The organism is Nocardiopsis sp. ATB16-24 (genome assembly GCF_030271535.1).
In the GTDB taxonomy this organism is placed as follows: Bacteria; Actinomycetota; Actinomycetes; order Streptosporangiales; family Streptosporangiaceae; genus Nocardiopsis.
In genome coordinates this window covers 1-57671 of the sequence record NZ_JASCXJ010000010.1, presented here as the reverse complement: position 1 = coordinate 57671, position 57671 = coordinate 1, and the positions used below count along the sequence as shown (strand labels likewise).

Here is a 57671-nt window from a genome sequence, read left to right as displayed (position 1 = left end):
TCCGGAGGACTCCAGTCGGGCACGGCCCGCCACCAACGAGACCGCCTTCCCGAGCTGTTCCACGGTGAAGTTGTCGAGCAGGATCTCCTCGGCGCCCGCGGCCAGCGCCTCCTCGATTTGGTCGACCCGGTCCACCTCGACCTCCAGGGGGAGGCCGGGGAAGCGCGTGCGGACCGCGCGGACGGCCTCCGCCACCCCTCCCGCCGCGACCACGTGGTTGTCCTTGATGAGTCCGGCGTCGCTGAGACCGTAGCGGTGGTTGACCCCGCCCCCGCAGCGCACCGCGTACTTCTCCAGGGCGCGCAGTCCGGGGTGGGTCTTGCGACTGTCACGGATCCGGGCTCCGGTCCCGGCCACCGCGTCCACCCACGCACGGGTCGCGGTGGCGATCCCGGACAGGTGGGTGAGGAAGTTCAGGGCGGTGCGCTCGGCGGTGAGCAGGTCGCGGGTACGGGCGGTGACGCTCATCAGCACGTCACCGCGTTTGACCGCCGTGCCGTCCTCCACGCTCCTGTGCACCTCCAGGGCGCCCTCGCAGACCAGCCAGAACACGAGTTCGGCGATCGCGATCCCGCTGACGGTGCCGTCGGCGCGGGCCACCACCTGGGCGGTGCGCACCTGGTCGGCCGGGATCGTGGCCACGGTGGTGACGTCCAGACCCGCTCCGGCGGTGAGGTCCTCGGCCAGGGCGCGTCGGACCAGTTCCACGTGGGACTGAGAGGGCGCGGTGTGGGGAAGCCTGAACTCGGCGCGTGGGTCCGGATCGGACCGCGGGGTCGCTTCCGGCCCTTCGTCCTTCGAGGGCGCCGTGGGAAAGGCGATGGCGTCCAGTTCCACGACGAGCGAGGGCGGTAGTGAGGGCGTCCAGTCCTCATGTGCGGTCACGGTGGTGCTCCCTTCCAGTCGGACGATGACGGGCCGGCTCCGAAGTTCGGGCCGTGGCCGGGGATGATCGGCCCTTTGGTGAGAGCCCCTGCTCTCGGTCCTGTGCAGTGCCGCGGCGGCCACGAGCCGCGCCACGGTGAGCAGATTGGCGGTCTCCCAGCACCTCACGTCGGGGGTGGCCGGGGAGCCCGGGCGGGCGAGGGCGTCGAGTTCGGCGACCAGCTCGACCAGCCCCTCACCGGTGCGCAGTACCCCCGCGTGGCGCGACATCAGCGTACGCACGCGGGACGCGGTGGAGGCCGGGACGAGCGGCGTGACGGTTCCGGCGGTGACACCACGCGGGGCCCCGGACGCGGGCTCCGACGCCAGGCGGGCCGCGATCCGGTCGGCGTAGACCAGTCCCTCCAGCAGGGAGTTGGAGGCGAGCCGGTTGGCGCCGTGGACTCCGGTGCGGGCGACCTCGCCGACGGCCCACAGTCCCGGGACCGAGGTGCGACCGTCGATGTCGACCTCGACGCCGCCGGAGGCGTAGTGAGCGGCGGGGGCGACGGGGACGGGGCGGGTCAGCGGATCGATCCCGTGCTCGCGGCAGGAGGCGAGGATGGTCGGGAAACGGCTCTCCCAGGTGGCCCGGCCGAAGTGGCGGGTCTCCAGGTACACGTGGTCCACGCCTTGTTCGGCCATGGTGCGGGCGATGGTGCGCGCCACCACGTCCCGGGGGGCGAGATCGGCCAGTTCGTGGACTCCTTCCATGAGGCTCTCGCCCCGGGCGTCCACGAGATAGGCGCCCTCTCCCCTCAGTGCCTCCGAGACCAGGGGTTGACGTCCGCGCGCCTGCGGACCGAGCCAGAGGACGGTGGGATGGAACTGGATGAACTCCAGGTCGCGCAGACGTGCCCCGGCACGGGCCGCCAGGGCGAGGCCGTCGCCGGTGGACACGGGCGGGTTCGTGGTGGAGGCGAAGATCTGCCCCATGCCGCCGGTGGACAGGACCACGGCGGGGGCCAGGGCCGCTCCGACCCCGTCACGGGCGCCCTCGCCCATGACGTGCAGGGTCACTCCGCACACGTTTCCGGTGTCGGGGTCTCGTAGGGCGTCCAGGGCGATGGCGTGCTCGATGACCTCGATCCGCTCCTCGGCGAGCACCGCGGCGACGAGCGCTCGCTGGATCTCGGCCCCGGTGGCGTCGCCGCCCGCGTGAACGACCCTGTCAACGCGGTGGCCGCCCTCCCTGGTCAGGGACAGCCGTCCGTCGTCGGTGCGGTCGAAACGCGTTCCCAGGTCGATGAGCCAGCGCAGGGCCGCGGGCCCCTCGGTGGCGAGGACGTTGACGGCGTGGGGATCGCACAGACCCGCTCCGGCGAGGTGGGTGTCGACCATGTGGGCGACGGGACCGTCTTCGGGGGCCATGGCGGCGGCGATCCCACCCTGGGCGTAGGCGGTGGAACCGGTGGACAGGCGGTCCTTGGTGACCAGGAGCACCCGGCCGCCCCCGCCTCGCTGGACGTAGCGCAGCGCCGTGCTCAGGCCCGCGATGCCCGAACCGATGATCGCTACGTCCGCCTGGACGGTCCATCCCGGTTCGGGGGCGTCGAGCCGGGTCTGGGTGGGTGTGCTCATCCGGATTCTCTCTTTTCGGGACGCCTGGACGGGGTCGGGGTGTCCAGGGCGCCGCTCGGTGGGGTTCGGCCCGGACCGGGGTTCGTTCGGACGGCACCGGAGCGGCCTTCGGCGGCGCACGGCCGGGTGTGGCCGCGCCCGGCCGCGTTCGACGGCGGTGGGTACGGCGGAGCCCTCGGAAGGGGCCGCCTACAGATCCACCGACACGTTGTCGATGAGCCGTGTCCGGCCCACCCGGGCGGCGACGGCGAGGACGGCCTCCCCCCGGTGCCCGGAGGTGACGTCGGCGAAGGTGTCGGGGTCGACCAGGGCGAGGTAGTCGACCTCGACCGGCGGCGTGGCCTCGGCGGCCTCCTCCAGGACTGCTCCGGCCGCCGCGCGGACGGCGTCGGGACCGTCCGCGGCGACGCGACGGCCCGCCTCCAGGGCACGCGACAGGAACAGGGCGCTGACCCGCTCCTCGGCGGACAGATAGACGTTGCGGCTGGCGGTGGCCAGGCCGTCGGGGTCGCGCAGGGTGGGCGCGCCGATGATCTCCACCGGCATGTTGAGGTCGGCGACCATGCGGCGCACCACCGCCAACTGCTGGGCGTCCTTGCGGCCGAAGACCGCGACGTCGGGACCGACCAGGTGCAGCAGTTTGCCGACCACCGTGAGCACACCGTCGAAGAAGCCGGGACGGAAGGCCCCTTCGAAGCGTTCGCCCATGGAGCCGGCCCGAACGGTGACCATCTGTTCGGTGGGGTACATGGTGTTGACCGTGGGGGCGAAGACGACGTCGACGCCCTCCTCGGCGCACGCGACGATGTCGGTCTCCAGGGTGCGCGGATAGCGGTCGAAGTCCTCGTTCGGGCCGAACTGGAGCGGGTTGACGAAGACGCTCACCACCACGGTGTCGGCCTGCTCGCGGGCCAGCCGCATGAGACTGCGGTGCCCCTCGTGCAGGGCCCCCATGGTGGGGACGAGGGCGGTCCTTCCCGCCCGGGCCAGGGCTGCGCGCAGTTCGTCGGGCGTGTGTACGAGGCGGGGCCCGCCGGAGGGCGCGGGCTGCGGCGCGGGTTCGCTCATCGGTGGTTTCCCTTGGTGGTGCGGTCCGGGACGGGGGAGGCGGGGACGGCCGGCCTCAGCGGCGCAGGACGTCGAGCAGATGCGCCGCGTCCTCGGGCTTGAGCATCCCGGCGTTGATGGCGCGGTCGGCGGTGAGGCGGGCGAGTTCGACGTAGCTGGCCACGCCCTCGGGGGCGGTCGAGCGCAGTTGCTCGATGTGCCCGGCGACGGTTCCGGCGTCACCACGCAGGACGGGACCGCTCAGACCGTGGATGCCCAGTCGCAGGGCGTTGTCCAGGGCGGCGCTGAGCAGGGGGGCGAGCATGCGTCCGGGTTCGGGGACCCCGGCGGAGGCCAGCAGGGAGGCGCTCTCGGCGACCAGGGTGACCATGTGGTTGGCGCCTCCGGCGAGGGCCGCGTGGTAGAGCGTGCGCTTGTCCTCGGGGATCCACACGGGTTCGGCGCCCATCTCCACGACGAGGGCCTCGGCGATGGGGCGCAGCTGCTCGGGCGCGGTGACGCCGAAGGCGCAGTCGGCCAGACGTGCGATGTCCTCGTCGCGTCCGGTGAAGGTCATGACGGGGTGCAGGGCGAGCGGGAGTGCGCCGACGCGGGTCGCGGGGGCGAGGGCTCCATGGCCGTGGGCTCCGCTGGCGTGGGCGAGGATCTTGCCGCGCAGGTCGACCCCGGTCGAGGCCAGGCCCTCGGCGAGGTCGGTGAGAGCGTCGTCGGGGACCGTGAGCAGGATCAGGTCACTGGCTTCGACGACCTGGGCCGGTTCGAGGATCCGGGCGGTGGGCAGTCGGTCGGCCACCCGTTTCTTGGACGCCTCGGAGACGGCGGACGCGGCGACGACCGTGTGTCCGGCACGTCCGAGGGCCTGTCCGAGGACGGAGCCGACCCTGCCGGGCCCGATGACGCCGACCCGCAGACGGGCGGGTCGTCCCTGCGTCGTCTCCATGTGTGTGCCCTCTCCTGCTCCTCGGCGTCGGCGTTCCGCCCCGCCGTGACTTCTGAGCACACGATAGTCCTCCCCGGTCGGTGACCTGCCGCCCCGCCCCCGGACATGACACAGGCGCCGCCTCGTCGTCACGGGGTGGCGCCTGCGTTCGAGAGTCCGTGCTCCCCGGCCGGTCCGGTTCGTCCGGACGCTCCGCCCGGCCGGGCGTGCCCACGTCCTAGTTCTTGACGGTGGAACCGGAGTCGTGGCAGTTGGCGCCGGCCACACCGAGGATGGCGATGGCGTTGCCGCAGACGTTGATGGGCACGTCGAGGTCGGCCACGAGCTGGTTGCCGCCGAGGATCGAGCCGTTGCCGGAGGTGAAGACGTTGCTGTTGGCCATGGCCGGAGCGCCGGTGAACAGGACGCCCGAGGCGGCGGCGACGATGGCACTGGCGGCGAGAGCCTTCTTCAGCATGTGGTTTCTCCCGTCAGACCCGTTGGCGGGGGGCGCCAACCGGTCGATAACGTTGACGATGTGTATGACAGTGAACACATCTCGTGTTCGGTCACCATTTAGCCATACTCAGTCGCCGCGCGTGACCAAAACAGCGACGCGTTTCGCGACACCGACCTGGAAGTATCACCACCAGTGAGCATCCATGTCGGACATGTAGACCATAAATGGAAGCCCACCAGCCTCTTAATGTGACGTACGCCATATCAAGGTTCGGGGGTGTCTCCCGCCCCTTGCGTCCCCTTCTCATCAGAGGTGTCGCACGCGCCCGTTTTCTCGGCCTTCGGCTCCCCTGGTCCCGCGGTCCCACGGTCGGGTTCCTCGACCCGCCCCCGCCGCCGGGTCAGGGTCGATCGGGTCTCCCAACGCTCGGTTCCGGCCGCGGGCACCCGGGCCCGTCTCCCGTACTCCACCAACGCGTCCACGAAGCGGCGGGCCTCCCCCGCGTCACGGCCGGGCGCCTTGGCGCGGACGGGTCCCGGCGGCGTGTCCACGTCCACCGCGACCCGCCCGGTGAAGCGGGACAGGGGACCGGCCACCAACCGGACCGCCTGCACGCGTTCGACCGGAACGATCTCGGTGACCAGGCAGAACAGACCTCTGATGCTGATGAACAGGTGCTCGTCCACTCCCATCAGGCTCGGCACCGGACTGCGGTTGGGCACCAGCGGCACGTGCGCCGCCTCGCTCTCGGGGAAGAGTTCGTTGACCAGGGCGAAGGCCCTGCGCCGCGGCGCCACCGGCAGCAGGGTGGCGGAGTCGCCCTGACGCGCGCCCGCGTACCCGGCGACGTTGGCCTCGACACGCGCCACGCCCAGGGCTCGCCAGAGCAGGGGTTCGACCACGCGGACGGCCTGCACCCGACCGGGCGGAACGGTCTGCATGCGCCGCTGGAACATGCCGTAGCGCAACCGCAGGCCGTCGGAGGACAGGGAGGCGTAGTAGTCGGTGTAACGGGCCAGGGGTCCCCAGAAGTAGCGCAGCAGACCCAGGGTGAGCGGCAGGAGCGCGCCGATGACACCGTACTCGCCGAAGACGACCCCGGCCGTCGCGAGCATGAGCAACAGGATGAAGGACAGCAGGACCGGGACGCGGAAGGTCAGCGCACCGAGCAGGAGCAGGAAGGGCAACCGGTAGAACGACCACTCCGGTGCCTCGGGCGCACGTCCAGGAAGACCCGCGGCGTGCGCGAGGACGGCGGCCCTCATGCGTTCGGCCAGACCCTGGGGGAGGCAGCGCAGGCGGATGGCGCTCGCGTCGCCCCCCGCCATCTCCACACGCAGGTCGGCCATGCCGAAGACCTGGAGGAGCAGGGGTCGGACCACGTCCACCGCCTGGAGGCGGCTGAGCGGGACCTCCCGCGAGCTGCGCATGACCAGGCCGCTGTGGACCACCAGGTGGTCCTCCCTCAACCCGAAGGTGCCGTACCACCAGGCGGGCAGGACATAGGCGAGGGTGCCGAAGGCGACGGCCACCGTCAGCATCATCACCCAGCCGAAACCGAAGGTGTTGAGGATCGGTCCCATCAGTGCCACGAAGACCAGGGCCACCGCCAGGACCTGGAGCGGAACGATCATCCAGTGGGAGCGGTACACGCCCGTGGTGACGTCGTCCTCGGGTCCGGGGCGCGGGACCGGCGGCGGACGTCGTCCGAGGGACGGAGGCAGGAGCACGGGCGCGTGCGGAGAAGGCGCCGGAGGTCGGCCCACGGGCGTCCTCGGGTCGGCCCCGCCGGGCCCGGGAACGTTCGGCGGTCCGGGAGGCCGCCCCTGCGAGCCCGACGACCCGTGGGGTTCCTGTGGCGGGTGAGCTGGTCCGTGCACTTACAACCCCGTCGAGAAGCTCTCGCTGCGCGCCGCGAGCCGATCGCGCATCCGGACGGCCTCGGCCAAGGGGAGGCCCACCACCCTGGTGTCGGCGGTGCTCGCGGCGGTGCGCACTCTCACTGTGGCGATCCCCAACGCCTGTTCGAGGAGGTCGGCGGTGACGTCCACGACCTGCATGCGTCCGTAGGGGATGACGACCAACTGTCGGACGAACACCCCGTAGGTGAGGCAGAGCTCCTCGGAGGCCTCCACGTACCCCCATGACCGGTGGAAGAGTCCCGCCAGGATCCAGCCCGCCACCAGGACCGCCAGAACGAGTGCCGCCCAGGCCGCGACCCAGGGCCATGACCTCCAGAAGAACAGCAGCAGCGCCCCACCGCCCCCCACGGCCAGGCACAGAACGCCGATCACGATCCTGCGGTACCAGGCCAGGGCGGGCGCCACACGGTTCCAGGACATGCCCGCCGGCGGCGCGAAGGCGGCGGCGAGCGGCAGGGACCGCTCGTCCGTCGGGCTCCGTTCCTCGGAAGGGTGCGGCGTCGGTGTCGGATCACTGGTCTCCACGAAGCCAGTCAACCATCCGCCGGCAAGCTCGTGCCGGAGCGGCTCGGCGCGGGAGGGGTCGACCGAGGGATCGCCCTCCCACCGTTCTCGGCGCGGCCCGGCGGGGGCGGCCCGGCGCACGGGCGGCGCGCGAGCGACGACCCGCGCCCCGACGTCCGGGGCGGCCGGGAGGGCACGGGCGCACTACGCGCCGTGGGAGGGGTCGTCGCCGTTCTCGTGGTCCTCGGGAACCCGGCAGGCGTACTCCAGGTAGAGGGCGGAGGCCAGCAGCAGACCGGCGGCCAGGGCCGTGCCCAGCGCGGTGAGGAACACCTCCCAGTGGGTCGGCAGTATCAGGGTGTCCGACACCGACAGCGCCATCCCCCCGAAGAAACCCAGCGCCAGTGCGGCGAAGAGGGCGCTGGCCTTGGCCAGAGCGACCAGTCGGGCGGCGCTGAGCGGCTGCATCGGTTCGGTGCCCGGCTCCCGGCGGATGCGCCGCCGGGTCCGGCCGGCCGTGAACGCCTCCGCCAGGGCGAGCAGGAGCAGCGTGGGGATCGCCGACCACGGCAACAGCGGCAGGTTCTGCAACGCGTTGGTCATCAGCAGCCCCAGGAGGGCCCCGACCAGCACCAGCAGCGTCGGGACCCTCCAGCCCGTGGGGCGCAGGCGCCTCTCCTCGTCCTCCGACATCAGCGCGGGTTCCTTCCGCCCGGCAGGAGCAACCGCAGGTCGGTACGTCGGCGCAGCCGTTGCCCGTCCTGCCCGCTCTCCGCCGTCACCTTCGCGAGCAGGTCCGCCACGGGACCGTGGCCCGGTAGCCGGGCGAGGGGGTCGAGGTCGAGCCACGGCCGGAGCACGAAGGCACGCAGGTGCGCGCGCGGATGTGGCAGGGTCAGTTCCGGGTCGTCGGAACGCACCTCCCCGAAGGCGATGACGTCCACGTCCAGTGTGCGCGGTCCCCACCTGACCTCGCGGACCCGGTCGAAGGCCTCCTCCGCGGCACGGGCCCGCTCCAGGAGCGATCGGGGCGTGCCGTCGTGGTCCACGACGATCACCGCGTTGAGGAACGCCCCCTGCTCGGGTCCTCCCACGGGAGCGGTCTCGTAGACGGGCGACACCGCCACCGGGGCGGGCGCGTCCGTCCCGTCCAGCAGGGCGTCCACCGCGCCCTGGAGCGCCTTCATCCGATCACCGAGGTTGGAGCCCAGGGAGAGTACGGCACGGGTCATCTTCGTCCCTTCGCTTCTTCCCGGTCCCGGGTGATCGTGACCGCCACGTCCGCGAACTCGTGCTCGATGGGCGCCGACGGCTTGTGCACGGTCACCTCCACCCGTTCCACCGGCTCCTCGGCCAGGCACTCCCCGGCGAGCCGCTCGGCGAGGGTCTCGATCAGGTTGACCGGCTCCCCCTCCACGATCGCGACCAGGCGGTCGGCGAGCAGACCGTAGTGCACGGTGTCGTTCACGTCGTCGGAGGCCGCGGCCGGGGCGGTGTCCAGGTGGAGCACCACGTCGACCAGGAAGTCCTGACCCTCACGGCGTTCGAAGTCGAACACGCCGTGGTGGCCGCGCGCCCGTAGTCCGCGCAGCGCGACGCGGTCGCGCATCAGGCCTCGACCTCTCCCTCGTCCTCGTCCTCCTCCATCAGCACCGGTGACGCGTGGTGCGACCACAGCCGCCATCCCTGGTCGGTGTCCACGAACAGGTTGGTGGTGACCACCTGCCCTCCGGCGACGAAGCCGGGGCTGCCGTCCTCCGCGGTCAGCACGTTCTCCTCGCACGTCACGATGGCGATGTCCCCACCGACCCCGATGTGGGTCTCGGTGAGCACGTACTGGATGTAGGTGACGTTGGCCATGATGAGCGACCAGGCGCGCATGATCTCCGTCCGCCCGCGCAGCAGCGGCCAGCCCGGGTTCACGCACACCAGGTCGGGGGCCTCGTGCTCCTCCGCCCACACCCTGCCCATCAGGTCGATGTCGCCGTTCTCGATGGCGCTGTAGAAATCCGCGTTGGCCTCGGCCACGCGCTCCATGACCTCTTGGCGTGATCTCACAGGCCGCCCCGGCCCACCGGCTCGGCGCGTCCCCGGTCGAGGCGGGCGCCTCCGTCGGCCCAGGCCGCGGCGACACGCACGGCGTCCGCGCTGGAGCGGACGTCGTGGACGCGTACGGCCCACGCGCCCCGGTCGGCGGCCAAAGTGGTGACGGCCGCGGTGGCGGCGTCGCACTCGACGAACGGGCGGTCCCCGCCCTCGGAGTCGCCGAGCAGGCGGCTCAGGAAGCGTTTGCGCGATCCGGCCACCAGGACCGGTCGTCCGAGTTCCCGAAAGCGTTCGAGGTGATGGAGCAGCGCCCAGTTGTGCGCCTGTTCGGGGCGTTTGGAGAATCCCAACCCAGGATCCAGAATGATCTGGCCGGGGTCTACACCTGCGCTGATCATGGCCTCCATACGGTCGCGGAGCTCATCGAGGACCTCCTGGACGACATCCGTGTACACAGCACGGCTCTGCATGTCATGACTATGCCCACGCCAGTGCATCAACACATAGGAAACGCCGGAAGAAGCCACGAGCCTGGCCATGGCCGGATCGGCCAGCCCTCCGCTGACGTCGTTGACCAGGACGGCGCCGTCCTCCACCGCCTTCTCGGCCACTTCCGCGCGCATGGTGTCCACGCTGACCGCGACACCGCGCGCGGCGAGTTCGCGCACGACCGGGCGGACCCTGCGCATTTCCTCCTCGGCGGAGACCCGCTGGGCGCCGGGACGGGTGGACTCACCGCCCACGTCGACGATGTCGGCGCCCTCCTCGACCAGGCGCATGCCGTGTTCGACCGCACGGTCGGGATCGAACCAGGCACCGCCGTCGGAGAAGGAGTCGGGGGTGACGTTGACGACCCCCATGACCAGACAGCGCCCGAGGACGGGCAGGCCCGGCAGTGTGTGTTTCTGCCCCATGGGAATCACCCTACGCGCCCACGGGAGCGTCGGAAGCGCCGTCCCTCGGCTCCTTCCGCCGTCACCATGGCGCTCCCGCCGGGCCTTCCGGCGACGACGGGAGCGCCGAACACGGAGGTACCGGTGCGGGCAGGGTGGCGGCTCGACGGCGCGGCCATCGTCCGCCTCCTGACCGGGCATGGCCACCAGGTGTCCGAGCGGACAGACCGGCGCATCCGAAGGAGGTGCGCGAAGCCCTCGGGGATCTGGCCACGGCCTGGCCTCTGGCACCTGCTGATACACGAGGGCGAAAGCGTCGAGATCTGCGGCGTCGGGTGGGGCCTGGACGCGCAGGGCCGGCGTCCCAGCCGGGCCTGGATGATCGGTGGACTCGGCGCGGGATGAATACACGGAGGCCCCCACTCGGATCGGGTGGGGGCCTGCGCATGTTCGGCTACGCCTCCCGGCGGGCCGTGTCGATCAGCGCCTGCCACTCAGAGGACGGGAACGCCAGCGCCCCCAGATCGCGGTTCTGCGTGTCGCGGACGGCCGACACGCCGAGTGCGTCCGCCACCTCCACACAGGCGCTCTCGTTAGCGCTGTAGCTGCTCTTACGGAATTCCAGGGATGAATACACGGCGCCCTCTTCTAGTTGGTGATCATGCGCTTCCTCAGCTCGACACTCGCCGCCTTGGACAGGGCGTCCGTGGTGACGTCGTCGAGAGCCCTGCGATTGGTCACGGCTCTGGCTCCGGTCAAGTGTGGCCGAGTCTGGCCGGGCGTCCACGTGGGTCGGTAGACCCTTCCCCGTGGTCCTCCAGCGGGGGTAGGGTGCTCCCGGGAACGCTGTTCAGGTACAGCGAAACGAAGGCCCCCGGCATCACGTTGGGGGCCTTCGTTGTGTTCGGATCAGTGCCGCGCGGCGTCCAGGAACGCGGACCACTCGTCCGCGGGGAAGGGGAGGTGGCCGGCGTCGGGGTGCTTGGAGTCACGCACAGCCGCACCCGCGGGAAGGTCGGCGACTTCGACGCAGTCCTGTCCCTTGCCGGTGCTGTAGCTGCTCTTACGGAAGACGAGGGCGGTGTGGGAACGCTCGGGCATGGGTCCTACTTCTGGTCGGAGCTCAGCTTGCTCTCCAAGAATGCCACTGTCTCCGCTGGTGGCAGAGCGATATTCCGCACGGCGGAGAACACCTGGCCGTAGTGCGCGATCTCCGGCTCCTCCTCCAGGAACATGCCGCTGATGGACTGCTCCAGGTACACCAGAGACGGATCGTGCGGGAACACCATCACCACGAACGACCCTGACAACGCCGGGTGGAGGCCTGCCCGGTCGGGCACCACATGCACTTGCACAGTCGGACGAGGCACGAGCAGATGGCGGATCTGCTCCTCCAGAACGCTGCCGGTCACCTTGTGCAAGGCCGCTTCGTCGATGACTGCGGTGAGCTGTGGAGCGTCCGGCCTGTCGAGCAGGGAACGCCTCATCATCCGGGCCTCGACGCGCCGGTCGACCTCGCCAGGGTCGGTGACTCCGCTGCCCTCGATGACGGCACGCGCGTATCCCGGTGTCTGGAGCAGGCCGGGGATGACGCCGAGCTGGTAGCTGAGTAACTCCGTCGCCTCGGTCTCCAGGTCGATGTACGCGGCGGCGCCGAACTCGTCCTTGTATCCGACCCACCAGCCGGTGCGACTGGCTTCGGCTGCCAGGGTCACCAGGGAGGCGCGGTCCCCGGGGTCGGTGACGCCGTAGATGTCGAGGAGGGTGAGCAGGTCGGCCTCGCGGATCTTCTGGACCTTGCGGTTCTCGATGCGGGTGACCTTCGCAGCTGACCACTTCTGAGCGGGGGCTCGTTTCTTGGCCTCTTTGGCGACCGCGTCCACGGTCAGCCCCTTCACTGCACGCAGGCGCAGTAGCTCTCGGGCCAGGCGTCGTCTGCGGAGTGTGGGGCTGGCGGCCAACGCGTCGCTCCTCGTGGTCGTCGGTGGCCGTGATTCTACGCGCGAGGGCGGTTTCTGCGACATTCTTCTCACCATTCACATTAGACTGAACCGATCTGTAGTGAGTGTGTCATTACTTTGAAAGTGAATATTGCATTCTTGATTGCACTGGGGCAGCATGGCACTACCTGAACAGCAGCCGGGCTTCCCACCCGGCGCCCTTGTAGGAGGTGTGCGCCCATGGCGCCCCGAACCCCGTGGTCTCGTCCCCGCCGCGCGTCCCGTGTCCGTAGCTACGCGACCCCCCGCCCCGCCGGCCCCAGCTTGGATGTACTGCACGCCGTACTGGCCGGCCTCCACCGTCTGGAGGCGGCGTGATGATCCCCGACCCGCGCCCGGTGATCCCGCCCCCGTGCGGACAGACCGCCCTCGACACATGCGCCCGACGCCGGGTGTGTGTGGAGGAGGCCGGGCACGACGGTGTGCACGTGGACGTGACCGGCTACCGGTGGGAAGAGCCCCAGGCGGTGCTGGCCCGGCTCCACCAGGCCTGGGGGAGCACTCACCGCATCGCCTGGACCGGTACCTACTGGGTGGCCACCGCGCGCGACCGGCGTGCTCGTTGGCGCTCCCACGTGGAGCCCACCCCCGCCCAGCTGGAGGCCGATCTTCGCCGCCACACCGGACACCCATCGGTCCCGCTCCCCAGGAAGGGGACCCCGTGGTGACCCCACGACGCAGGCCACGGCCGGGTGCCACGTCGGCCGACCGACCGCTCACCCCCGCCGAACAAGAAGCGGTGGAACGCCAGGGCACCTACCTGGCCTGGGTCCGCACCACCCACCCCGACACCGGACCGGGACTGTTCACCGACGGTGTGTGCGGCGGCTCCCCACTCACCGGCAAGGACGAACAAACGACGCCCCGCCCCCAGGAGACCCAGAACAAGACCACCTGAACCCTCTGACACGGCCGGTGCGGGCGAAGGCCCCCGCCCGCACCGGTCTACGGGGAAAGGAGACGGCGAACACGCCTCCGATCGCCCCGGCCGCCGACGACCCCGTCTCCTCCTCGCCCCGACACCACCTGGGGCATGACCAGCGCCACCGACGGACCCACCGCCCGGTTCGCTCCGGCCACCACCGCACACACCGACAGCCAAGGCCCGGACGGCACCACACCACCCGCAGACCACCGACGTGTGGACCCGGTGGCGCGGGGCGGTCGGGCGCGCGGTGACCGAAGAGTTCCCCTGTTTCCCGGTGATCTTGTCCTTGTAGTCACCGTCGAATGACAGGAAGCGACCACGGGTGCAAGGTCAACAGGTCAGGCGGCAGGCCGAGGAGGCTTATCGGCCTGCCGCCTGACATAGAAGCGTCACCGCAGTTCAGACGCCTTACTTCACACCGTCAACGGTTCCGGCCGCCCTAACGGCGGTCCAGGATGAGGCTCATGGCCTCGGAGCGGGTCCGGTCGCTGCTGCGGAAGACCCCCCGTACCGCCGAGGTCACCGTCTTCGCCCCGGGCTTGCGCACGCCCCGCATGGTCATGCACAGGTGCTCGGCCTCGATGACGACGATCACGCCGCGCGGCTGCAAGTAGTCCATGATCGCGTCGGCCACCTGACCCGTGAGCCGCTCCTGGACCTGTGGGCGTCGCGCGTACACGTCCACCAGACGGGCGAGCTTGCTCAGGCCGGTGATACGACCGTCCGCACCGGGGATGTATCCCACGTGCGCCACTCCGTAGAACGGCACCAGGTGGTGCTCGCAGGTGGAGTAGAGCTCGATGTCCTTGACCATGACCATTTCCTCATGGTCGGCCTCGAACGACGTGGTGAGCACGTCACCCGGTTTCTGCCCCAGCCCGGCGAACTGTTCCTCGAAGGCCCTGGCCACACGCGCGGGGGTCTGGAGCAGACCGTCGCGGTCGGGGTCCTCGCCGATGGCGATGAGGATCTCGCGTACGGCGCGTTCGATCCGTTCCCGGTCCACGGCCCTGCGCGGCGGTTCCTCTGGGTCGACGGCTCCGTGCGGTCGTTCGTCGATGTCGCTCACGCGTCCTCTCCCTCGGTTCTGGCGGAGGAGCCGGGCAGCCGCCCACCGGTCACGGAGGACTGGTACTCGGAACCGTTGAGTGTGGCCAGCTCCTTCTTGGAGAGCACCGGAGGCCGTTCGGAGGGCTGACGCTTGCCGTAACCGGTGTAGGAACCGCGGGCCGGGCGCTTGCGCACCGGCGCGAAGATCTCCAGCACCTGCTGCTTGGTCAGGGTCTCCCTCTCCAGGAGGGCCACGACGAGGTCGTCGAGCACGTCCCGGTACTCCACGAGGACGTCGTAGGCCTCGTCGTGCGCGCTCTCGATGAGACGACGCACCTCCTCGTCGATGATGGAGGCGATCTCCTCGGAGTACTCGCGTGTGTGCGCCATCTCCCGGCCGAGGAACGGCTCGGTGTTGGAGGAGCCGAACTTACGGGCGCCCAGGCGCTCGCTCATGCCGTACTCGGTGACCATGTTGCGGGCCAGGGTGGTGGCCTTGTCGATGTCGTTGCTCGCCCCCGTGGTGGGCTCGTGGAAGACGAGCTCCTCCGCGGCGCGTCCACCGAGCATCATGGCCAGCTGGTCCATCATCTGCGAGCGCGAGGTGAGGAACTTGTCCTCGGTCGGCAGCGACATCGTGTAACCCAGGGCCCGTCCGCGCGGCAGGATGGTGATCTTGTGCACGGGGTCGGCGTTGGGCAGCGCGTGGCCCACCAGGGCGTGGCCGCCCTCGTGGTAGGCGATGACCTTCTTCTCCTGGTCGGACATCACCCGGGTCTTGCGTTCGGGACCGGCCATGACCCGCTCGATGGCCTCCTCCAGGACCGCGTGGGTGATGACCTTGTTGTCGGCGCGGGCCGACAGCAGCGCGCCCTCGTTGATGACGTTGGCCAGGTCGGCACCGGTCATCCCGGCGGTCTGACGGGCGATGACGTCGAAGTCGACGTCGTCGGCCAGGGGCTTGCCCTTGGAGTGGACCTTGAGGATGTCGCGACGCCCGTCCATGTCGGGCCGGTCGACGACGATCTGGCGGTCGAAACGGCCCGGACGCAGCAGCGCGGGGTCCAGGATGTCGGGCCGGTTGGTGGCGGCGATGAGGATGACCCCGCCCTTGACGTCGAAGCCGTCCATCTCGACCAGCATCTGGTTGAGGGTCTGTTCGCGCTCGTCGTGTCCGCCGCCCATACCGGCACCGCGGTGGCGGCCGACCGCGTCGATCTCGTCGATGAAGATGATCGCGGGGGCGTTGGCCTTGGCCTGTTCGAACAGGTCGCGCACACGGGAGGCGCCCACACCGACGAACATCTCGACGAAGTCGGAGCCGGAGATGGAGTAGAACGGCACACCCGCCTCGCCGGCGACGGCGCGGGCCAGCAGGGTCTTACCCGTTCCGGGCGGGCCGAACAGCAGCACGCCCTTGGGGATCTTGGCGCCCATCGCCTGGAACTTGGTCGGGTTCTGGAGGAACTCCTTGATCTCGTGGAGTTCCTCGATGGCCTCGTCGGCACCGGCGACGTCGGCGAAGGTGTTCTTGGGGGTGTCCTTGGTGATGAGCTTGGCCTTGGACTTGCCGAAGTTCATCACGCGCGACCCGCCGCCCTGCATCTGGCTGAAGATGAACCAGAAGATGAGGATGATGATGATCAGCGGCAGCAGGCTGAACAGGGCGGTGGTCCAGATCGGGGTGGTGGCGACCGAGACCTGGTAGGACTCCAGTTCGCCGTCCTCGCTGTCCAGGGAGGTCTGGAGCATGTCCGCCAGCTGTAGTCCCTGACCCTCGACCCAGTACGCCTCGTGGATGTCACCGTCCACCGTGGTCAGCAGGATGCGCTGGTCACGGTCGACGATCTCGGCGTCGCGCACCCGGTCCTGCTCGATGAGCTGGTGGACGGTGGAGATGTCGGTCGGTTCCGGCTGGGGACCCCCACCGACATCGAACACGCGGAAACCGATGATGAGCATGAGGCCGACGGCCAGGATCCAGATCCACGGGCCGCGGAAAAAGCGCTTCAGATTCATGTGAGCGAAACCCTGTCGGGTCCGTCCCTCCTGACCAGGCCGCCCGCCCCAGAGGACTTTCCGAAGCAGGACCTAAACGGACACGTGGCTCCCCGCGAGATCGCCGGGATATTCGACGGTACACCTCGCCTCGCCTGGCGGGGACACCGCACGGGAACGTACGGAGGCCGTCATGAGGGCAACGACGGCACGGGGCCGTGTTGTTCCCGAGACGCCCCCTTCGCGCCGTCCCCCTTCTCCCGTGGGCGCCCGTGCGAGCGCCCACGGGAGGCGACTACTTCTCGTAGACGTGCGGGGCGAGAGTGCCGATGAACGGCAGGTTGCGGTACTTCTCGGCGTAGTCCAGGCCGTAGCCGACGATGAACTCGTTCGGCAGGTCGAAGCCGACGTACTCGACGTGGAGGTCGACCTCGAAGGCCAGCGGCTTGCGGACCATGGTGCACACCTCCACCGAGCGGGGACCGCGCGACTTCAGGTTGCCCACCAGCCAGGACAGGGTCAGTCCCGAGTCGATGACGTCCTCGACGATCAGGACGTCGCGGTCCTTGATGTCGGTCTCCAGGTCCTTGAGGATGCGCACCACGCCAGAGGAGGTGGTTCCGGCCCCGTAGGAGGAGACCGCCATCCAATCCATGGAGACGGGGGTGTGCAGCACCCGTGCGAGATCGGCCATGACCATGACGGCGCCCTTGAGCACACCGACGATGAGCAGATCCTTGCCCGCGTAGTCCGCGTCGATCCGGGCGCCCAACTCCTTGAGGCGCGTCCTGATCTCTTCCTCGGTGACCAGGATCTTCTCCAGATCCCGTCCCATGTCCTTAGCGTCCACGCTCACTGTCCTCGCTGGTGGGTTCCCCGTTTGCGGCAACAAGGATAAACGTGTCGAACGCGACGGCTGCGCCCGACCGGCGCTCCCCGTGCTCGAACGTCCTGCGCGAGGGCGGCGCACGCCGGCCCGCGGCCCTCAACGTTCGAGGAGGATCCGCTCCGCGACACGACGCCCGCGGACGCCTCCGGGCAGGTCGATGTGGGTCTGGCCACGCCAGTCGGTGACGAGTCGGTCCAGTTCACGCACATGTCGCGCGGTGAGCGCACCGGAGGGACAGCCGGCGGCGAGCGCGGCACGGCGCAGCACCCGAGTGCGCAGGGCGTCGGGGGCCGCCTCCAACGGTGACACCACCAGCTCCGGCCCGGAGGTCCACGCGACCGCGTCGGCGAACAGCTCGTCCGCCAACAGGTCCAGGGTGTCGGCGTCGGCACGCAGCATGCCCGCCGTGCGAGCGAGGGCCGCGGCGATGCCCGGACCCAGCTCGCGCTCCAGGACGGGCAGGACCTGGTGACGCACCCGGGAACGGGCGAAGCGGGGATCGAGGTTGTGCGGATCCTCCCAGGCCTCCAGTCCCATCCGCTCGCAGGCCTCGCGCACGGTGGCCCTGTCGATCCCCAGGAGGGGCCGCAGGTAGTGGCCGCTGCGGGGGGCCATCCCCGCCAGGGAGCGGGCACCCGATCCCCGTGCCAGCCCCAAGAGAACGGTCTCGGCCTGGTCGTCGAGGGTGTGCCCGAGCAGAACCGCCGCCGGTGCCTGTGCGGTGACGGCGTCCTCCAGGGCCGCGTAGCGAGCGCGACGGGCGGCCGCCTCGGGACCACCACGGCCGGAGACCTCGACCGCGCGGACCAGGACCGGGTCCAGGCCGAGTCCGCCGAGGACCTTGGCCACCGACTCGGCGCGTTCGGCCGAGCCCTCCTGGAGTCCGTGGTCGACCGTGACCGCCCCGGCCCTTCTCCCCGCGCGCGGGGCCTCGAAGGCCACGGCCCCCGCCAGGGCCAGGGAGTCGGCACCGCCGCTGCACGCCACCAGCACCGTGGAGTCGACGGGCAGGGAGGACAACGACCGCCGCACCGCCGAGCGCACGGCGGCCACGGCGGGGTGCGGACCGCTCACTCGGTGATGGCGGCCGGGCGCACGACCCGGTTGATCCAGGCGGTGGGGTCGCGGATCTCGGCCAGGGTGGGCAGGGTCTCGCTCGAGGTCCAGACCTTGTTGAACTCGGTCATGCCGACCTGGGCCACCACGGCGCGGACGAAGGCGGCGCCCTCCTCGTACTGGCGCATCTTCATGTCCATGCCGAGGAGTTGACGCAGGATCCGGTCCACCGGGTTGGCCGCCTCACGCCGTTTCTGGAAGCGGGCACGGATGGTGGAGACGGTGGGCACCACCTCGGGTCCGACGGCGTCCATGACGAAGTCGCCATGGCCCTCGGCCAGGCTCATGACCGCGGTGACCCGGTCCATGATCTCGCTCTGTTCCGGACTCTGGATGGCGGTGAGGAGGTTGCCCTCGCCACCGCGGACGGCGTCGGCGACGGCCTCGCCCGCCGCGCGTAGACGACCGATGAGGTCGGCCGCGCTCATCTCCGACGACAGGAGCAGTTCCTGCATGAGCCCGTGGACGTGGTCACGCAGCCACGGGTTGGCCGTGAACTGCATGCGGTGGGTCTCCTCGTGCAGACACACCCACAGGCGGAAGTCCCTGGCGTCGACGTCCAGCTCGCGTTCGGCGTTGACGATGTTGGGCGCCACCAGGGTCAGACGGCCGGTCGGCAGGGTGCCGTCGGGGTCCGGTGGCAGGAAGAGTTCGTACTGGCCGAGAACCTTTCCGGCCAGGTAGGACAACAGCGCGCCGAGCTGCATCCCGGTGATCCGGGAACCGACCGCGCTGGTCAGGTTCCCCGCCGGACCACCGTTGAGTCGCTCTGCGGCCATCTGTTCGAGTACGGGTTCGATGACCACGCGAAACCCGTCGACGTTGGCTCGGATCCATCCGGGGCGGTCCACGATGACCGCGGGCCCCGCTGGTTCGAGGGGGTTCATTCCGGTGAAGTCACGTACGTGCCCGGCGGCCACGGTGGAAAGCTCGCGCAACTGCACCACGGCCTGCCGCGCCTCGGACAGATCCACCTGCGGCCCAGGGCGCACGAGGCGGACACCGGTGTTGACGGCTACGTCCCAGTCGATCACAGTCACACCGCCACCCTACCCACGCAGGGCCCGACGGCACGGGGATCAGGGACCGATTTCCGGGTGCGCTCAGGGTCGTCCCCCACAAGGGCGGATTCCTCGGGCGGAATCGGTCAGGAACAACCGCACCGGCTGAGCGCCGCGGCGAGGGGGTCCAGGCGCAGCCCGTCGGCCAGCGGATGGTTGGCCATGAAGGCGAAGAGGAACACGTTGCCCTCCTGGTCGTGGACGGTCCCCGCCAGCGTGCTCACGTTGTTCAGGGTGCCGGTCTTGCCGCGCACCACCCCCGCCCCCTCATGGGCGGAGGAGTAGGAGGAGTAACGCCCTCCCTGGGCCAGGGTTCCCGTGGAGTTGGCCGTGGGCAGTCCCGTGACGGTGGCGTTCAGTTCCGGACGCTCACCGCTGGAGGCCGCCTCCAGCAGTTCCACCAGTGCTCGCGGCGTGATCCTGTTCAGGGGGCTCAGCCCACTGTTGTCGGCCAGCTCCACACCCTCCACGCCCAGATCCGCCATGACCCGGTGGGTGGCCGTGGCCGCGCCCTCGAAGGAGGGTTCCTCCCCCAGCGCGATCGCGGCGATCCGCGCCAACGACTCCGCCATGTTGTTGTCGCTGGCCAGCATCATGAACTCCACCAGGGCCGACACCGGTGCCGAGTCCACGCCCGCGATCGGTTCTCCCACGGCTCGGGTCTCGACCGGGGCCCCCTCCACCTCGATCCCCGCCTCCTCCAGTTGCTCGGCGAAGGCCTCGGCGGCGGCCAGGGGCGGATCGGGGACGCGGGAGCCGTGGCCCCGGGCGTCCGGGGAGTACCGTCCCGCGTCGATGAGCAGCGCGTGGATCGTGGCGGTACTGCCCTCGGTGACGTAGCCGGGTTTCCACTCGGGGCCGGTGTCGGGGCCGGTGAACAGAGAGTCGTCGTAGCCCAGGGAGACGGTGCCGATCCCCTCGTCGGAGAGCGCGTCCGCGGTGCGCGCGGCCAACTCCTCCAGGGTCGCCACCCGTGGGTAGGCCGCGGAGTCGATCGAAGTGGTCAGCATCACATCTCCACCGCCGCGCAGCACCAGTCGGCCCGTGCCGGGATCGAGATGGACCTCGGTGCGCAGCACGTGGTCGGGCCCCACCGTCTCCAGCACGGTGACGGCCGTGGCGATCTTCGTGGTCGACGCCGGGGTCACCGGTGTGTCGGCGTCGAGGGCGAAGAGCGTCTCACCGGTGACCGCGTCCACGACGAAACCGGAGAGGCCCTCCTCCAGCCCGGAAGCCGACATGGGATCATCGAGGATGTCCGCGACCCGTTCCGGGACCGCCGGAGTCGAGGCCGCGGGCGCCGCCGCTGCCACGCCCTCGGCGTTCGTGACCGGGTTGGGCGCTGCGGGAAGCGGCCGGGCCTCGATCACGTCGAGGGAGACGAACCCGGTGATCAGCACGAATAGGTTGAGCAGGGCCAGCGCGAGGAACGCCTCGCCTCGTACCCGTCGCACCCGGGGCACCTGCCCTTCCTTCGGTGTCGCGGCCTGACGTTGTCAGTTATACGGCGACATTAGTCGCAATGGGAGCCGAGATCAGCATGGAATTCGACGTTACGATCGAGATCCCCAAGGGGGAGCGCAACAAGTACGAGGTGGACCACGAGACCGGCCGTATCCGTCTCGACAGGATGCTGTTCACATCCACGACCTATCCCGCCGACTACGGGTTCGTGGAGGGCACCCTCGGCGAGGACGGCGACCCTCTGGACGCCCTCGTCCTGCTCAAGGCTCCGACCTTCCCGGGTTGCCTCATCCGCGCCCGCGCCATCGGCATGTTCCGGATGCGCGACGAGGCCGGAGGCGATGACAAACTGCTCTGTGTCCCCGCCACGGACCCGCGCCAGGAGCACCTGCGTGACATTCACCACGTGAACGAGTTCGAGCGCCTGGAGATCGAGCACTTCTTCACGGTCTACAAGGACCTGGAGCCCGGCAAGTCCGTGGAGGGCGCCACCTGGGTCGGTCGGCACGAGGCCGAGCAGGAGATCGTCGCCTCGGTCAAGCGCGCCGAGGAGGCCGGCATGCACGGCGACTCCTCGCACATCTCCGCCAAGGGCAGCGACTAGGACCCGCTGTCCGGGGGCACCGTTCCGTCACTCAGTCCTCGTCGGGGGACCGCGGGGGTTCGGTGCCCCGCGACCGCTCCGGGGAGGGGGGTGTGCGCCCCCGACCCAGGGCGCGGGCCCGCAACCAGAGCAGCACGAAGGTGAGCGCGGTCAGTGCCGCGACCAGAACGGCCTCCCCCGGCCCGAGGAAGCCGAGCGCCATCACCCCGGCGGCCGTGACCACGAGTGCGCGTACCAGTACGCGCGCCCACAGTCCCGGTGCGTCCGGATTCAATTGCGCCTTCTGGGGATGGATGCCATGACGGCTGCTCCTGCTCACTACGGCTGGGGAGGGGTGGGCCTTCCGACGGGACCACGCGCCGTGCCCGGGTTCCACATGTCATCACCCCAAGGTTCGCCCCGCAACACTTCCCCGGACGGACATGACGAGGCCACCGACACACGGTCCCCGCTTGACTCCTCCGGGTCTTTGCTGGTCTCCTTACGTTCATGCATCCGTACACGCGCACCGAAGCCATGGCTCGTACGGCCCCCGGGGCCTCCTGCCACCTGGCCTGTGCGGCGTGTCCGTGTTGTCGTCGCTGAGTCGTTCCGTGTAGGCGCAACGCCACCGTTCGACCCCGTGCCCTCGCGCTCCGCCCGTCCCTTGGTCGGGCTCGGACGCGAGGCGCCCGCCGTGGAGTGCCCTCCCTCGTCGCGATCACGCGTGGAGAGGCTCCCCGCCGCCCCGTCAGACCGGGGCCCGCCGACGACCTCCGCGCGCTCCCGCCACCGAAGCGCGCGCACGTGAAGGATCTTCTCACGATGCTCCAGCACACGCTTTCCAGCACCGCCGTACCGTCCGCCCCGACCCGCCTCACGACCGGAGGGCCGGTCGCAAGCCCCTCTCCCGAGGGGATCGGCGACGTGATGGACGCCGGACGCCGTTCCGGCTACGCCCACCTGGGCGAACGTCACCTGCCGACACTCGGTCGCCTGGTGTCCGCGGCCCGGGACGCCGCCGCGGCCCTGCGCGCGACTCCCCCGCCACCGGCCCGCCACGGGTACTGGAGACCGATCGCCCTCGGCCCCCACGGCCACGCCGTCGACGGACTGCACGTGACCGCGGTGGGGCTGGAACCCGACGGTTTCGTGTCCGCTTCCGTCCCCCGGCCCGATCGTCCCCATGGCATGGAGGTGCTGTACCTGATCGACGGACAGGCCCACCTGATCGTCTCGGACCCCGGCGGCCGGATCCGCTCGGCCTCGGGGCTCTCGGCGGACCGGGTCCGGGTGGTGGCCGCCGAAGCCTTCGGCGGGGGCGAGCACCACCTCGTGAACACCGGTGACCGGGTGGCCGTGGTGGTACGGGTGACGGCCTGAGCGTAGGGGCTCAGTCATCGGCGCCCCGATCGAGGCTGAGCGCACGCAGGGCGGTGTCGAGGGCCTCGACCGATCGGAGCACCTCCGCCATCCGCCGTCCCTCGGCGAGGTAGGCGCTCATGACCTGGTCGAGGGCGTGCGGAGGCATGTGGTCACGCAGGTCGATCCTGGCCGTGCGGTAACCCTCCCGAGCGGCCTCCAGCGCGGCGGAGACGTACTGGCGGGCCAGTCGGGAGAGCGCGACGGGGTGACGTCGGAGGACGCCGTGCAACCGATAGTCGGCGGGCACCTGGTCGAACAACCATGCCAGGGCCGTCTGTTCGAAGGAGTCCGATTCCGGCGGGTGCACGCTCGCGGGCCAGTCCGGCGTCGGCGACTGATCTGGCATGCCTCTCAGCATACCCCTTATTCGAAAGCATGTTCGAGAAAAGGGCGCCTCAGTCCGCGCTCTCCGGAGGCTCGGAGCTCTTCTTCTCCGCCTGTTGCCTTTCCAGCTCCACCCTGATGGCGTTCTCGGCGGAGTCCACGGCCGCGCGCGCGGTGATGGCGTTGGTGTGCGCCCGATCCAGCTCGTCCAGCAGAATGCAGTCGAAGGAGACCCGCGCGTCGTGGATGGCGGCTTCCAATTGGCGTGATGCCTCTTCCAAACTCATGCTCCTCCCCTCCCCCGAATTCGGTATCCGCACACACGGGCTCCATGCGCCTTTCGCCCGCGTTTCTTCCCGCACTGTCACAGGACCGTCCTACGATGTTCCCGAATCGTCGCTGTTCACGACAGTGGCGGCCATCCGCCCCGAGAGGAACCCATGCGCAACCGCTACCCCGGGACATGCACCACATGCCAGGTCGCCGTCGACGTCGGCGCGGGGATCGTCATCAAGGAGAACGGCCGCTGGCGCACCTACTGCGCCGAGCACGAACCGCGCCCCACACCGCCCGCCAGGGGCGACCACCAGGGCTGGCACACCACCGGCCTCCTGGGTTTCGACACCGAGACCTCCTCCCGCGACCCCGACACCGCCTTCCTGGTGTCGGCGGCCCTGGTGGACCGCGACGGCAAGACCCGCACCTGGCTGGTGGACCCCGGCCCCCGGGAGATCCCGGCGGAAGCGGTCGCCATCCATGGGATCAGCACCGAGCGGGCCCGCGCCGAGGGTCGTCCGGCCGCGGAGTGCCTGGAGGAGATCGGCCAAGCGCTCGTGGACCATCTCTCCGCCGGGCAGGGGTTGGTGGTCTTCAACGCCCCCTACGACCTGAGAGTGCTCTCCAGGGAGTCGGAGAGACACGGGCTGCCGAGCCTGACCGAACGCATGGGAGGCCCCTTGGCCCCCGTGGTGGATCCCCTGGTCCTCGATCGTGGGGTCGAGCCCTACCGCAGAGGCAAGCGCAACCTGAGCGCCATGTGCGAGTACTACGGTGTGCCGCTGACCGAGGCCCACACCGCCTCCGCCGACGCCTCCGCCGCGCTGGACCTGGCCCAGGAGATCGGCGCACGGCACGCCGAACTGGCCTCCCTCGGCCTGGCCGAGCTGCACCAGCGACAGGTCGAGTGGTCGCTCGCCTTCGCCCGCAGCCGCCAGGAGTGGCTGGACCGCAGCAAACCCGGACACGGGACCGTGGTGGACGGCGACTGGCCCTGAGGGGCCGGATCGGGGGAGTCGCCGACCATGGGCGACCCGTCGGAGCGGAACGGCCCTCCCCCGCCCTCCGAGCGGCCGGAAGGTGAAGAACACACGTTTTCCCCTCCTTCTCCCCGCATACGTGACGCACCGGAACGGGTAGGGCTCCTGAGCGTAAGCAACGTCTTCGGGGGAACGACATGGTCTATCTCATTCTGGTGCTCCTGGCGATCTGGCTGGTTCTGTCGATCCTGGGCCTGATCATCGAGGGTCTGTTCTGGCTCGCCCTCATCGGCGCCGTCCTGTTCGTGGCCACCGCCGTGTGGGGGTGGATCCAGAATCGACAGCGCACCTGAGAAGGCGCGGGGGCACCCCACCGCCCCGGCCCTTGGGGCCAGGGCGTCCTCCCTCGTACCAGGCCCCGCTCGTCGAAGGCGACCGGGAGGGCCCACCGGCCCGCCCGTCGCGCGACCCGCCCGACGCCGTAGCGACGGCGCCCTCGGCGGCCTCAGGACTCCCTGACACCGCCGTCGACGCCGAGGCCCTCGACGATTCTGCGAGCACGGTCCTCGTCGACGTGGGCGTACTCGCGCACCATGCCCACCGCCTCCGCCGTCCGTCCGACGGCGACCAGCTCCCGGACGCCCGCGCACAGGGCCGGAGGCAGCCCTCCGGGCTCGCGGGGCGCGGGGACGTAGCCGCCCACCTGCGCGACCGACTCCACCTGCGGCACGGGCCCCGGCCCTTCCGCCACCGGGACCCTCTCCCCGTCTCCGGCGAGCAGTCGACGCAGCGCGTAGGAACCGCCGCCGAGCACGAGGACCGCACCTGATAACGCGAACAGCATGAACATCAGACTCATGTCCGTGCGCCTACCCACGTTCGGGACGGTACACGTGCCGCCCTCGGCTCCTGCCGGGAAGAGGGGCGAAGGCCGGGGAAAGGCTCAGGCCCGCCCGGAGGAACCGGACGGGCCCGTGGTCGGAGCCGCCTGTCGGAATCGAACCGACGACCTATTCATTACGAGTGAATCGCTCTACCGACTGAGCTAAGGCGGCACGACGCCGCGTGTCACACGCGGCGAAGCGGTCACCATTCTAGCGCCTTCACGGAGTGCGGAGGTACACGTTCATCGGGCACTCCGCTCAGGCACAGGCCATGCCGTCCTCGGGAACGACGAGGTCGATCAGGTAGGCGTCCACGATCTCGTCGACGCACCGGTCCCCCATCCGGTAACCGGTGTGGCCATCGCCGTCCCGGGTCACCAGGAAGGCCGGTTCCAGCTGCTCGGTGAGCGCCTCGGACCACGCGTACGGGGTCGCGGAGTCACGCGTGGTGCCCACCACCATGATGGGGTCGGCTCCCACGGCGTCGAGCTCGGCGGCCGGGGCCACCGCCTCCTCGGGCCAGTACGCGCACGGCAGCGCGCCCCAGGCCAGCGCGGGTCCGAAGATGGGCGACTCCTCACCGGCCTCGGCCGCGGCCTCGACGTAGGCCTCCACGTCGCGTGGGCTGGGAGAGTCCGAACAGTTCACCGCGATGAGCGCCGCCGTGGAGTTCTCGTAGGCCGCGAGGTCCTCCCTCCCGTACAGGTCGTCGGCCAGTCCCATCAGCACGGTGCCGTCGCCGTCCTCCATACCGGCGGTCAGGCCCTCGCGTACCCGGGGCCACCAGTTCTCGCTGTACAGGGCGGCGAGCACGCCCAGTTCCGCGCGGGCCCGGTTGACCTCACGGTCGTCCATGTCGTTGGAGAGCGGTTCCTCGGCGGTGTCGGCCAGGAAGCCCCGCAGCACCTCGACACCGTCGTCCACGCTGTCGCCGGGAGCGCCCAACGGACAGTCGGACAGACCGAGACAGTCCTCCACGAACGACCGTAGAGCGGTCTCGAAACCGGTCGCCTGGGCCACGCTGAGGTCGAGCTGCTCCTGACCGGGGTCCACGGCGCCGTCGAGCACCAGGGCGCGCACCCTCTCGGGGAACTGGTCGGCGTACTGGGCGCCGATGTGGGTGCCGTAGGAGGCGCCCAGGTAGGTGAGCCGCTCGTCTCCGAGGAGGGCACGCAGGACGTCCATGTCGCGGGCGACGTCGGCGGTGCCCATGTGCATCATCAACGCGGGGGCGTTGGCCTGACAGGCCTCGACGAAGCCACGGCTGTCCTCCACCAGTTCCGCCAGTTCGGCCTCGGTGACCTCGGACATGTCCCCGTCGCCCTCGACCTCGTCGACACCGCCGATGAGGTCGTCGATGCCCTCGGCGTCCAGGCACACCAGCGGTGAGCTGCGTCCGACCCCGCGCGGGTCGAACCCGACCACGTCGAAACGGTCGCGCACCGCGTCGCTGACGACGTAGGGGGCGTGGTCGACGAAGTCGTACCCCGAGCCACCGGGTCCTCCGGGGTTGACCAGGAGGGAGCCGATGACGTCGTCGCCCTTGGCGGGGAACCGCTTGACCGCGATCTCGATGCGTTCGCCGTCGGGGTCGTCGTAGTCCAGGGGGACCTCGTAGATCGTGCACTCGGCGCCGGGAAGGCCTTCGTCGCACTCGCCCCAGTCGAGTTCCTGGGCGGTGAAGTCCTCGCCCGAGGTCGGGGGGAGGCCTGCCTCCCTCGGTCCCTCCTCCGGGCCGGCCGTGCACGCCGTCGCCGCCAACACGGCCGCGGCGAGCAGGATCACTCGCGGTCTCCGAAGCCTCTCGCCCACCGGTGCCCGTCCTCCCGTCAAGCCGACCGCGGCCGGCGCGTGTGTCGACGCCGCACCATTGTCTCCGAACCGCCGTGGCCCTCGTGCCCCGGCACCGCTCTGTCCCCGGTTCCCGCCGGGGAACCCCGTCCGCGCCGGTCCCTCACCTCATCCGGTCAGGAGGGCGGAGGTCATGGCCTCCATGGCGATCTGCGGGTGCACGTTGGCGGCGATGCGCTCCCGGCACTCCATGATCGCGTCGATCCGGCGCAGCGTGGACTCCGGAGTGCCGGCACGGGCCACCCGTTCCAGGTCCCCCGAGCGCTCGGCGGTGGACAGCTCCACCCGGGCCCCCAACTGGAGGGTGAGCACGTCCCGGTAGAAGGCGGCCAGGTCGAGCAGGGCCCGGTCGTAGGAGTCACGTTTGATCCGGGTGGCGCGGCGCTTCTGCCGCTCCTCCAGGTCCTTCATCGCCCCCGCCGAGCCGCGTACCGCCTTGGCCACGCCCTTGCCCGTGGACCCCTCCCCGAAGGCGGCCCGCAGTGCCTCCTTCTCCTTCTCGTCGAGCGCCGTGGTGAGGGCCTTGGACTCCTCCTCCGCGATCTCGTAGAGCCGGGCGGCGGAGCTGACGCACGCGCCGAGGCCGTCGAGTCTGGCCGGGATGGACAGCACCTCCTCCCGGCGCCGGCGTGCCTCGGGGTCGGTGGCCAGCTGCCTGGCGCGGTCGATGCGTCCGGCGGCGGCGACCGCGGCCGAACGCGCGGTGTCGGGGTCGATCCCGTCGCGCTGGACGAGGGCGTCCGCCAGCTCCCGAGTGCCCGGGGTGCTCAGTGTCATCAGCCGACAGCGGGAGCGGATGGTGATGAGCAGGTCGTCGGGGGTGGGCGTGCACAGCAGCCACACGGTGCGGGGGGAGGGCTCCTCCACGGCCTTGAGCAGGGCGTTGGAGGCGGCCTCGGTGGCGCGTTCGGCGCCTTCGAACAGCACGATCCGAAACCGTCCTCCGGAGGGCTTGGAGCCCGCCCGAAGGACGAGGTCGCGGGTGGCCGCCACACCGAAGCTCAGTCCACTGGGCCGCACGTACAGCACGTCGGGATGGGTGCCGGTGAGGGTCTGGTGGCAGGAGTCGCAGTGGCCGCAACCGCCGTCGGGGCACTGCAAGGCGGCGGCGAAGGCCCGTGCCGCCTCCTCCCGACCCGACCCCGGCGGGCCGGTGAAGAGCCAGGCGTGGGTCATCCCGACGCCCCGCCCTCCGTCGACGAGGTCGGCCGCGCCGGCCACGGCCCGCTGGAGCCGGGCCACCGCGTCCCGTTGACCGATGAGGTCGTCGAAGACCGTCACGCTTTCCCCCCACAACCACCGCCGATGTCGGACCTTCAGGATAGGAGGCGCCACCGACGCGCGGACCGTCGTCCACAGGCCGTTTCCGTGTCCCACCTCCCACATCTGCCGGTCGGGTGTCGCCCGAAACCGCGCACGAGGGCTCGGGCGGCATCGGGGGCGGGAAGTCGGCGAGGACGCCGAAGGGGTCCCTTCCGACACCGGAGGGACCCCTTGGCACGTGAGGCTCAGTCGTTCCTGATCACCGGGATCATGCCGGTGACCTCCTCCGCGCCGCTCGGGATCGGGTCGGGCAGCAGGGACCGTACCCGACGCTGGATCGCGCGCGTGACCTTCTCCTGGGGCTCGCCGGCGTCGAGCACCAGGTAGCGCTCGGGATCGGCCTTGGCCAGCTCCAGGAAGCCCTTGCGGACGCGTTCGTGGAACTCCGTGGGTTCCCCCTCGATACGGTCGGCCGGTCCGCCGAGGCGGGACAGACCGTCCTCGGGACGTACGTCCAACAGCACCGTCAGATCCGGGACCAGACCCTGGGTGGCCCAGTCGCTGATGTCGCGGATGTCGTCCACCGACAGCTTGCGGCCCGCGCCCTGGTAGGCCAACAGGGAGTCCACGTAACGGTCGCTGATGACCACCGCGCCGCGTTGCAGGGCGGGCAGGATCTCCTGCTCGACGTGGTCGGCCTTGTCGGCCGTGTACAGCAGCACCTCGGCGCGTGGGGTGATGTAGGAGTTCTCCTTGTCCAGCAGCAGACCGCGCAGGCGCATGCCGAGCTTGGTCGCGCCGGGCTGTCGCGTGCCGATCACCTCGAAGCCCTGGTCGCGCAGCCACACCGTCAGTTCGCGCACCTGGGTGGACTTGCCCGCGCCCTCACCGCCCTCGATGACGATGAACGCGCCTGCGCGCCCGGTCTCCTCGTCCTCCTCGTCCTTGAGCGCCACACCACGCAGCGCCGCGACCAGCTCCGGGAGCAGGCCGGGGCCCGCCTCGGGGTCGTCACGGCGGTTCATCTGGCGGTAGCAGACCAGGGCGACGACGATGGCCGCCAGGCCGGAGACCATGAGCACGACACCGCTGCCGCGGAGGTCGTAGGTGAGCGCTCCGATCGGGACGGAGTGGCTTCCGACGAGTCCGGCCGCCAACGGGGCCAACGCGGTGGCGCCCACCAGGACGATGCGGGCGGCACCGTGCAGGAAGGCGAAGGTGCGTCCCCGGTACTCGTCCTCCACCTCGTGGCCGAGCATGGTCAGGCCGATCACCCAGGCGATGCCCGCGCCCACGCCGAGGACGGTGGTGAGGACCGCGGTCAGCACCATGTCGGCGACGGCTCCGGCGAACACCAGGGCCAGCCCCGCCAGGACGATGCTCAGACCGAACAGGCGTCTGCGACTGAACTGCTTGAGGACGCGAGGGCCCGCGAGCATGCCCAGCGCCATGCCCGCGAAGACCGCGGCGAAGACCACACCGAACCCGGCGTTGCCCGCGCCCAGACCCTCGACGTGGACACGCCCCACACCGATGACGGCTCCTCCGGCCGCGAAGGCGCCGAGCATGCCCAGGATCAGGCCGCGCACGAGCGGGGTGCCGCCCGCGTAACGCCATCCGGTCCACACCGAACGCAGGATGCCGCTGTCACGGGTGTGGCTCTCGCTGTCCTTGGACGGCTTGTGCTTGGGGATCGGCAGTCCGGCGATGACGATCGCCGCGATGAAGAAGGTGAGGCCGTTGAGGTAGAGCGCGACGTCCGCCTCGGGGCTGGCCATCGAGGGCAGCAGCGCGCCGAGCACGTTGCTGACGGAGGCGAGCGCGGCGAACAGCAGTGCCGCGACGGGGGCCGTGCCGTAGGTGGTGAGCAGGCTCAGCTGGTTGGCCTGCTCCAGAAGTTTGCGGGGCACCAGGTTGGGGACCGTGGCGTCCTTCGCCGGCGCCCAGAACAGGGCGACGATCTCGGCCAGGAGGTTGGCGATGAGCAGCCACTCCAGGGCGAAACCGGGGAGGAACAGGCCCACGAGGGGGATGGAGACGTAGAGGAGGCCCCGAAGGACGTCCCCGACCACCATCGTCCACTTGCGGTCGAGGCGGTCGGCCACCACCCCGGCCAGTGGGCTCAGCAGGATCGACGGGGCGAGCTTGATCACCACGACGCCGCTGACGGCCAGGTACTGGACGAGTTGGGAACTGTCGGCGGTGAAGATCGCCGCCAAGGACATCAGGGCCAGCAGGCTCAACCAGTCGCCCAGGCTGGAGAGGGAAAGCGAGATCCACAGCCTTCGGAAGGGTGTGATCGCGAGGACGTTACGCGCCTCGGCCGGCGCTCCCAGGGGTGTAGATCTGCTCATAGCGCTCAAGATTATCGGTGAGGGGGAAAAGGAACGACGGGCCGAGGCCCGTCCTGGATTCGGTGGTCACCGCTGGGGGCGACACACGTTTTCACGTCCCCATCAGCCCTACCAAGGGTAGTACGGAAGAGTACTTCCGAACAGAGGTGCAAGCGCGCCCGCCCGGGGCGGACACGGACGATGGTACTCACCCGGGGGCCTTCCGGCGCCCGGGTGAGACCGGTCGGGAGGCGGTGGCGGACGGGGACGGCCGAAGGCCACCGGGTCGACTACCCCTCGGTGGTGGACTTGGGCGTGCCGGTCTTCTTGGCCGGAGTCTTCTTCGCGGCCGTCTTGGTGGTGGTCTTCTTCGCGGTCGCCTTCTTGGCCGGAGCCTTCTTGGCCGCGGCGGGCTTCTTCTTGGCGGGGGCCTTGGCCCGCCGCTCGGCCAACAGTTCGGCGGCCCGCTCGTCGGTGATCGACTCGATCTCGTCACCCTTGCGCAGAGAGGCGTTGACCTCCCCGTCGGTGACGTAGGGGCCGAACCTGCCGTCCTTGATCACCATCGTGGCGCCCGAGACCGGATCGGTGCCCAGTTCCCGCAGGGGCGGGGCCGCGGCCCGGCGCCCACGCTGCTTGGGCTGGGCGAAGAGCTTCTCGGCCTCCTCCAGGGTGATCGTGAAGATCTGTTCCTCGGTCTCCAGGGAACGGCTGTCGGTGCCCTTCTTCAGGTAGGGACCGAAGCGGCCGTTCTGCGCGGTGACCTGCTCGCCGCCGATCTCACCGACCACGCGGGGCAGCGACAGCAGGCGCAACGCCTCCTCCAGCGTCACGGTGTCCAGGCTCATCGACTTCAACAGGGAGCCGGTGCGCGGCTTGACCTTGGCCTTGGTCTTCTTGCCCTTGGTCTCCTCGGACTCCTCCGGCTCCTCGATCACCTCGGTGACGTAGGGGCCGAACCGTCCGGACTTGGCCACGATCCTGCGTCCGGTCTCGGGGTCGGTACCCAGCTCACGGTCCCCGCTGGGCTGGGCGAACAGCTCCTCGGCCTTCTCCTTGGTGAGCTCGTCCGGAGCCAGGTCCTCGGGCACGTTCACCCGCACGCCGTCCCGGTCCAGGTAGGGGCCGTAACGTCCCACCCGCAGCACGATGTCGGTGCCGGGCAGCGGCATGGAACTGATCTCCTTGGGGTCGATCTCGGAGAGGTGGTCGCCCACCAGCTCCCGGAGTCCGACCTCCTCCTCACCGTCGGAGCCCTCTCCGCCGAAGTAGAAGCGGCGCAGCCACGGCAGACTCTCGGCCTCACCACGGGCGATGGCGTCGAGCACGCCCTCCAGTCGCGCGGTGAACTCGTAGTCCACCAGGTTCCCGAAGTGACGCTCCAGGAGTTGCACCACGGCGAAGGCCAGGAAGGACGGTACGAGCGCGGTGCCCTTCTTGAACACGTAGCCGCGGTCCAGGATCGTGCCGATGATCGAGGCGTAGGTGGAGGGGCGTCCGATCTCCCGCTCCTCCAGCTCCTTGACCAAGGTCGCCTCGGTGTAGCGCGCGGGCGGCCGGGTGCTGTGCCCCTCGGGTTCCAGGTTCTGCGCCTTGAGGGGGTCCCCCTCCGAGACGGCGGGCAGACGGCGCTCGCGGTCGTCCAGGTCGGCGGCCGGGTCGTCGGAGCCCTCCACGTAGGCCTTGAGGAAGCCGTGGAAGGTGATGATCTTGCCGGTCGCGCTGAACTCGGCGACCTCGCCGTCGGACGAGGTGCCCTCCACCCGCACCGTGACGGACTCACCGACCGCGTCCTTCATCTGGGAGGCGACGGTGCGCTTCCAGATGAGCTCGTAGAGCCGGAACTCCGGACCCGACAGACCGGTGGAGGAAGGGGTGCGGAAGGTGTCGCCGGTCGGGCGGATCGCCTCGTGCGCCTCCTGCGCGTTCTTGACCTTCTTGGCGTACACACGTGGCTTGTCCGGAAGGTAGTCGCCCCCGTACAGGGTGCGCACCTGGGACCGGGCCGCCTTGACGGCGCTCTCCGACAGCGTAGTGCTGTCGGTACGCATGTAGGTGATGTACCCGTTCTCGTACAACCGCTGGGCGACCTGCATGGTCTGCTTGGCGGACAGTCCGAGCTTGCGGGAGGCCTCCTGTTGGAGGGTGGTGGTACGGAACGGCGCGTAGGGCGAGCGGCGGTAGGGCTTGCGTTCCACCGCACGGACGGAGAAGCCGGCACCGGCCAGACGCTCGGCCAGGCCGCGCGCGGTGGCCTCGTCCAGCTGACGGACCCCACGGTCCGCGCGCAGCGTGCCCTGCGCGGTGAAGTCACGGCCCACGGCGACACGGGTGCCGTCCACCGAGACCAGGGTGGCGGGGAAGGTCGCGGGTCCACCCTCGGCGCCGGTCCCGGAAGCGTCGAAGAGCGCCTTGACGTCCCAGTACTCGGCGGAGGTGAACGCCATGCGCTCACGTTCGCGTTCCACGACCAGCCGGGTGGCCACGGACTGCACACGGCCCGCCGAGAGCTTGGGCATGACCTTCTTCCACAGCACGGGGGAGACCTCGTAGCCGTAGAGACGGTCCAGGATGCGCCGTGTCTCCTGGGCGCTGACCAGGCGTGTGTTGAGGTCGCGGGTGTTGTGGGCCGCACGCTGGATGGCGTCCTTGGTGATCTCGTTGAACACCATGCGGCGAACGGGGATCTTGGGCTTGAGCTCTTCGAGCAGGTGCCAGGCGATGGCCTCGCCCTCGCGGTCCTCGTCTGTGGCGAGGAGAAGTTCGTCGGCGTCCGCCATGAGCTCCTTGAGCTTCCTGACGTGCGACTTCTTGTCGGCGTTGACGACGTAGAGCGGCTCGAAGTCCTCCTCGACGTTCACGCCGAGACGGGCCCAGGGCTGTCCCTTGTACTTCGCGGGCACCTCGGCCGCGTTGTTGGGCAGGTCACGGATGTGACCGATGCTGGACTCCACGACGTAGCCGCGTCCCAGATAACCGGCGATGGTCTTCGCCTTGGCAGGCGACTCGACGATGACGAGGGCGGTACCCGCCCTCTGCCCTCCGTTGTCCTTCGAGCCGTTCTTGCCGGCGCTGCCCTTCGTGGGTGGCACGCTCTTCCCCTACGTCTAGCCTTCGTGATCTGTCCGGCCGCGGTCCGTCGGCGTCCTGTGGGAACCGACAGTAACCGAAACGCCAGGTCCTCCCCATCGGTGGGCGAGTGGCCGTCCTCGCGCGGGCGAGGTCACCGCGGCCCCGGGCAGGACGTCCTGCTCCCACCCACCGGCATCCGCAGAATAAGCTCTCCTCGCACCAGTACCGGCCCGTAGCGTACGCGAGCCGTCCCCACGACGCGCGCCGATCGGCCGTCACAGCCTCTGACGAGCACCCACAACGTCCCCATGGAGTGACTTCGGTCACACTTGACAGGAGCCGGGTGTTCACACTTCCGAAATGCGGCGAGTCCTCCCGGATATTCCCGGAAGGACTCGACTCACGTCCTGGGCCGGCGGCCCCGTCCTCACTCTCCCGCAGTCCACCGCTTTCCTCACGGAACGAGGAGCGAGGACGTACGGCCTCCGGCCCTTCGACGCGCACGGCACCGTGCGGTGCCGGTCACGGAGGACCCCACCCCCGCCGACGCCGCCCCATGGTGTCCGACACCTCGCAGTCCACCGCTTTCCTCACGGAACGAGGTGCCGGACCATCAGGGCCGCGCGGTCGCGGATACGGTCCCCCGTACGCTCGTCACAGACCCACGCCCACGGCTCCCAGCACCTGGTTGACCGGGTCGACCAGACCGGGCATCGAGGACTGGGGCAGCTGGGCGGCGTGCTGGGGAGCGTGCTGCTCCACGGCCTGCGCGGTGGTCTCGCTCACCTCGTAGTGGACGGGCAGCATCTGCGAGACGGGGATCTCGGGCAGTTCGCTCACGACGGGCACCGCGTCCAGCGCGCTCGCCTGGTGCCGCGTGGCGCTCTGGTGCTCGACCACGGCCCCGGTGTCACTGGCGGCGACACCGGCCACGCCCAGGACCGCCCCGACGGCGTTGCCCGCGACGTTCACCGGGACGTCGCCGTCGACGACCAGCTGGTTGCCGCCGACCGCGGAACCGTTGCCGGAGGTGGCGATGTGCTCGTGGCTCTCGTGCACCACGGCACCGGTGTCGGTGGCCGCCGCACCCGCGACACCGCCCACCGCGGCGATGGCGTTACCGGCCAGGTTCACCGGAACGTCCAGGTCCACGACCGCCTGGTTCCCACCGACCAGGGAGCCGTTGCCGGAGGTGGCGATGGACTGGTGCTCACGCGGTGCCGCCTGGTGCTCGCGCGGCGCCGACTGACGCAGCACGCCCGCGTCCACACCGGAGGTGTCGGGCAGGGGCAGGATGGTGGCGTTGCGGGAGACCTCGCCCACCACGTCCATGACCGTGTACTCGACGGGCGCGGAGTGGTGGTGGCGGTGGCCGTGGCTCTCGTGCACCACGGCGCCGGTGTCGGTGGCCGCCGCACCCGCGACACCGCCCACCGCGCTGATCGCGTTGCCCGCGACGTTGACCGGGACCTCCGCGTCCACGACCAGCTGGTTGCCCCCCAGCAGGGAGCCGTTCCCACTGGTCGCGACGTCGGCGCCGTGCCGGTCGCGCTCGCTCACGACGGCCCCGTTACCGGTGCTGTCGGCCCCGGCCACGCCGAGGACCGCCCCGACGGCGTTGCCGGAGACGTTCACCGGGACGTCGGCGTTGACCACGGCCTGGTTACCGCCGAGGACGGAGCCGTTTCCGCTGGTCGCGGCGTCGCTGTCGGCGAAGGCCACTCCGCTGCCCAGCGCGACGAATCCCGCGGTCAGCAGCACGGACTTCGCTGAGGTGCTGGCCCACTTACGCATGTGGGAGGTCCTTTCAGAGAATGTCGATGAGAAGGTGTGCTCGGGCCACAGGCCGTTCCGCGCCCCTGGATGGGGTGCGGGCCTTCGGCCAAGGCCGGGGATCATCCGGTCGGCTTCGCACCTGGGCGGTGCGTGTCACCGGTTCTGGGGAGTGCGCCGCGATCTCGGTCCACTGGTTGCGGGTGGACGCGCGCACCCCGTCGGTCAGCTCGCCTCTCGGGGCGGGGCTGACGTGAACCCCGAGCACATGGCCTGGGCCGGTGCTACGGGACTCGCGTCAGCCCCCGGGCCGCGGGAGCGGCCCGGGGAGCCGTCCCTAGGCGCGGGCGCGGCGGCGCCTGCCGAACAGGACCAGTCCGACACCGGCCGCGACCGCGGCCACGGCGGCGGCCAGCCATCCGGCCAGGGCGCCACCGTCGGTTCCGGTCAGCGCGAGCTCGCCCGACGGGGCCGAGGGGGCCTCCGCGTCCGTCACCGGCAGAGCGGACACCTGCGGGTCCCTGTCGTCTCCGTCACCGGGCTCGTCTCCGTCACCGGGGTACTCGCTCTCGGGCTCGTCCTCGCCCGGGTTCTTCGGCTTCTCGGGCTTCTCCGGCTTCTCCGGGTTCGGCTCCTCGGGCTTCTTCGGCTCCTCGGTGGGGTCGTCGTCGGGGCCGTCCTCGACCACGGCGTCACCGTCGACGCAGTTGGCGCCCGCCACACCGACGACTCCGACGGAGTTGCCGCAGACGTTGACGGGGACGTCACCGTCGACGACCAGCTGGTTGCCGCCCAGCAGGGAGCCGTTGCCCGAGGTGGCGATGTCCCCGTCGCGGTCGCCGGCCACGGCGTCGCCGTCGACGCAGTTGGCGCCCGCCACACCGAGGAGGGCGATGGCGTTGCCGCAGACGTTGATGGGGACGTCGAGGTCGGCCACGATCTGGTTGCCTCCGCCGATGGAGCCGTTTCCGCTGGTCACGGTGTCGGCGTAGGCGACTCCTCCACTGGTGGCGAGCAGTCCCGCCGTCACCAGCGCGGCGATCCGGGCGTGCGTGTCATAGGTCATGGGGTGTCCTTTGGTCAGCGAGAAGGTCGGCCGATCAACTGCTCGTCGGACCGCGGACGGAGAGCTTCACGCTCCGGGAAGGCCGGGAGGAAGGCGCGCCCATGACGGGGCGGCTGCGCGAGAAGGCGCACGGACCGGCCGCGGTCGTATGACGACGCGGCTAGTCGGGCGAGAAGGAAGGATCGTCCGCGGCGTCACGGACGACCAGGGTGGGGTCGCCGGGAAGGGCGACCCGCTGGGACCGGGGAGCCAGGTGGCCGGCCCGGGCCATGAGGAACCCGGCGGCGCCGGGAGCGGGGAAGGACGGGGCGGAGGCACCTGCGGCGTCGGCCCCAGCCGGGTGATGCGCTCCGCCCGCGATGAGGCGAAGACGATCCCCGGAGTCGTGATCCGCCTCTGGGGCGGAGGTCTCGGCGGCGGCGGAACTCCACACGACCGGGTCCACGGGCAGGTGGACGGCGAGGTCGGAGTCCGTGACGACCCGCTCCTCGCCGGGTTCACGGTCGTCGGTGTCCAGGTCGTCCTGGACCGAGGGCCGGTCCGGTTCGGTCGCGGGCTCCTCGAAGGCGCCGAGGGCGGGCAGGGGCAGCGGTTTCGCGGTGTTCACGGCACCGTCGATCCGACCGTGGATCGAGCGGGTGGAATCGGTCAGTCCCTCCGCGACCGCCTCCACCAGACGGCCGTCGCGCAAGGACCCGTCAGCGGACCTCACCACCTCGTGGCCACGGCCGGCCAGTCCACCGATGAGGTCGCCCGCGTCACGGGCGGTGTCGTCGATGGCCCGGGCCGTCCCCTCGACCACCCTGCCGGCCGCGTCACCGGCCCCGCTCTCGTCGAGCGCGGCCGTGGCACCGGTCCCGTGCAGGGCGGTGTCGGCGAGCACCTCCGCGGTGGAGGCCACACGATCCGTGGTCTCCAGGACCCGCGTGCCGCGAAGACCTTGGGCCGTACCCTGGTCCGCCTGCTCGACGTGGTCACCGACCTCCAGGATCCGGTCGACCAGACCGCCGGACTCGGGGGCGGCCTCACCATGGGCGACGCCCATGCCCCCGGCCAGCCATGCGACGGCGACGATCCCCGACAGGAGCAGCAGCCGAGTGAGGGAGTTCCGGGACAAGCGGGCAGCGCGGCTGTCTTGCAGCCACTCCTGACCCGCGAGCACCATGGGTGTCCCTTCGCTCCGCTACCACTGGACGGTCCCGCGCGGCTTTGCCGTCACGGTCGCACGCCGACGCCGAGGCTCCGCACCCGCAAAGACGGGAGGAGCACGACGCCGCCGAACTGACAGCAACATTAACATCACCCTGGGTTACCGTGAGCCGAATCGGCGGGCCGCGCCGAGAAAATTCTCGACACGGCCCGCCGGTGGGCGCCGTAAAACGGAACGAAGTCAGCTCAGCCCGACGAAACGGTCCAGTACACGGACCCCGAACTGGAGGCCGTCGATCGGAACCCGCTCGTCCACCCCGTGGAACATGCCCGCGAAGTCCAGCTCCGGGGGCAGCTTCAGGGGCGCGAAGCCGTAGTTGCGGATCCCGAGCCGGGAGAAGCTCTTGGCGTCGGTACCGCCGGAGAGGCAGTACGGAACGGCCTTGGCCCCCGGGTCCTCGGCCAGCAGGGACTCCGACATGGCGCTGACCAGGCCGCCCTCGAAGGAGGTCTCCACGGCCGGCAGGTGGTGGATGAACTCACGGCTGACCTTGGGCCCCAGGAGTCGGTCGATCTCGGCGAAGTACTCGTCCTCGGTCCCCGGAAGGAAGCGACCGTCCACCTGTGCGGTGGCCTCGCCCGGAATCACGTTGGCCTTGTAGCCGCCGCCCAGGACCGTGGGGTTGACCGTGTTGCGCAGGGTGGCACCGATCATGCGGGCGATCGGGCCCAGGCGCGCGACCGTGGCGTCGACGTCCTTCTCCTCGAAGGGAATGCCGAACTCCTCGCAGATCTCCTCCAGGAAGGTCCGCACGGTGGGAGTGAGCTGGAGGGGGAACCGGTGCTCGCCGAGCCGGGCGACGGCCGCGGCCAGCTCGGTGACGGCGTTGTCGTCGTTGACCATCGAACCGTGCCCGGCGGTGCCGCGCGCGGTCAGTTTCATCCAGGCGATGCCCTTCTCCGCCGTCTCCACCAGGTAGAGGCGACGGTTCTCCTTGACGGTGAACGAGAAGCCGCCGACCTCGCTGATCGCCGCGTCGCAGTCGGCGAACAGTTCGGGGTGCTCGTTCACCAGGTACTGGGCGCCCCAGGTGCCGCCGGCCTCCTCGTCGGCGAGGAAGGCCAGCACGATGTCACGCGGCGGACGGCGCCCCTCGCGCAGACGCTGGCGCAGCATCGCCAGGACCATCGCGTTCATGTTCTTCATGTCGATCGCGCCGCGCCCCCACACGCAGCCGTCGGCGATCTCGGCCGCGAAGGGGTGGTGGGTCCAGTCCTCGGGGGCCGCCGGAACGACGTCGAGATGGCCGTGGATGAGCAGCGGGGGGCGACTGGAGTCCTCCCCCGTGATCCGCGCCACGACGTTGCTGCGCCCCGGGTGCTTCTCGTAGATCGTCGACTCGACGCCGACCTCGTCGAGCTTGCCCGCCACGTACTCGGCGGCCTTACGCTCCCCGGGACCCGAGTGGTCGCCGTAGTTGGAGGTGTCGAACTCGATGAGCTCGCGGCACAGGTCGACCACCTCGACCTCGGCCGCGCTCGGCTCCCTGCCTGGCTCCGCCATCTGATGCTCCCTTCCCGTCGCACCTTCTGTCCTGCTGTGTTCCCGACCTTGTCACGGTCTTCCCCACCGGAAAAGCTGGTTCGTGACCCCTCAGACCTTTGCTATGGTTGTCCTGTCCGGCGCGAGAGCGCCGCTCATGCCCGGTCCGGGTGGCGGAATAGGTAGACGCGCTAGCTTGAGGTGCTAGTGGCCGTTAAGGCTGTGGGGGTTCAAGTCCCCCCTCGGACACAAGGAAAGGCCCTGGTCACGGGGCCTTTTTTCATGCCCGGGAGTGCGTGAGCGCAGATGTTCATCTTGTCTCGTGCCGGGTTTATTGGAGGCTGGGAACCAACGCCTGTGTTGACCCGGTCTCGCGGTTGATGCCGAGCTGGTCAGCGGTGCGGGCGATCGCCTCGTCGCAGGTGGCCGGGTTACGGCGGGCGTCCACCGCCCTGCGGGTGGCTCGTTCGCGCAGCTCATCGGGGTACTTCCTCGGTGCTGGCATGTCTCTCATCCTTCCCAGGTTTGAGAGCCTCCATCACCTCCGGCACGAGACACCCATCCGAAAGGGACCTGGGCTTGGAACGCTCTTTGCAGCATGGCCAGGCCGAGTTCGTTCTTGGTGGCGAAAGGGATCTCATCACCGATGCCCGCTGCCCGGCACCGGTCGCGCTCTTGGGTCCAGGCTTTGAGGAGATAGAGCTCTCGGTCGCTCAACCCCCGCCCCACGGGGCCGGCGTAGGCCAGGAACACACCGATCCAGCGGTTCTCGATCCGCCCTGTGGTACCCGAGTACTGACGGGCCATCCCGGCCGACTTCGTGCCCTTTTTGAGGAATGCCGGTGTCGTCCAGGATCAGCACCCCGTCGTCGGGATCACCCAAGGCCTCCACCACCAGGTCACGGACGTCGTCACACACACCGTCGGTGTCCCAGGCGTAGAAGTTCAGCAGGCGCTGGAGGCGTTCGGTGCCCTGTTCGCCGCACATCTGGGCCAGGGTCCACCCGTTCTTGCGTTCCAGTTCGCTGAGCAGTCCGCGCAGGGAGGAGGTGGCCTGGCGACGAGATTCGACGCGAGGGAAGCGGTGCGCGAAGGAGGCGGTGAACTCAGAGAAGCACCGCGACCAGGTCAAGGTCAGTGATGGCCACACACGGTTACCTACCTTGCGCGACCACCACATCGCAACCTGCCGTTGCAGTACTAAACATGGAGGAAGTCATCCTATCCAACTGAGCTGTTCTCCACCGCACCAGGTGAACGAAGATAACGAGATCCGTTTCGCCGATCACGCCCCGTTGATGTCCAGGGAAGTACCCTTGCTTTCCTCCGTCAAAACCCGAGGTTAGTGCCGTGACGACGGGAGTAATGGATTACCCAATGTATTCAGGGTTCGGCATCAAGGCGCGGTGGAGGTGTTTTAACTCGATCCCGCAATGTTTAGTGACCAGCGCCTGCCGTTCGCATTCTGAAGGGCTGATGGTCTCACCATCTCGGGTCGCGACGACGGCTGCCGGGGCGACGGGCATGTCGATCGCCTTGTTGAGCGCGGCCCAGACGAGATCACGAAACGATCCCGGGCGACCCCAGCACACGTAGCGCTCCAAATCCTCGTACATAGCGTAGCAGTGGTTCGGTTTCTCACCGACCGACTCAGGGCGGAGCGCCCATCCCTGTTCACACACGGATCGCACGATTTCCTCGGGGCCACGGAAACGGCGAACGGCGTACTGCACGTAATGCCCGATCCCCTCCTGCGCACGTCCGTACTCCTTCATCGCGACGTCCTTAATCCAGACGCGTACCCTTCTCTCATCCGCGTAAGAGAGGAGGACCCCACCAACTTGAGGGTCCTCGATCCAGCGCACGTACTGGGAAGTCTTCTCGGTGTTCCCAAGAAGGTCCCAATCCATCTCGTCGGCTTGGCGGTACATCTCGATGAGAAGGCCGTCGCGGACCTTCGGAGGCAGTTCAAGACGGCGTGACAAGGTGCTTCTACTCCTGGGGGGCGAGTGCGGCGGGGAACTGGAGACGATGCTCATCGTAGGCGGTCTCCAGGCTGGCCGCGTCCTTGATCCACTCTTCCATCAGCGCGCCGACGCGCTGGTCGCTGAAGTCGATCTGGGAGGGGCCGACCTTAGTCAAGGTCTCGACACCCCCGTCGCTGTTCAGCGCCCGTTTAAGGTTCAGCGCGGCAGCGACACGGCGCAGATCGCTGACGAAATCGAGGACGGTCACTCGTTCCTTGCCTTCGCGCAGTCTTAGCCCACGGCCGAGTTGCTGTACGAAGATCCGCCGTGAGTGTGTGACGCGGGCGAAGCAGAGTATATTGACGTCAGGTACATCGACGCCCTCGTTAAGGATATCGACTGAGGTGAGGATCGGGACCTGCCCCGAACGGAAAGCAAGAAGGCGGTCGCGTCGCTCACGCTTTGTCAGACCGGTATGGATGGAAAGCGCGCTGTTCCACACCGGTGTTCGGCGTAGGACCTCGGCGAGCCGCTCGGCATGCTCAATCGTGCGGCAAAAGACGATCGCGCGCGGGCGGACAGTCGAGACCCATGCCTCGGCGAGTCGATCCCGGATCGCCTCGTCGCGCTGAGGAAGAAACAGCCGTGCATTGAGTTCGGCGAGTCCGTAGGAATGGGCGCTGGCCTCCCTGACAATGTCCCAGTCGATATCATCGACGAAGAGACGATAGTCCACTTGGGCGAGGTACCCCAAGCGCATCCCCTCCGCGATGCCCAGGGTGAAGCTAGGCTCCCCGAGTTGGTGGCTGATATCGTGCGCGTCGCCCCGCCAGGGGGTCGCCGTGACCCCTAGATGTCTGGACTGGGAGAGGATCCCAAGCAGCTCGTCATATTGGCCATCGCTCCCGATGTGGTGGGCCTCGTCGACCATCACCAATCCTGGCCGGTACCCAAAACGCGCCGCAGAAAGAGCGGAACCGACGGTCGCACAGGTGAGTCCGGAAAGATCGTCCGGTCGGGTATCACCAGTAAGAAGGCGAGTGGGAACCTCTTTCGGTAGATGCCGCCATAGCGCTCGCTCCAACTGCTGGACCAAGTCCTTGGCATGGGCGGTGACCAAGATCTTGTCGCCTGGATTCTCGCGAAGATGATTAGCGATGGCCTCGCCACCGACCACGGTCTTGCCGAGACCGGTGGCGAGGACGAGGAAGGCGCGTCCGGTCGCGTCAAGATCCGAGATGAGGGCCCGAAGAGCGTCGGCTTGGTATGGGCGTAAGTCGACCGTTCCGAAGCGTTGGGGAACGCGATCGAAGCTCGTACTCAAGTCCCCACCACTCCACAGGAGGATCTCAGGGATGATACGAGCGAACTCAGCGACCCGACGTCGGGCGTCCGGGCTAAAACGGGTGTTGGTGACGACCACGGCTTGACGCGCTCGATATCGGTCCCGCGCCCGAGCGACCTCCTCCACCGCGTCGGCCCCGACCGCGCTCTGACGCTTCCACTTGCACTGGAACACCCAGTCCTGCCCCTTGATTCGGGCGAGGATATCGCCCCCCTCGTCACCGGAGCCATCGATGTTGGCGACATCGGTGAAACCGAGATGCCAAAGGAGTCTCTCGATCCGTCGGGGGAACTGCGACGGTCCGGAGTCCAACAACGACGAGGGTGTCAGGAAACCGCTCATATCCGTTCTCGCTTACATGGCCTCGGTGAGATCGCGCTCAATCAGACGACAGCTCACACGGATCCGTGAGAGCTCTTCAAGGTCGAGACGGGGACGGTGTCCCTCCAGTAGCGCGAGATCACTGAGGGGGTTGATTAGGCGCTCGACGACGAGTTCGCGGGCGCCAGGATCGGTGAGGGCAGCGTAGGAACGTTTGAAGACCTTCCCATCGAGGAACTCACCGGGGGACGCCTTGACGACCCGGATGATCGCTTCCGCCGGAGCGTAGGCGATAAAGTCGCCGTTGGCCAGGGCGTCGTTCCACGCCGTAGCCTCCGATGACTCGACCGCGAAGCGGCGTTGCGCGGTCGCGAGCTCATCCTTGGTGAGGAGTGGCCAGTGGATGGCGGGATTTTCCGAGACGGGACCGACCATGCAATTCCTGATCCGCTCCATCAGTCGTTCGGCCTCATCAGCCATCGCCGCTGGTGTCAGCTGCGGGCTCGAAGACTGAGCCTTGAGGTCGGCGACGATCGTCGCCAGTGGAATGGATACGCCGCCAACTCGAACGCGCATGAACTCGGCGACCTCGACGAGCGCTATGTCTCGCATATCCGTGCCGAAATCACGGAAAAGCCGGTGGTTGGTATCAATGAAGACCTCGAGTTTGGGTGGACGGAGCATGATCGGGAACACGGGCACGGGCTGCTCCTCTCGGTCGAGAAGGGTTTTCCCGCCCTGAACCGCCCACGCGGTGAGGGTGACTCGCCCAAGATCGGCGTGGATGTAATCACCTGACAAGTCCACGATGGACGTGGCGCTGTCGCGGTAACGCTGGATGCGTTCGTCGAGTGTCTCGGAGGATGGGGTCGATCGCTCAGTACGCCCACCGGGTGTGGAGCCGGGGGATGGAGTTTCCTCGCCTGTGTTCTCGGACGGATCGAGAAGATCCGAGCCGAGGCCTGGGAGGATGTCATCCGAGCCCGGATCAGGATCACCGGTGACGGGGTTGTCGTGCTGGTAGGCCGCGCGGTACCAGATCTCGTCCGATTGATAGTCGGGATCACCACTACGGAAGAGTTTGGCCCATTCGCGTGCCTTCTCGTGCAGGGGGTTGCGCCCGTCGCCAGGGATGAGGTAGTTGAGGCCAGCCTCGTTGCGCCGGAATCCCGTGTAGAGGAGGGCTAGAGGACTCTGGTTTTCGCGAAGCCCCAGCCGTTTGGCGATTTTCGGCCGCAGAGGACTGTCACCCCTGATCGTTCGGATGACTTGACGCCACTCAGAGGTCTCGAACTCGAAGGCGGTCTTCTGGTAATTGGGCATCACGTGATCGCAGTGGATCTCACCAATGATCCTGCCCATCGGTATTTTCGAGTCGATGGGGTATTCGTCCTCCGGCTCGGACATCTCGGCCTCATCCTGCCACTTGAAGACACGCTTGTCCTTCATCAGGATCTTGCGGCCGTTGCGAAGGAAGTCGATACCGTAGTCGTTCCTGTGGACGTAGCGCTGGATCCCTAGCCAGCCCCAGATGCGCCGTTCGCGAAGCTCGAGTCGATCGCCCTCGCACTCGTCGCAGACCTCTGAGTCGACAGAGCTCCAGTACCCGCAATCCATACAGGCCTTCTTGCCGGGCAGTGGCTTGTCAACGTGTTGTACGGCGTGGATCTCCACACCACTACGCGTTACGTACCGCTCCTCACCCCAGACACAGGGGATCCGTGGTTGGACTTTCTTGCCGTTGATCGTCAGCAGGAAACCGCGCTCGGAGAGGAGATAGCTGTAGACGTCGCCGAGCTTGTCCCTAATGGCCTTGTGATTGTAGGAACGCTTGACGTAGTCGAACTGTTCGGTTTTCAGATCACAGATGATGATGGTCGTGCCATGAGCGTTGGGATCCGACTTGGGAACAAGGCGATAGGGGGCGTGGTACCGGGAGGAACGACTGATCGCCGTTAGGTCCAGGTCGACCTCGATCCAGTGAGAGTCCTCGACGCGGCCTGTGCGGACCGTGGTCTTACGGCCGAGTCTGGCCGTGCTGATGTTGAACCCCATACCGAACAGGCCGAGGGAACCATGACGGGCGTTACTCGACCACCCAGCGCGGATCGCCCGGTTGGCCTCGGCAAGGCTCATCCCACGTCCAGTGTCCTTGACCGTGATCGCCGCGCTTGCTCGATTGGAGTTCTCTGGAGGCAAGGAGATCGCGACCGAGGGGCGCGCGGCGGTGTCGCTATGGGAGTGGAACTCGTCGAAGGCGTTGTCGACGAGTTCGGCCAGGCACTGCCAGGGCTGGAACTCGATATCCCCCAGCACTCCGAGAATCCGCGGGTGCGGAGTGACATCGATGTACTCGGTCTGGGTCACTGATAGGGACCTCTCTCACATCGGCGTGTGTCCGACTGGCGGAAGACGCGGTCGGCTCCGCGATCCATTCGGACGATGGGAAGTGGTGGCTGTCGGTGGGGGCAAAGCCGGGCGCCGGTATGTCCCCAACATTAACGTCCAGACGGGACTTTCCTGGAGAAAACGAGTCGCTCTAGGAGGGCGCCGCCCTAGCGAGATGTCAGACTGTCGGCACGGTCAGAGAGTCCGTCGGAGTCGTCATCGACAAGCGTGGTCGAGTGGAGACCTCGTGAGGATCTCCTTTAAACCGTGGAGAGGCGCTTTCAGGCGGACCGACTCGGTCGTACCGTCTCCAGCACGCGTGTAGCCGCCGTTTCCGGAGGTTCGTGCTCCCACACACGGATAACAGTCCACCCCTCCCCGGTGAGGATTCGATCGGTCTCGGCGTCCCGGTCACGGTTCCCAGCGATCTTCTGTGACCAGAAGTCCATGTTCCTCGTGGATGGGCGATAATGCTCCGGGCAGCCGTGCCAGTAGCAACCGTCCACGAAGACGGCCACCTTAGCCTTCACGAAGACCAGGTCAGCGGTGCGCCGCAGTTCGGATATCGGTCGGGCGGAAACCCGGTAGCGCAGCCCCGCCTTGTGAAGGATCGACCTCAGTCGCTTCTCCGGTGCCGTGTCACAGCCACGGTTGCCCTTCATCGACGCCCGCACGGCGGGCGACGATGCCCAAGAATCAGAGGAGCGTCGGGGACGGCACACCAAGTCTTTAGCGCGGGCCAGCTTCCACGCCGCAGCAAGGTTATCGGCCCGTGTGTCGTGATCGACCTGCCCCAAGTATCTGGTGGGGGACCTCCCCTTGTCCCACCATCGAAGGTAAGCGTGGATCCGGCGTGTCTTGGGGAAGAGCCTCAGCACGACAGAGGCACGGGCGGTCCGACCATCACCTAGATCCACCCATCGCAGCTCCCGTCCTCCCGCAGCCTTGTCCTGCTCGGCGACGATCGCGGCGCGGCTCCTGCCGGGACGTGCTTTCCACGCCTTCGCGGGAGGCTGCGACTCCTTCCACCGATGGCGCTTGTCGGACATTTCCTCCCCTTCCACTATTGTCGCTCGACCTGATCCAGGGCCTGGGCCACGGCCCGCGCGAACGCCTCGCCCAGTAGCACCGGGACGGCGTTACCCAGCTGGCGCATCTGCTCGGTACGCGGCCCCTCGAGTTTCCAGCTATCGGGAAACGTCATCACTCGGGCGGTCTCACGTACCGTCATATACCGGTGTCGGTACGAGCAGCCAGACGGGTCCGAGGTGTCGGGAGTAAGGTCGTCGGTCAGCATGACCAACTCGCCACCGGCCACACCATGGACACCGGCCTTCACGGTCTTCGCCGGACGGTCGAGCTCGTTGGGAGTATGGCCTGGATAGATCCGGGCGTTCGGCCAGCCGATGTGATGGGTGAACTGCCCCCGCCCGTTGTCCTGACGGTCCAGTCTGTCCCACGACACGGGTGGTAGGGGGTCTTCCTCACCAATCCCGGCGAGGGCGTCGCGCAAGGTACGCCACGGTCTCCTGTCATCCTCCAACGGCAGTGCCGAAGGCAGACGGTCCATAACGTCCCGCCGGACGTAGCTGGGGACCTCACGGTGGCGTTCCCAGTACCCACCCTCAAGCATGGAGCGCACGAGTGCCGCCTCGGAGTACTCGGGCTCGACGGCGGCCTTGAAAGCATCGACGTCCACGCCTAGGTCCGATCGAAAAGCAACGATGATGACACGATTACGAATCTGCGGCACCCCGTAGTCGGCCGCGTTCACCCGGGTCATGATCACTTCGTACCGCTCCGACGGGTCCACCGCTCCGTCTGCGGCACGACGCCTCAGCGCCGCGTCGTGCTCCCGCCAAGTCCTGTCGCCCCGTTTCTCGAAGGGGAACTCGAGTTCGCGCAGGATGTAGTCGAAATAGGGTTTGAACGAGGGGCGCAAGAGACCACGGACGTTCTCACAGATCACGGCCTTAGGCCTGATCTCCCTGACCGCCCGGAACATCTCCGGGAACATGTCACGTCCATCCTCGTCGCCCTTGGCGACACCGCCCAGGCTGAACGGCTGGCACGGCGGCCCCCCCGCGAGGACGTCAACTCGTCCTTCCAAGTACCTCATATCGAGGTGCCGGACATCACCAGCGAAGAGGGGCCACGGCTCCCCAGGGGCAGGAACCCATCCCAAGCCGTCGAACCGCTTGGCGCCGTTGACCTCTAGCGTCTGGCAGGCACGCACGGCGAGCTCGTTGAGCAACAGCGGTCGGAAACCCGCGTTGTGGACGGCCATGGCCAGCCCACCGCCACCGGCGAACAGCTCGACGGAGGTCCGGTCAGGAGTTGAGTGTAGAGGGAGATCGGACACCGAAAAACCATACCGCGGACTCTGAGTAGATCAAGGCTTTTCCAAGATGATTACAAGATCTTGATTCTCGGGCTCGCGATCGGCTATCCAGCCTGGGGCGCCGTGAAGCGCAACACAACACGCCGCGAGTCGCGGAGAGTACACGATCAGACGAGCGGGGACAGAGACGACCACGTCACGAGCTCACCGCCCCGCAGGCGCATTCCCCACGCTCGGAGGAAATCGACGAGCTTCCAAGACCTCTCCCATGGTCTCAAGCCATTCGCCGAGCCAGGCGACGCGCTCACTAAGGGTTTGCCGAGAAATAACTCACTGCTGGAGGCGGATCTGTCAGTCTTGTGCCGTGACGTCGGGTGAAGAGCAGACAGTCGCGTTGGACACGCTGCCGCTGCCGAAGTCACCACCCCACCCAAGACCAAAGGGTAACGCGGGCCCCTGGACCGGGTCTCATGTCGGGATGCCCCAACGCATCGGCCTCTCAAACAGAAGACACGAGGGACTCGTCTTCCTGAGCCAGGGCCTGATCCAACTTGCCCCTTCGTCCCCGCTGACTGATCAATCTGCCCCACCAGGGCTTACAACCGAAGGCCGTCGCAATCTGATTCCCCGTAGGCAATGACCCGTGCTTCCTCTAATGCTCCAAGGCCTATCGCCATGCGCGTACCTGGATTTCAGGCGGCGCAGGGTGACTCGGTTCGCCCCCGTCGGGTGTACCGGTGTGCTGCTCGCGGACGACGTACAGCCCCGTCTCCTCCGCCTGCGCTTGGGCTTCGGAAGCCGGAGGGATATCTTCGGTATGCGGACGCAGTGCGTACGCTCTTCACCGCAGTGCGGAAATCGCGCATGAGCAGCTCGTAGGCACCGATCAGCGCGAACGACGGCCGGGCGTGGATGATCCTCGACCACACCGTGGGATCGGCTACCGCGACGTTGGCCGCCAGGGAAGCGCCCGAGCAGATGATGAGCAGCGTCCAGGGCAGCAGGCCGCCTCTGCGACCGTGGCGGGCGCTGCTCAGCAGCGTCATCGAGGCGCCCACAATCATCCCGTCGACCGACAGCGGGAACAGGGCCGCCCGCCACTCGGGCTCACCATGGCGCAGCGCGAGTTCGTACATGTGCGAATAGGAGACGACCGCCGCGATGCCAGCGAGCATCAGCACGGCGGCGATGGTGGTCCAGCGGGACCAGCGGGAGGAATCCATTCCAGGTCACCGCCCGACAGGTCGAACTCGGTGACCAGACGAACCCGGCGTTCAGGTGAGGTGGTACTTACCTTGGGGCCATAGAAGAATCGGTCTTCTTCCCCTCGGACACAAGGAAAGACCCTGTTCGCAGGGCTTTTTCATATCCAGGTCGCGACGGAGGACGCAACGGGATCGTGTCGCCCGAAGAGGGCCGCCACCTGCTCAGCCGCGTGGGCCTGCATCCCCGGGAGTGCGTGAGCGTAGATGTCCCTCGCGATGGACGGGTCGGCGTGACCCGACCTCCCCTGAACCACCTTGACGGGAACCCCGACCTGGAAAGCCGGCGTCGCCCACGTGTTCCTCAGTTCGTGAAGCCGGACATCCTTGAGCCCGTGCCTGTGGATATTGGCACCGAACACCCTTGCCACCCTGGCGGGATGGTGTCCCGGGTGAGGGCGGACGCGGGCCGCGCGGGCGCGACCGTTCGAGGACCGCGACCGCTCGGGGACCGCGTCCGCACGGAGGGACGTCCACACGGAGGAACGTCCGCTCCCGTCCCAGGCACCGGACGGTCAGTGCGTTTCCGCGACGGGGTCGGGGCCGGAGTCCGTCACGGTGTGGCGCTGAAGCCCCAGGGGGCCGCCGTCGAGTTCCACCACGTCGCCGGAGGCGAGGTAGACGGGAGGGTCGGACGTCATCCCGGTGCCCGCGGGGGTGCCGGTACAGATCAGGTCGCCCGGCTCCAGGACCATGAAGTGGCTGAGGTAGCGGACGAGCCAGGCCGGGCCGAACACCATGTCCTTCGTGGAGCCGCGCTGTCGGGTCGTTCCGTTCACGTCCAGCCGCAGGTCGAGGGCGCGGACGTCGGCGATCTCGTCGCGGGTGGCGAGGACGGGGCCGCAGGGGGTGAACGTGGGAGCCGCCTTTCCCTTGATCCACTGCCCTCCGTGCTCGAACTGGAGAGCGCGTTCGGACACGTCGTTGACGAGCGTGTAGCCGGCGATCGCCTCCTCCGCGTCCCGTTCGTCGGCGAGGCGGTAGGCACGGCGCCCGATGACGATGCCGAGTTCGACCTCCCAGTCGGTCCTGGTCGACCCCGGCGGGAGGACGAGCCGATCGTGGGGTCCGCTCAGCGTGTTCGGGGCCTTCGTCGTGATGACCGGTTCGGCGGGCACCGTCTGACCGGTGGCGGCGGCGTGGTCGGTGTAGTTCAGCCCGACGCAGATGATCTGGTGCGGTCGCACGATCGGCGGGCCGATCCTGGCGCCCTCCAAGGGTCGGGCCTTCCCGGCGGCGACCCGTTCGGCGACCAGGGCGTCCAGCGACGCGACCGTGTCCGATGCCAGAAAGGAGGCGTCGATGTCGCCGACGGTGTCGGACACGGCGACGTAGCGGTCCTCTCCGACACGGACGGCGGGAACTTCCGCTCCGGCGGGGCCGATGCGCATGAGGTACAAGGGGTCTCCCAGAGGCAGGTGTTCACATGTCGTTGAGGTGGGCCTCGACGGAGGCGACCTTGCCGTCGAGCGCCCCGTCGGTCCCCGGGCGGATGTCGGCCTTGAGGACCAGCGTGGTCCGGCCCGCGCCCTCACCCGCGGCCTCGACGGCGCGCCTGACGACGTCCATCACCTCTTCCCACTCCCCCTCCACGGTGGTGAACATCGCGTCGGTGCGGTTGGGAAGGCCGCTGTCGCGGACGACCTTCACGGCCCTGGCGACCGCCTCTCCCACGGATTCCCCGCTACCGAGCGGACTGACCGAGAACGCGACGAGCATCTGTGTTGCCGTTCCTTCCATGTGTCGTGGTCGCGTCAGGCGACCAGGGCCGTGAGCGGGAGCGTGATCAGGGACAGGGCGCTGGTGACGACGACGGAGGCCGCGGCCTGTTGGGCACCGGATTCCTTCTGCTGGGCCAGGACGTAGGCGGTCGCGGCGTTGGGCAGCCCGCACATCACCACCGTGGTGAAGGCCCACACCGGGGGCATCGGGAAGACCACCGTGACCAGGGCGACCGCGATGAGCGGCATGATCGCCAGTTTCACCACGACCGTGCAGCCCAGTTCCGGTATCGCCACACTGCCCTCGCGCAGCGCCGACACGGCCCGGCGCAGGGTGAGGCCCACGGCGAACAGGGCACCGGGCGCCGCCGCCCCCGCGAGCATGTCGATGGTGTCCGCGGCGGGTCCGGGAAGACGCCACCCCACCAGCGCGAAGAGCAGCCCGAGGACGACGGAGAGGCTGACGGGGTTGAGGACGACGCTGCGGAAGATGGCTCGTCCGGTGCTCTCCGCGGGTGCGGGCGGTGGTGCCGTCGCTTCCTGTCGGGGGGACGGAACGGTCTCCATCACGCGCCTGCGTTGGACCGCCAGGGTCGCGCACAGGGGGTAGAGCACCATGAAGAACATGTTGTGCAGCAGTTGGCCCAGGGCCACCGGCAGCGCCGCCTGCGCTCCCACCGCCGTGACCAGGAGCGGTACCCCCAGGTAGGCGACGTTGCCGTAGCCGGAGAGCATCGACGTGGTGAGCGCCCGGGGCATCGGGTACCGGAACAGGAACGCGCCGAGGAGCAGGCCGAGCACCGATCCCAGGACCAGGATGGTGAGGTTGGCCGCGATGAAGGACCAGGATATTCCCTCGGACAGGTCCGAGCCGGCGACCGCGGAGAACAACAGGGCCGGGAGCGCTATGTAGAAGACGAAGTCGTTGACGGCCTTCTGCGCGTTACCCCGGAAGTGCTCGGAGTAGCTGGCGAGGTATCCGATCAGGACGATGACGAAGAGGGGGATCATCGTCGACAGCAGTGGGGCGAATCCCATTGCGGGCGGACCTCTCGGTTAGTCGTGGCAAGGTGTGCCCCGGTGTCCGCCGTGCGGCGGGCACCGGAAACGGCGTGTGCGCGGGCCGCGCACACGCCGCCGAAGGAATCAGACGGCGGGCGCCCGGTCGGGGGCACGCTCTTGGAGGACGTCCAGCGCGGCGTCGTGTACCGCGTCGAGCCGGACGATGTCGGTGTAGAACTGGTGCACCTGGCGCAGGAGCTCCTGGAACCGCTCCCGTTTCGCGGGGTAGAGCGTGTTCTCCATGTGGTCGGTGAGGCGGGCGGCGACCGCTTGCAGGAACTCCTCGTCCTCGGTGAGGTGCTCCGGGAATCCGGCGTTCTCCAGTGCCTGGGCGACGGTGGTGGGGAAGGTCCCGATGGGGTTGAGGAAGTAGTCGACCGGGCGGCTGACCCCGAGGTAGTCGGGGACGTTGACGATCCCGGCGTTCTCGTTGCGCACCAGCATGCCGCTGACCGGACGGTAGACGTTCGGCAGCACCATGAAGACCTCTTCGGCCAGGGACGCGGCGCGGGACAGCTTGTCGGTGTCCAGTTCGGTCCCGGCCACGGTGATACCGCGTTCGGAGAAGATCTGGCTCATCACCTCCAGGTTGGCGAGTCCGGCCCTGTTGCCGAACCCCGCCACACCGCCCTCGATCATCTGGAAGCCGTGGAAGACCGAGGCGAGGGAGTTGGCCAGCCCGAGCCCGCGGTCGTCGTGGGAGTGGAGGTAGAAGGTGGTGTCCGGGTTGTCCCGGACGAGGTTCGCGGCGAGGATCGCGGTCGCCTCCGGGAACAGGGTCCCGATGGAGTCGTTCACCCTGACCAGACTGATGCCCAGCGCCCGCACGCGGTCGATCTGTTCGTTGATGAACGCGTACCGCTGCTCGTCGATCTGGTGCGAGAAGGCGTTGAGGATGCTCGCACGGAAGGATCCGACGCCCAGCCCGGAGAGGTGTTCGTGCGCGCGTTCGAGCAGCTTCTCCTCCTGGCGGTGCTCCACCATCCCCAAGCTGACCTGGATCTTCGCCAGGTAGTCGCGCGGAATGACCTTCAGGGCCTCGCTCAGGGGCTCCCAGGTCTTCAGCGTCAGGTTGAAGACGAACTGGGTGTCCTCCGGGATCCGCCCCAACATGTGCTGTGCGTGCAGGCAGCGGAGGAGGAAGCGCGGTTCGGTGAGCCCGGAGCCGAGGTCGATGTCGCGCAGTCCGCCCGCGGTGAGGGCTTCGATCAGCTGGAGCTTGTCGTTGTCGTCGGCCCCGTAGAGGGCTCTCTCGCCGCCCTCACGCATGGTCTCGTCGGAGATCCCCGTGATCTCGAAGTCGGTGTAGCGGGGCACGTGCCCGCTCGGCATGGTGATATGCAATTCCACTCCCTGGGAACACGGATGTTCTTTCGACCTGCCGAAACGTATTGTTAAAAACTCTTCGAGGTAGCCTTATAGCCGCCGGACGTGGCTCATTCGACCGACGGAAATCGACCATAGATCTACTTGAGTCGATTCGCTTCGAAAAGGCTAACGGAGCACACACCGAACCTTAAGAGTGATGTGGGTCACAACAATGATCTTCGCTGGTCAGGAAAGAAATATCTCCTCATGTCGATCCCGACCTTCGGGTGAACAAGGAATGCGTCCGGGTGACATATGTCCTGACCTGCGTATCGAGCCGCTTCCACGTCGCCGACGTGAAGCCGTGGAGCGTGGAAGATCCAGGGTCTTCCCTGCGTACCGCGCCCGCCCCTCTCGTGGGAGAACGCTTGTCACCGGGGCCGCACGGCCGGACGTTCCCGAGGCCGCCCTCCTTCTTGCGACGCGAATTCTGCCACTTCGCGAACATCGTCCACGATGACACCACATACCCCTTGTATTACAGAGAGGGTGCTCGGGAGTTCTCAGCCGGCACTCCGCGTTCCAGCGCCTTCCCGAGTGAGGGGAGGTCGCGTCCGGCCGGAGCGGGGGCGACCTTCGGCTTCAGGGGCGAAAGGCTCCACGGTCGGCGATCGGAAGCAGCGTCGTGTCCGCCGTTTCCTGACCGGGCGGGCGCGGTGGGAGCCGCCGCTGTCTCCGTAAGCTGTCGCTACCGAGAATGAGCGGTGGATTCCGAGGTCATCCGTTGCCGTGGTGCCCCCCACCAGGATTTCGTGGAGCGTCCGTCTCCAGCACTGATCCGGCCCCGCCACGCGGCCCGCCGTGTCACGCTTCGTCGAAACGCCTACGTGCGCGCCGGACGTCGGGCAGGGTCGCGGCGGTCCAGTTCCAGAGCGCGTCGATGAGTTCCTGGAGGGTCGCCCCGAGCGGCAGCAGGCGGTACTCGACGGCGACGGGGCGCGTGTTCACGACGACGCGTTCGATCATGCCGTTGCGTTCAAGGCGCCGCAGTGTCGTCGTGAGCGATTTCTGGGTCACCTCCGGTATCGCCCGGCGCAGCTCGTTGAAGCGCCGGGGGCGCTCGCACAGCCTGTCGAGCACCTGCAAGGACCATTTGTCGAGCACCTGGTCGAGCAGTTCCCGGTGCTCGGCGGTGAGTCGGGGCGATTCGGAGTCGGGGCTGGAGGTATCCGTCATGAAACCTGGTCTCGTTGAAGTTCCCTTTCGCTACAAGGTAGTCCTTGGATACCTGCAAGAGAAACGAGCGAAGGGCTCTGCGATGGCCGTACGGCTCCTCACCCCCGAGGGCATGTTCCAACCGGTCCCCTACCACCATGTCTCGGTCGGCACGGGCACCCGCCAGGTGCACGTGGCCGGTCAGATCGCCCGCGACTCCGAGGGGAACCGCGTCGCCACCGGCGACCTCGCCGGCCAGCTCGCACAAGCCCTGCGCAACACCGCGCGCGGGCTGGCGGGCGCCGGCGCGAGCTTCTCCGACGTCGTGCGGCTCAGGTTCTTCGTCACCGACTGGAGCCCGGAGAAGTACGACGACTTCCTCGCCGGCATCGACCTCGTGAGCGACGAGCTCGGGATTCCTCGCCCCCTGCCGCCCCTGTCCGCCATCGGCGTCGACTACCTGTTCGAGCCCGACGTCCTGGTCGAGGTCGAGGCGTTCGCCGTCCTCGACTGAGAGAGGGCTCCTCCGCGCTCACGTTGCCGGACTCGGCCACGCGCCGCGATCGTGTCCGTGTGGTCACTTCGGGCTTCGAAAGCGACCACGCGGACACGGTCGCCGTTCACCCACGGTGCGCCGGAGGGGCCCTGTGTTCCGTTCACCCCCCGAAACCACGCGCTGCTTTACTGTGTGGCGTTCAGACGGCGGGGCCCACCGGAACGGAGCGCCCCGCCACTCCCCCCGCGTACCCGTGGCCCCCTCGACGGCCACGGGGAGGAAGGAAGGCTGCTCACGTGCGTTCCGATGGGTCCGCCCGCTCCGCGTCCCGTCCATGTCCGGTCACCGCGGCCCGTGAGGCGGCGGTACCGCTGTACGGACAGTCCGACACCCCTGTCCCCCACCTGCTCGACCAGTTGCGGCAGCGCTTCGGCTCCCTGGCCCCGGTCGAGGTCGCACCGGGGGTGCTGGCCTGGATCGCGTTGAGCTACGACCTCAACCGCGCAGTCCTCCAGGACGCCCGTGCCTTTCCCCGCGATCCGCGCCGGTGGAAGGAGGCCAAGGAGGGACGTGCCACCCCCGACAAGGTCCCCGGCCCCTTCTGGTACTTCCGCAACGCCCTGGCCAGCGACGAGCCCGACCACAGCCGCTACCGGGAGGTGATCGTGAGCGCCCTGGACACGATCGCCGCCGACCGCGCGCGCGTCACCGTCGACATGATCGCGCACGACCTCATGGTGGACCCGGCGGCGACGGGCGAGGCCGACCTGGTCGGCGACCTGGCGTTCAGGCTCCCGCTGTTGCTGCTCAACCGCTACTTCGGGCTCGACGACACGCACGGCCGTCGTCTCGTCGAGCTGATGCGGCAGGTCTGGGACGGCGGTGCGGAGGCCGAGGCGGCCATGGGCGGCCTGTTCGCCTACGCCCAGACCGTCACCCTGGAACGGCGTGCCGCCCCCGGCCAGGACATCGTCTCGCGGATGATCGCGCACCCCAACGGTCTGGACGACGAGGAGGTCGCCCACCAGCTCATCCTCATGATCTCCGCCGCCCACGACCCACTGATGAACCTCATCGCGAACACCTTCCACGAGTTGTTGACCCGCAACTCCTCGCGTGTGGCCGTGATGAGCGGCAACAGCCGGATCGAGGAGGTGGTCGACGCCGTTCTGTGGAAGGCCCCTCCGATCATGCTCATGCCCGGTCGCTATCCTGCCGAGGACATGGAACTGGGGGGATGGCAGATCAGCGAGGGCGACTGTGTGATCATCGGCTACGGCGCCGCCCACACCGATCCTCACATCCTGGCGCACATGGACCCGGCGAGCTCGTTCGGGTCCCGTGCGCATCTGTCCTTCGGCACGGGCTCCCACCAGTGCCCCGCCCGCAACCTCGCACGGCAGATCGCCGTCGACGCGGTCACCACGGTGATCCGTCTGCTCCCCGACATGGCCCTGTCCGTGCCGGCCGACCGGCTGCGCTGGCGCACCTCCCCGTTCGCACATGGCTTGGAAGCGCTTCCTGTCGCCTTCACCCCCGTCCAGGCCGTCCCCCGTGACACCCCACCGTCTGGAGAGCAGAGATGTCCCCACACCCCCAGCCCCTCGTCCTCGCCCCAGGAGACAACCGGAACCTGGCGAGGCATCTTCGTGATGCCGGACCGGTGGCGCGAGTCGTGGTCGCGGATCTGGAGGTCTGGGCGCTGACGGGGGACGAGGAGCTGCGGTCCGCCCTCAACGACCCCCGTTTCCGGCGCAACTGGCGCACCTGGAAGGCGTTGAACGCCGGACAGATCCCCCCGGACCACCCCGTGGCCGCCATGGTGCACCTGGACAACATGTTGACCGCCGACGGCGACGAGCACCGAAGGTTGCGCGGCCTCATCTCCCAGGCGTTCACCCCACGCCGCATCGAGGCGCTGCGACCGGCGGTGGAACAGATCACCGGGGAGTTGTTGGACCGCCTGGCCGAGCGCCCCGACGCCACGGTGGACCTGAAGGAGGAACTGGCCTACCCGCTGTCGATCGCGGTCTTCTCGGAGCTGTTCGGGTTCGAACGGAGCGATCACGACCGTATGCGCGCGATGGTCGCCACCGCCTTCTCCGGAGGCTCCCCCGAGGAGGTCCGGCGGATGCGCGCGGAGGTGGACGCCTTCCTGTCGGAGCTGGTGGAGGTCAAGCGCGCCCATCCGGGTCCGGACATGACCTCGGCCCTGGTGGCCGCCAGGGAGGAGGGCGACCGGCTCAGCGACGCCGAGTTGCGCGACACGCTCTGGCTGATGGTCACGGCGGGTTTCGAGACCACCGCCTCCGCTCTGGTGAACGGCATCCGCACGCTGCTCGACCACCGGGACCAACTCGCCCTCGCTCGGACGGGGAAGGTCGCGTGGCCCGCCGTGGTGGAGGAGGTGTTGCGCCACTCCACGAGTGTGGCGGTCCTGCCGTTCCTGTTCGCGGGCGAGGACGTGGAGATCGGCGGCGTCACCGTACGCGAGGGCGAACCTCTGCTGCTGGCCTACCTGGCGGCCAACCTGGACACCCGTCGCTACGGTGAGAGCGCCGAGGAGTTCGACCTCACGGAGGAACGGCCGCGCCACCTGGGCCTGGGCCACGGTCCGCACACCTGCTTGGGCGCCGCGCTGGCCCGTATGGAGTTGCAGACGGCCATGGAGGGGTTGTTCCTCCGCTTCCCGGACCTGGCCTTGGCGGAGGAGCGCCCGCAGGAGCTGCCCTCGGTGTTCATCCACTCGCCTCTGACCCTGCCGGCGCGACTCGGCACGGCGGCCTCGGCCTCCGCGTAGCGGCGGACCCGCCGGTGCGGCGCCCGCGAAGGGCCGGGGCCGCACCGGTGGGCCGTCGGCGGGACCGCCCCGCGCCGTGACGCCCCAGGCGCAGGCCCGG

Annotated in this window: 54 protein-coding genes, 2 tRNA genes and 1 pseudogene (1 of these 57 running past the window's edge); 10 read left to right on the top strand and 47 right to left on the bottom strand. The window is 68.8% G+C overall.

Annotation, left to right across the window (positions count from 1 at the left end; translation table 11 throughout):
• The 14 genes from PFX91_RS12890 to PFX91_RS12825 all read right to left on the bottom strand — a co-directional run.
• On the bottom strand, nt 1–2505 hold the 5' portion of the coding sequence (locus PFX91_RS12890; RefSeq protein WP_285731748.1) for an L-aspartate oxidase. It extends 114 nt beyond the left edge of the window; only the first 2505 of its 2619 coding nucleotides appear in the window; the start codon lies at nt 2503–2505; its stop codon lies off the left edge, out of view.
• Nucleotides 2506–2694: 189 nt separating this feature from the next.
• Entirely contained in the window at nt 2695–3573 is an 879-nt protein-coding gene (gene panC / locus PFX91_RS12885) for a pantoate--beta-alanine ligase (protein WP_285731747.1), read from the bottom strand.
• 55 nt (nt 3574–3628) lie between these two features.
• Nucleotides 3629–4513 (bottom strand): Rossmann-like and DUF2520 domain-containing protein, encoded by an 885-nt coding sequence (locus PFX91_RS12880; protein WP_285731746.1) that lies wholly within the window; start codon nt 4511–4513, stop codon nt 3629–3631.
• 217 nt (nt 4514–4730) lie between these two features.
• Nucleotides 4731–4970 carry a chaplin family protein gene (locus PFX91_RS12875; RefSeq protein WP_285731745.1) on the bottom strand — a complete coding sequence of 80 codons (240 nt, stop codon included), beginning with the start codon at nt 4968–4970 and terminating at the stop codon, nt 4731–4733.
• 245 nt (nt 4971–5215) lie between these two features.
• Entirely contained in the window at nt 5216–6586 is a 1371-nt protein-coding gene (locus PFX91_RS12870) for a PH domain-containing protein (protein ID WP_285731857.1), read from the bottom strand.
• A 246-nt stretch (nt 6587–6832) separates the two neighbouring features.
• The gene (locus PFX91_RS12865) at nt 6833–7279 is read right to left on the bottom strand and encodes a PH domain-containing protein (RefSeq protein WP_352231673.1); all 447 of its coding nucleotides are present in this window, start codon (nt 7277–7279) and stop codon (nt 6833–6835) included.
• Nucleotides 7280–7582: 303 nt separating this feature from the next.
• A complete protein-coding gene (locus PFX91_RS12860) occupies nt 7583–8071 on the bottom strand; it encodes a DUF3180 family protein (RefSeq protein WP_285731743.1) in 489 nt (162 codons plus the stop codon).
• A complete protein-coding gene (gene folK, locus PFX91_RS12855; RefSeq protein ID WP_285731742.1) occupies nt 8071–8610 on the bottom strand; it encodes a 2-amino-4-hydroxy-6-hydroxymethyldihydropteridine diphosphokinase in 540 nt (179 codons plus the stop codon). The genes PFX91_RS12860 and folK overlap by 1 nt, the downstream gene beginning before the upstream one ends.
• Nucleotides 8607–8987, bottom strand: coding sequence for a dihydroneopterin aldolase (gene folB / locus PFX91_RS12850; protein WP_285731741.1), 381 nt, complete (start codon nt 8985–8987; stop codon nt 8607–8609). Before folB ends, folK begins: the two co-directional genes overlap by 4 nt.
• A complete protein-coding gene (locus PFX91_RS12845; RefSeq protein ID WP_285731740.1) occupies nt 8987–9436 on the bottom strand; it encodes a nuclear transport factor 2 family protein in 450 nt (149 codons plus the stop codon). Before PFX91_RS12845 ends, folB begins: the two co-directional genes overlap by 1 nt.
• Nucleotides 9433–10338, bottom strand: a complete 906-nt coding sequence (gene folP / locus PFX91_RS12840) for a dihydropteroate synthase (protein ID WP_285731739.1) — start codon at nt 10336–10338, stop codon at nt 9433–9435. The genes PFX91_RS12845 and folP overlap by 4 nt, the downstream gene beginning before the upstream one ends.
• 433 nt (nt 10339–10771) lie before the next feature.
• Nucleotides 10772–10954 carry a DUF397 domain-containing protein gene (locus PFX91_RS12835; RefSeq protein ID WP_285731738.1) on the bottom strand — a complete coding sequence of 61 codons (183 nt, stop codon included), beginning with the start codon at nt 10952–10954 and terminating at the stop codon, nt 10772–10774.
• Between the two features lie 272 nt (nt 10955–11226).
• A complete protein-coding gene (locus tag PFX91_RS12830; RefSeq protein WP_285731737.1) occupies nt 11227–11418 on the bottom strand; it encodes a DUF397 domain-containing protein in 192 nt (63 codons plus the stop codon).
• A 5-nt stretch (nt 11419–11423) separates the two neighbouring features.
• The gene (locus tag PFX91_RS12825) at nt 11424–12278 is read right to left on the bottom strand and encodes a helix-turn-helix domain-containing protein (RefSeq protein WP_285731736.1); all 855 of its coding nucleotides are present in this window, start codon (nt 12276–12278) and stop codon (nt 11424–11426) included.
• Between the two features lie 356 nt (nt 12279–12634).
• Here PFX91_RS12825 and PFX91_RS12820 point away from each other — a divergent pair, with 356 nt between their 5' ends.
• A complete protein-coding gene (locus PFX91_RS12820) occupies nt 12635–12985 on the top strand; it encodes a hypothetical protein (protein WP_285731735.1) in 351 nt (116 codons plus the stop codon).
• The gene (locus PFX91_RS12815) at nt 12979–13215 is read left to right on the top strand and encodes a hypothetical protein (protein WP_285731734.1); all 237 of its coding nucleotides are present in this window, start codon (nt 12979–12981) and stop codon (nt 13213–13215) included. The genes PFX91_RS12820 and PFX91_RS12815 overlap by 7 nt, the downstream gene beginning before the upstream one ends.
• 469 nt (nt 13216–13684) lie before the next feature.
• Here the strand turns inward: PFX91_RS12815 and folE are convergent, their stop codons facing one another.
• The 6 genes from folE to dacB all read right to left on the bottom strand — a co-directional run bounded on the left by folE (nt 13685) and on the right by dacB (nt 20822).
• Entirely contained in the window at nt 13685–14314 is a 630-nt protein-coding gene (gene folE / locus PFX91_RS12810) for a GTP cyclohydrolase I FolE (protein WP_502888316.1), read from the bottom strand.
• Nucleotides 14311–16314 carry an ATP-dependent zinc metalloprotease FtsH gene (ftsH, locus tag PFX91_RS12805; protein WP_285731733.1) on the bottom strand — a complete coding sequence of 668 codons (2004 nt, stop codon included), beginning with the start codon at nt 16312–16314 and terminating at the stop codon, nt 14311–14313. The genes folE and ftsH overlap by 4 nt, the downstream gene beginning before the upstream one ends.
• A 274-nt stretch (nt 16315–16588) precedes the next feature.
• Nucleotides 16589–17143 carry a hypoxanthine phosphoribosyltransferase gene (hpt, locus tag PFX91_RS12800; protein WP_285731732.1) on the bottom strand — a complete coding sequence of 185 codons (555 nt, stop codon included), beginning with the start codon at nt 17141–17143 and terminating at the stop codon, nt 16589–16591.
• A 135-nt stretch (nt 17144–17278) separates the two neighbouring features.
• Nucleotides 17279–18256, bottom strand: coding sequence for a tRNA lysidine(34) synthetase TilS (gene tilS, locus PFX91_RS12795; protein WP_285731731.1), 978 nt, complete (start codon nt 18254–18256; stop codon nt 17279–17281).
• Entirely contained in the window at nt 18253–19332 is a 1080-nt protein-coding gene (locus tag PFX91_RS12790) for an Rv3626c family coenzyme F420 biosynthesis-associated protein (protein ID WP_285731855.1), read from the bottom strand. Before PFX91_RS12790 ends, tilS begins: the two co-directional genes overlap by 4 nt.
• 113 nt (nt 19333–19445) lie before the next feature.
• Nucleotides 19446–20822: a D-alanyl-D-alanine carboxypeptidase/D-alanyl-D-alanine endopeptidase gene (gene dacB, locus PFX91_RS12785; protein ID WP_285731730.1), complete on the bottom strand. Its 1377-nt coding sequence runs from the start codon at nt 20820–20822 to the stop codon at nt 19446–19448.
• 77 nt (nt 20823–20899) lie between these two features.
• Between dacB and PFX91_RS12780 the strand changes: the two genes are divergently transcribed.
• Nucleotides 20900–21427 carry an inorganic diphosphatase gene (locus PFX91_RS12780; RefSeq protein ID WP_285731729.1) on the top strand — a complete coding sequence of 176 codons (528 nt, stop codon included), beginning with the start codon at nt 20900–20902 and terminating at the stop codon, nt 21425–21427.
• Nucleotides 21428–21458: 31 nt separating this feature from the next.
• On the opposite strand, the gene PFX91_RS12775 is transcribed toward PFX91_RS12780, so the two are convergent.
• Nucleotides 21459–21701 carry a hypothetical protein gene (locus PFX91_RS12775; RefSeq protein ID WP_285731854.1) on the bottom strand — a complete coding sequence of 81 codons (243 nt, stop codon included), beginning with the start codon at nt 21699–21701 and terminating at the stop codon, nt 21459–21461.
• A gap of 530 nt (nt 21702–22231) precedes the next feature.
• Here PFX91_RS12775 and PFX91_RS12770 point away from each other — a divergent pair.
• Complete coding sequence (locus PFX91_RS12770; RefSeq protein ID WP_285731728.1) at nt 22232–22789, top strand: hypothetical protein; 558 nt, start codon at nt 22232–22234, stop codon at nt 22787–22789.
• Between the two features lie 10 nt (nt 22790–22799).
• Here the strand turns inward: PFX91_RS12770 and PFX91_RS12765 are convergent, their stop codons facing one another.
• Both PFX91_RS12765 and PFX91_RS12760 read right to left on the bottom strand, forming a co-directional pair.
• On the bottom strand, nt 22800–23189 hold the full coding sequence (locus tag PFX91_RS12765; RefSeq protein ID WP_285731727.1) for a hypothetical protein: 390 nt from the start codon (nt 23187–23189) through the stop codon (nt 22800–22802).
• Between the two features lie 37 nt (nt 23190–23226).
• Complete coding sequence (locus tag PFX91_RS12760) at nt 23227–23442, bottom strand: hypothetical protein (RefSeq protein WP_285731726.1); 216 nt, start codon at nt 23440–23442, stop codon at nt 23227–23229.
• A gap of 153 nt (nt 23443–23595) precedes the next feature.
• Here PFX91_RS12760 and PFX91_RS12755 point away from each other — a divergent pair, with 153 nt between their 5' ends.
• Together PFX91_RS12755 and PFX91_RS12750 are read left to right on the top strand one after the other, a co-directional pair.
• Nucleotides 23596–24429 (top strand): exonuclease domain-containing protein, encoded by an 834-nt coding sequence (locus tag PFX91_RS12755; RefSeq protein WP_285731725.1) that lies wholly within the window; start codon nt 23596–23598, stop codon nt 24427–24429.
• 179 nt (nt 24430–24608) lie between these two features.
• Entirely contained in the window at nt 24609–24764 is a 156-nt protein-coding gene (locus PFX91_RS12750) for a hypothetical protein (RefSeq protein WP_285731724.1), read from the top strand.
• A gap of 152 nt (nt 24765–24916) precedes the next feature.
• Here the strand turns inward: PFX91_RS12750 and PFX91_RS12745 are convergent, their stop codons facing one another.
• The 10 genes from PFX91_RS12745 to PFX91_RS12700 all read right to left on the bottom strand — a co-directional run bounded on the left by PFX91_RS12745 (nt 24917) and on the right by PFX91_RS12700 (nt 39366).
• Nucleotides 24917–25288 carry a hypothetical protein gene (locus PFX91_RS12745; RefSeq protein WP_352231666.1) on the bottom strand — a complete coding sequence of 124 codons (372 nt, stop codon included), beginning with the start codon at nt 25286–25288 and terminating at the stop codon, nt 24917–24919.
• Nucleotides 25289–25393: 105 nt separating this feature from the next.
• Nucleotides 25394–25466 (bottom strand) — tRNA-Thr (locus PFX91_RS12740).
• Between the two features lie 87 nt (nt 25467–25553).
• Nucleotides 25554–27074 carry an alpha/beta hydrolase gene (locus PFX91_RS12735; RefSeq protein WP_285731852.1) on the bottom strand — a complete coding sequence of 507 codons (1521 nt, stop codon included), beginning with the start codon at nt 27072–27074 and terminating at the stop codon, nt 25554–25556.
• 180 nt (nt 27075–27254) lie between these two features.
• Entirely contained in the window at nt 27255–28427 is a 1173-nt protein-coding gene (locus PFX91_RS12730; protein WP_285731723.1) for a DNA polymerase III subunit delta', read from the bottom strand.
• A gap of 227 nt (nt 28428–28654) precedes the next feature.
• Nucleotides 28655–30763 carry a dTMP kinase gene (gene tmk, locus PFX91_RS12725; protein ID WP_285731722.1) on the bottom strand — a complete coding sequence of 703 codons (2109 nt, stop codon included), beginning with the start codon at nt 30761–30763 and terminating at the stop codon, nt 28655–28657.
• 269 nt (nt 30764–31032) lie between these two features.
• Entirely contained in the window at nt 31033–33834 is a 2802-nt protein-coding gene (gene topA, locus PFX91_RS12720) for a type I DNA topoisomerase (RefSeq protein ID WP_285731721.1), read from the bottom strand.
• Nucleotides 33835–34468: 634 nt separating this feature from the next.
• A complete protein-coding gene (locus tag PFX91_RS12715; RefSeq protein ID WP_285731720.1) occupies nt 34469–35608 on the bottom strand; it encodes a hypothetical protein in 1140 nt (379 codons plus the stop codon).
• Between the two features lie 316 nt (nt 35609–35924).
• Nucleotides 35925–36653 carry a chaplin family protein gene (locus PFX91_RS12710; protein WP_285731719.1) on the bottom strand — a complete coding sequence of 243 codons (729 nt, stop codon included), beginning with the start codon at nt 36651–36653 and terminating at the stop codon, nt 35925–35927.
• Between the two features lie 160 nt (nt 36654–36813).
• Nucleotides 36814–37818, bottom strand: coding sequence for a hypothetical protein (locus PFX91_RS12705; protein WP_285731718.1), 1005 nt, complete (start codon nt 37816–37818; stop codon nt 36814–36816).
• A gap of 225 nt (nt 37819–38043) precedes the next feature.
• Nucleotides 38044–39366 (bottom strand): M20/M25/M40 family metallo-hydrolase, encoded by a 1323-nt coding sequence (locus PFX91_RS12700; protein ID WP_285731717.1) that lies wholly within the window; start codon nt 39364–39366, stop codon nt 38044–38046.
• A 143-nt stretch (nt 39367–39509) separates the two neighbouring features.
• Between PFX91_RS12700 and PFX91_RS12695 the strand changes: the two genes are divergently transcribed.
• A tRNA-Leu gene (locus PFX91_RS12695) sits at nt 39510–39594 on the top strand.
• Between the two features lie 82 nt (nt 39595–39676).
• Here the strand turns inward: PFX91_RS12695 and PFX91_RS12690 are convergent.
• From PFX91_RS12690 to PFX91_RS12625, 14 genes and pseudogenes are all read right to left on the bottom strand, one after another.
• Nucleotides 39677–39850: a hypothetical protein gene (locus PFX91_RS12690; protein ID WP_285731716.1), complete on the bottom strand. Its 174-nt coding sequence runs from the start codon at nt 39848–39850 to the stop codon at nt 39677–39679.
• A 47-nt stretch (nt 39851–39897) separates the two neighbouring features.
• A pseudogene (locus PFX91_RS12685) lies at nt 39898–40525 on the bottom strand (IS701 family transposase); the annotation flags it as partial.
• Between the two features lie 190 nt (nt 40526–40715).
• Nucleotides 40716–41330, bottom strand: a complete 615-nt coding sequence (locus PFX91_RS12680; RefSeq protein ID WP_285731715.1) for a hypothetical protein — start codon at nt 41328–41330, stop codon at nt 40716–40718.
• A 7-nt stretch (nt 41331–41337) separates the two neighbouring features.
• Nucleotides 41338–42999, bottom strand: coding sequence for a DEAD/DEAH box helicase (locus PFX91_RS12675; RefSeq protein WP_285731714.1), 1662 nt, complete (start codon nt 42997–42999; stop codon nt 41338–41340).
• Nucleotides 43000–43011: 12 nt separating this feature from the next.
• Nucleotides 43012–45345, bottom strand: a complete 2334-nt coding sequence (locus PFX91_RS12670; protein WP_285731713.1) for an ATP-binding protein — start codon at nt 45343–45345, stop codon at nt 43012–43014.
• Between the two features lie 302 nt (nt 45346–45647).
• Nucleotides 45648–46415 carry a very short patch repair endonuclease gene (locus tag PFX91_RS23135; RefSeq protein ID WP_352231665.1) on the bottom strand — a complete coding sequence of 256 codons (768 nt, stop codon included), beginning with the start codon at nt 46413–46415 and terminating at the stop codon, nt 45648–45650.
• Between the two features lie 14 nt (nt 46416–46429).
• Complete coding sequence (locus PFX91_RS12660) at nt 46430–47728, bottom strand: DNA cytosine methyltransferase (RefSeq protein ID WP_285731711.1); 1299 nt, start codon at nt 47726–47728, stop codon at nt 46430–46432.
• Nucleotides 47729–48399: 671 nt separating this feature from the next.
• The gene (locus PFX91_RS12655) at nt 48400–48882 is read right to left on the bottom strand and encodes a DUF2637 domain-containing protein (RefSeq protein ID WP_285731851.1); all 483 of its coding nucleotides are present in this window, start codon (nt 48880–48882) and stop codon (nt 48400–48402) included.
• A gap of 188 nt (nt 48883–49070) precedes the next feature.
• Entirely contained in the window at nt 49071–49331 is a 261-nt protein-coding gene (locus PFX91_RS12650) for a tyrosine-type recombinase/integrase (protein WP_285731850.1), read from the bottom strand.
• A gap of 153 nt (nt 49332–49484) precedes the next feature.
• On the bottom strand, nt 49485–50360 hold the full coding sequence (locus tag PFX91_RS12645; protein WP_285731849.1) for a fumarylacetoacetate hydrolase family protein: 876 nt from the start codon (nt 50358–50360) through the stop codon (nt 49485–49487).
• Nucleotides 50361–50391: 31 nt separating this feature from the next.
• Nucleotides 50392–50688 (bottom strand): MTH1187 family thiamine-binding protein, encoded by a 297-nt coding sequence (locus PFX91_RS12640; RefSeq protein ID WP_285731710.1) that lies wholly within the window; start codon nt 50686–50688, stop codon nt 50392–50394.
• 35 nt (nt 50689–50723) lie between these two features.
• Nucleotides 50724–51728 (bottom strand): AEC family transporter, encoded by a 1005-nt coding sequence (locus PFX91_RS12635; RefSeq protein WP_285731709.1) that lies wholly within the window; start codon nt 51726–51728, stop codon nt 50724–50726.
• A 108-nt stretch (nt 51729–51836) separates the two neighbouring features.
• Entirely contained in the window at nt 51837–53096 is a 1260-nt protein-coding gene (locus PFX91_RS12630; RefSeq protein ID WP_285731708.1) for a hydroxymethylglutaryl-CoA lyase-like TIM-barrel protein, read from the bottom strand.
• Between the two features lie 828 nt (nt 53097–53924).
• Entirely contained in the window at nt 53925–54296 is a 372-nt protein-coding gene (locus PFX91_RS12625; protein WP_285731707.1) for a winged helix-turn-helix transcriptional regulator, read from the bottom strand.
• Nucleotides 54297–54378: 82 nt separating this feature from the next.
• On the opposite strand from PFX91_RS12625, the gene PFX91_RS12620 reads away from it, so the two are divergent.
• From PFX91_RS12620 to PFX91_RS12610, 3 genes are all read left to right on the top strand, one after another.
• Nucleotides 54379–54789: a RidA family protein gene (locus PFX91_RS12620; RefSeq protein WP_285731706.1), complete on the top strand. Its 411-nt coding sequence runs from the start codon at nt 54379–54381 to the stop codon at nt 54787–54789.
• 278 nt (nt 54790–55067) lie between these two features.
• The gene (locus PFX91_RS12615) at nt 55068–56477 is read left to right on the top strand and encodes a cytochrome P450 family protein (RefSeq protein ID WP_285731705.1); all 1410 of its coding nucleotides are present in this window, start codon (nt 55068–55070) and stop codon (nt 56475–56477) included.
• Entirely contained in the window at nt 56447–57571 is a 1125-nt protein-coding gene (locus PFX91_RS12610) for a cytochrome P450 family protein (RefSeq protein ID WP_285731704.1), read from the top strand. Before PFX91_RS12615 ends, PFX91_RS12610 begins: the two co-directional genes overlap by 31 nt.
• Nucleotides 57572–57671 lie beyond the last annotated feature (100 nt).

Coding starts and splice junctions, on each gene's coding strand:
- PFX91_RS12635 (WP_285731709.1), bottom strand. CDS start 51,728: ATGGGATTCGCCCCACTGCTGTCGACGATGATCCCCCTCTTCGTCATC.
- PFX91_RS12705 (WP_285731718.1), bottom strand. CDS start 37,818: ATGGTGCTCGCGGGTCAGGAGTGGCTGCAAGACAGCCGCGCTGCCCGC.
- PFX91_RS12755 (WP_285731725.1), top strand. CDS start 23,596: ATGCGCAACCGCTACCCCGGGACATGCACCACATGCCAGGTCGCCGTC.
- PFX91_RS12625 (WP_285731707.1), bottom strand. CDS start 54,296: ATGACGGATACCTCCAGCCCCGACTCCGAATCGCCCCGACTCACCGCC.
- PFX91_RS12750 (WP_285731724.1), top strand. CDS start 24,609: ATGGTCTATCTCATTCTGGTGCTCCTGGCGATCTGGCTGGTTCTGTCG.
- PFX91_RS12820 (WP_285731735.1), top strand. CDS start 12,635: ATGATCCCCGACCCGCGCCCGGTGATCCCGCCCCCGTGCGGACAGACC.
- PFX91_RS12675 (WP_285731714.1), bottom strand. CDS start 42,999: ATGAGCGGTTTCCTGACACCCTCGTCGTTGTTGGACTCCGGACCGTCG.
- PFX91_RS12770 (WP_285731728.1), top strand. CDS start 22,232: ATGCTCCAGCACACGCTTTCCAGCACCGCCGTACCGTCCGCCCCGACC.
- PFX91_RS12860 (WP_285731743.1), bottom strand. CDS start 8,071: ATGTCGGAGGACGAGGAGAGGCGCCTGCGCCCCACGGGCTGGAGGGTC.
- folK (WP_285731742.1), bottom strand. CDS start 8,610: ATGACCCGTGCCGTACTCTCCCTGGGCTCCAACCTCGGTGATCGGATG.
- PFX91_RS12880 (WP_285731746.1), bottom strand. CDS start 4,513: ATGGAGACGACGCAGGGACGACCCGCCCGTCTGCGGGTCGGCGTCATC.
- PFX91_RS12710 (WP_285731719.1), bottom strand. CDS start 36,653: ATGACCTATGACACGCACGCCCGGATCGCCGCGCTGGTGACGGCGGGA.
- PFX91_RS12620 (WP_285731706.1), top strand. CDS start 54,379: ATGGCCGTACGGCTCCTCACCCCCGAGGGCATGTTCCAACCGGTCCCC.
- PFX91_RS12640 (WP_285731710.1), bottom strand. CDS start 50,688: ATGCTCGTCGCGTTCTCGGTCAGTCCGCTCGGTAGCGGGGAATCCGTG.
- tmk (WP_285731722.1), bottom strand. CDS start 30,763: ATGAGCAGATCTACACCCCTGGGAGCGCCGGCCGAGGCGCGTAACGTC.
- folP (WP_285731739.1), bottom strand. CDS start 10,338: ATGGGGCAGAAACACACACTGCCGGGCCTGCCCGTCCTCGGGCGCTGT.
- PFX91_RS12830 (WP_285731737.1), bottom strand. CDS start 11,418: ATGCCCGAGCGTTCCCACACCGCCCTCGTCTTCCGTAAGAGCAGCTAC.
- ftsH (WP_285731733.1), bottom strand. CDS start 16,314: ATGAATCTGAAGCGCTTTTTCCGCGGCCCGTGGATCTGGATCCTGGCC.
- PFX91_RS12780 (WP_285731729.1), top strand. CDS start 20,900: ATGGAATTCGACGTTACGATCGAGATCCCCAAGGGGGAGCGCAACAAG.
- folB (WP_285731741.1), bottom strand. CDS start 8,987: ATGCGCGACCGCGTCGCGCTGCGCGGACTACGGGCGCGCGGCCACCAC.
- PFX91_RS12715 (WP_285731720.1), bottom strand. CDS start 35,608: ATGCGTAAGTGGGCCAGCACCTCAGCGAAGTCCGTGCTGCTGACCGCG.
- PFX91_RS12765 (WP_285731727.1), bottom strand. CDS start 23,189: ATGCTGAGAGGCATGCCAGATCAGTCGCCGACGCCGGACTGGCCCGCG.
- PFX91_RS23135 (WP_352231665.1), bottom strand. CDS start 46,415: ATGTCCGACAAGCGCCATCGGTGGAAGGAGTCGCAGCCTCCCGCGAAG.
- PFX91_RS12870 (WP_285731857.1), bottom strand. CDS start 6,586: ATGATCGTTCCGCTCCAGGTCCTGGCGGTGGCCCTGGTCTTCGTGGCA.
- PFX91_RS12700 (WP_285731717.1), bottom strand. CDS start 39,366: ATGGCGGAGCCAGGCAGGGAGCCGAGCGCGGCCGAGGTCGAGGTGGTC.
- PFX91_RS12645 (WP_285731849.1), bottom strand. CDS start 50,360: ATGCGCATCGGCCCCGCCGGAGCGGAAGTTCCCGCCGTCCGTGTCGGA.
- PFX91_RS12760 (WP_285731726.1), bottom strand. CDS start 23,442: ATGAGTTTGGAAGAGGCATCACGCCAATTGGAAGCCGCCATCCACGAC.
- PFX91_RS12655 (WP_285731851.1), bottom strand. CDS start 48,882: ATGCTCGCTGGCATCGCGGCGGTCGTCTCCTATTCGCACATGTACGAA.
- PFX91_RS12875 (WP_285731745.1), bottom strand. CDS start 4,970: ATGCTGAAGAAGGCTCTCGCCGCCAGTGCCATCGTCGCCGCCGCCTCG.
- panC (WP_285731747.1), bottom strand. CDS start 3,573: ATGAGCGAACCCGCGCCGCAGCCCGCGCCCTCCGGCGGGCCCCGCCTC.
- PFX91_RS12690 (WP_285731716.1), bottom strand. CDS start 39,850: ATGCCAGCACCGAGGAAGTACCCCGATGAGCTGCGCGAACGAGCCACC.